Annotated in this window: 51 protein-coding genes (1 of these 51 cut by a window edge); 28 read left to right on the top strand and 23 right to left on the bottom strand. The window is 72.1% G+C overall.

Annotation, left to right across the window (positions count from 1 at the left end):
* Positions 1-366: 366 nt before the first annotated feature.
* Positions 367-1173: a hypothetical protein gene (locus AC07DU_RS25155; RefSeq protein ID WP_479113703.1), complete on the top strand. Its 807-nt coding sequence runs from the start codon at positions 367-369 to the stop codon at positions 1171-1173.
* Here AC07DU_RS25155 and AC07DU_RS25150 read toward each other — a convergent pair.
* Positions 1121-2620: an MFS transporter gene (locus tag AC07DU_RS25150; RefSeq protein WP_479113701.1), complete on the bottom strand. Its 1500-nt coding sequence runs from the start codon at positions 2618-2620 to the stop codon at positions 1121-1123. The two genes, AC07DU_RS25155 and AC07DU_RS25150, sit on opposite strands and share 53 nt — an antisense overlap.
* Before the next feature lie 79 nt (positions 2621-2699).
* Here AC07DU_RS25150 and AC07DU_RS25145 point away from each other — a divergent pair, with 79 nt between their 5' ends.
* Complete coding sequence (locus AC07DU_RS25145) at positions 2700-3305, top strand: helix-turn-helix domain-containing protein (RefSeq protein WP_479113699.1); 606 nt, start codon at positions 2700-2702, stop codon at positions 3303-3305.
* A gap of 24 nt (positions 3306-3329) precedes the next feature.
* Here AC07DU_RS25145 and AC07DU_RS25140 read toward each other — a convergent pair whose 3' ends face one another.
* Both AC07DU_RS25140 and AC07DU_RS25135 read right to left on the bottom strand, forming a co-directional pair.
* Positions 3330-3590 carry a DUF397 domain-containing protein gene (locus tag AC07DU_RS25140; RefSeq protein WP_479113697.1) on the bottom strand — a complete coding sequence of 87 codons (261 nt, stop codon included), beginning with the start codon at positions 3588-3590 and terminating at the stop codon, positions 3330-3332.
* Positions 3550-4398, bottom strand: a complete 849-nt coding sequence (locus tag AC07DU_RS25135) for a helix-turn-helix domain-containing protein (RefSeq protein ID WP_479113695.1) — start codon at positions 4396-4398, stop codon at positions 3550-3552. Before AC07DU_RS25135 ends, AC07DU_RS25140 begins: the two co-directional genes overlap by 41 nt.
* 169 nt (positions 4399-4567) lie before the next feature.
* On the opposite strand from AC07DU_RS25135, the gene AC07DU_RS25130 reads away from it, so the two are divergent.
* Complete coding sequence (locus AC07DU_RS25130) at positions 4568-4825, top strand: hypothetical protein (protein WP_479113693.1); 258 nt, start codon at positions 4568-4570, stop codon at positions 4823-4825.
* Positions 4826-4839: 14 nt separating this feature from the next.
* Here AC07DU_RS25130 and AC07DU_RS25125 read toward each other — a convergent pair whose 3' ends face one another.
* The gene (locus tag AC07DU_RS25125) at positions 4840-4998 is read right to left on the bottom strand and encodes a hypothetical protein (protein ID WP_479113691.1); all 159 of its coding nucleotides are present in this window, start codon (positions 4996-4998) and stop codon (positions 4840-4842) included.
* 191 nt (positions 4999-5189) lie between these two features.
* Here AC07DU_RS25125 and AC07DU_RS25120 point away from each other — a divergent pair, with 191 nt between their 5' ends.
* Positions 5190-5834 (top strand): class I SAM-dependent methyltransferase, encoded by a 645-nt coding sequence (locus tag AC07DU_RS25120; RefSeq protein WP_360897826.1) that lies wholly within the window; start codon positions 5190-5192, stop codon positions 5832-5834.
* 197 nt (positions 5835-6031) lie between these two features.
* Here AC07DU_RS25120 and AC07DU_RS25115 read toward each other — a convergent pair whose 3' ends face one another.
* Positions 6032-6613, bottom strand: a complete 582-nt coding sequence (locus AC07DU_RS25115; RefSeq protein ID WP_360897824.1) for an RICIN domain-containing protein — start codon at positions 6611-6613, stop codon at positions 6032-6034.
* 242 nt (positions 6614-6855) lie between these two features.
* Positions 6856-7857: an AraC family transcriptional regulator gene (locus AC07DU_RS25110; protein WP_479113689.1), complete on the bottom strand. Its 1002-nt coding sequence runs from the start codon at positions 7855-7857 to the stop codon at positions 6856-6858.
* Positions 7858-7997: 140 nt separating this feature from the next.
* Here AC07DU_RS25110 and AC07DU_RS25105 point away from each other — a divergent pair, with 140 nt between their 5' ends.
* From AC07DU_RS25105 to AC07DU_RS25085, 5 genes are all read left to right on the top strand, one after another.
* Positions 7998-8996: an N-acetylmuramoyl-L-alanine amidase gene (locus AC07DU_RS25105; protein WP_479113687.1), complete on the top strand. Its 999-nt coding sequence runs from the start codon at positions 7998-8000 to the stop codon at positions 8994-8996.
* Positions 8997-9147: 151 nt separating this feature from the next.
* A complete protein-coding gene (locus AC07DU_RS25100; protein ID WP_479034500.1) occupies positions 9148-9960 on the top strand; it encodes a hypothetical protein in 813 nt (270 codons plus the stop codon).
* A gap of 170 nt (positions 9961-10130) precedes the next feature.
* The gene (locus AC07DU_RS25095) at positions 10131-11141 is read left to right on the top strand and encodes an LLM class F420-dependent oxidoreductase (protein WP_479113685.1); all 1011 of its coding nucleotides are present in this window, start codon (positions 10131-10133) and stop codon (positions 11139-11141) included.
* 200 nt (positions 11142-11341) lie between these two features.
* Positions 11342-12937 carry a hypothetical protein gene (locus AC07DU_RS25090; RefSeq protein ID WP_479113683.1) on the top strand — a complete coding sequence of 532 codons (1596 nt, stop codon included), beginning with the start codon at positions 11342-11344 and terminating at the stop codon, positions 12935-12937.
* A gap of 10 nt (positions 12938-12947) precedes the next feature.
* Positions 12948-14249 (top strand): hypothetical protein, encoded by a 1302-nt coding sequence (locus AC07DU_RS25085; protein ID WP_479113681.1) that lies wholly within the window; start codon positions 12948-12950, stop codon positions 14247-14249.
* A 66-nt stretch (positions 14250-14315) separates the two neighbouring features.
* Here AC07DU_RS25085 and AC07DU_RS25080 read toward each other — a convergent pair whose 3' ends face one another.
* Together AC07DU_RS25080 and AC07DU_RS25075 are read right to left on the bottom strand one after the other, a co-directional pair.
* Entirely contained in the window at positions 14316-14747 is a 432-nt protein-coding gene (locus tag AC07DU_RS25080) for a hypothetical protein (RefSeq protein ID WP_479113679.1), read from the bottom strand.
* A gap of 47 nt (positions 14748-14794) precedes the next feature.
* Positions 14795-15298: a hypothetical protein gene (locus tag AC07DU_RS25075; RefSeq protein WP_479113713.1), complete on the bottom strand. Its 504-nt coding sequence runs from the start codon at positions 15296-15298 to the stop codon at positions 14795-14797.
* Positions 15299-15557: 259 nt separating this feature from the next.
* On the opposite strand from AC07DU_RS25075, the gene AC07DU_RS25070 reads away from it, so the two are divergent.
* Positions 15558-15860 carry a hypothetical protein gene (locus AC07DU_RS25070; protein WP_360897806.1) on the top strand — a complete coding sequence of 101 codons (303 nt, stop codon included), beginning with the start codon at positions 15558-15560 and terminating at the stop codon, positions 15858-15860.
* 57 nt (positions 15861-15917) lie between these two features.
* Here AC07DU_RS25070 and AC07DU_RS25065 read toward each other — a convergent pair whose 3' ends face one another.
* The 3 genes from AC07DU_RS25065 to AC07DU_RS25055 all read right to left on the bottom strand — a co-directional run bounded on the left by AC07DU_RS25065 (position 15918) and on the right by AC07DU_RS25055 (position 19151).
* A complete protein-coding gene (locus AC07DU_RS25065; protein ID WP_479113677.1) occupies positions 15918-17006 on the bottom strand; it encodes a prenyltransferase/squalene oxidase repeat-containing protein in 1089 nt (362 codons plus the stop codon).
* Positions 17003-17737 (bottom strand): class I SAM-dependent methyltransferase, encoded by a 735-nt coding sequence (locus tag AC07DU_RS25060; RefSeq protein ID WP_479113675.1) that lies wholly within the window; start codon positions 17735-17737, stop codon positions 17003-17005. The genes AC07DU_RS25065 and AC07DU_RS25060 overlap by 4 nt, the downstream gene beginning before the upstream one ends.
* Positions 17738-17834: 97 nt before the next feature.
* Positions 17835-19151 carry a glycosyltransferase family 4 protein gene (locus tag AC07DU_RS25055; protein ID WP_360897800.1) on the bottom strand — a complete coding sequence of 439 codons (1317 nt, stop codon included), beginning with the start codon at positions 19149-19151 and terminating at the stop codon, positions 17835-17837.
* 204 nt (positions 19152-19355) lie between these two features.
* Between AC07DU_RS25055 and AC07DU_RS25050 the strand changes: the two genes are divergently transcribed.
* The gene (locus AC07DU_RS25050; protein WP_360897798.1) at positions 19356-19979 is read left to right on the top strand and encodes a TetR family transcriptional regulator; all 624 of its coding nucleotides are present in this window, start codon (positions 19356-19358) and stop codon (positions 19977-19979) included.
* 83 nt (positions 19980-20062) lie between these two features.
* On the opposite strand, the gene AC07DU_RS25045 is transcribed toward AC07DU_RS25050, so the two are convergent.
* A complete protein-coding gene (locus AC07DU_RS25045; RefSeq protein ID WP_360897796.1) occupies positions 20063-20296 on the bottom strand; it encodes a ferredoxin in 234 nt (77 codons plus the stop codon).
* Positions 20297-20299: 3 nt separating this feature from the next.
* Complete coding sequence (locus tag AC07DU_RS25040; RefSeq protein WP_479113673.1) at positions 20300-21763, bottom strand: aldehyde dehydrogenase; 1464 nt, start codon at positions 21761-21763, stop codon at positions 20300-20302.
* 172 nt (positions 21764-21935) lie between these two features.
* Between AC07DU_RS25040 and AC07DU_RS25035 the strand changes: the two genes are divergently transcribed.
* The 7 genes from AC07DU_RS25035 (at position 21936) to AC07DU_RS25005 (ending at position 29933) form a co-directional block, all read left to right on the top strand.
* Positions 21936-22985, top strand: coding sequence for an MBL fold metallo-hydrolase (locus AC07DU_RS25035; protein WP_479113671.1), 1050 nt, complete (start codon positions 21936-21938; stop codon positions 22983-22985).
* Between the two features lie 295 nt (positions 22986-23280).
* Positions 23281-24546: a prenyltransferase/squalene oxidase repeat-containing protein gene (locus AC07DU_RS25030; RefSeq protein WP_479034523.1), complete on the top strand. Its 1266-nt coding sequence runs from the start codon at positions 23281-23283 to the stop codon at positions 24544-24546.
* On the top strand, positions 24546-25235 hold the full coding sequence (locus AC07DU_RS25025) for an SCO2322 family protein (protein WP_479113669.1): 690 nt from the start codon (positions 24546-24548) through the stop codon (positions 25233-25235). The genes AC07DU_RS25030 and AC07DU_RS25025 overlap by 1 nt, the downstream gene beginning before the upstream one ends.
* A complete protein-coding gene (locus AC07DU_RS25020; protein ID WP_479113667.1) occupies positions 25232-26521 on the top strand; it encodes an energy-coupling factor transporter transmembrane component T in 1290 nt (429 codons plus the stop codon). Before AC07DU_RS25025 ends, AC07DU_RS25020 begins: the two co-directional genes overlap by 4 nt.
* Positions 26518-28323: an ABC transporter ATP-binding protein gene (locus AC07DU_RS25015; RefSeq protein WP_479113665.1), complete on the top strand. Its 1806-nt coding sequence runs from the start codon at positions 26518-26520 to the stop codon at positions 28321-28323. Before AC07DU_RS25020 ends, AC07DU_RS25015 begins: the two co-directional genes overlap by 4 nt.
* The gene (locus tag AC07DU_RS25010; protein WP_479113663.1) at positions 28320-29213 is read left to right on the top strand and encodes an ECF transporter S component; all 894 of its coding nucleotides are present in this window, start codon (positions 28320-28322) and stop codon (positions 29211-29213) included. Before AC07DU_RS25015 ends, AC07DU_RS25010 begins: the two co-directional genes overlap by 4 nt.
* Positions 29214-29528: 315 nt before the next feature.
* The gene (locus AC07DU_RS25005; RefSeq protein WP_360903248.1) at positions 29529-29933 is read left to right on the top strand and encodes an aggregation-promoting factor C-terminal-like domain-containing protein; all 405 of its coding nucleotides are present in this window, start codon (positions 29529-29531) and stop codon (positions 29931-29933) included.
* A 125-nt stretch (positions 29934-30058) separates the two neighbouring features.
* On the opposite strand, the gene AC07DU_RS25000 is transcribed toward AC07DU_RS25005, so the two are convergent.
* Positions 30059-31228 (bottom strand): steroid 3-ketoacyl-CoA thiolase, encoded by a 1170-nt coding sequence (locus tag AC07DU_RS25000; RefSeq protein ID WP_366867648.1) that lies wholly within the window; start codon positions 31226-31228, stop codon positions 30059-30061.
* A gap of 241 nt (positions 31229-31469) precedes the next feature.
* Between AC07DU_RS25000 and AC07DU_RS24995 the strand changes: the two genes are divergently transcribed.
* Entirely contained in the window at positions 31470-32723 is a 1254-nt protein-coding gene (locus AC07DU_RS24995; RefSeq protein WP_453373205.1) for a cytochrome P450, read from the top strand.
* Positions 32724-32811: 88 nt separating this feature from the next.
* Here AC07DU_RS24995 and AC07DU_RS24990 read toward each other — a convergent pair whose 3' ends face one another.
* Together AC07DU_RS24990 and AC07DU_RS24985 are read right to left on the bottom strand one after the other, a co-directional pair.
* The gene (locus AC07DU_RS24990; RefSeq protein ID WP_479113661.1) at positions 32812-33519 is read right to left on the bottom strand and encodes a CAP domain-containing protein; all 708 of its coding nucleotides are present in this window, start codon (positions 33517-33519) and stop codon (positions 32812-32814) included.
* A 113-nt stretch (positions 33520-33632) separates the two neighbouring features.
* Complete coding sequence (locus AC07DU_RS24985) at positions 33633-35660, bottom strand: phosphatase PAP2 family protein (protein ID WP_479113659.1); 2028 nt, start codon at positions 35658-35660, stop codon at positions 33633-33635.
* 119 nt (positions 35661-35779) lie between these two features.
* On the opposite strand from AC07DU_RS24985, the gene AC07DU_RS24980 reads away from it, so the two are divergent.
* Positions 35780-36121, top strand: coding sequence for an antibiotic biosynthesis monooxygenase family protein (locus AC07DU_RS24980; RefSeq protein ID WP_479034545.1), 342 nt, complete (start codon positions 35780-35782; stop codon positions 36119-36121).
* 117 nt (positions 36122-36238) lie between these two features.
* Here the strand turns inward: AC07DU_RS24980 and AC07DU_RS24975 are convergent, their stop codons facing one another.
* On the bottom strand, positions 36239-36634 hold the full coding sequence (locus tag AC07DU_RS24975) for a nuclear transport factor 2 family protein (protein ID WP_453373209.1): 396 nt from the start codon (positions 36632-36634) through the stop codon (positions 36239-36241).
* Positions 36635-36740: 106 nt separating this feature from the next.
* Between AC07DU_RS24975 and AC07DU_RS24970 the strand changes: the two genes are divergently transcribed.
* Complete coding sequence (locus tag AC07DU_RS24970) at positions 36741-37250, top strand: GNAT family N-acetyltransferase (RefSeq protein ID WP_360903266.1); 510 nt, start codon at positions 36741-36743, stop codon at positions 37248-37250.
* 44 nt (positions 37251-37294) lie between these two features.
* Here AC07DU_RS24970 and AC07DU_RS24965 read toward each other — a convergent pair whose 3' ends face one another.
* A complete protein-coding gene (locus tag AC07DU_RS24965) occupies positions 37295-39364 on the bottom strand; it encodes an MDR family MFS transporter (protein WP_479113656.1) in 2070 nt (689 codons plus the stop codon).
* Between the two features lie 191 nt (positions 39365-39555).
* Here AC07DU_RS24965 and AC07DU_RS24960 point away from each other — a divergent pair, with 191 nt between their 5' ends.
* Both AC07DU_RS24960 and AC07DU_RS24955 read left to right on the top strand, forming a co-directional pair.
* Positions 39556-40542, top strand: a complete 987-nt coding sequence (locus AC07DU_RS24960; protein WP_479113654.1) for a peptidoglycan-binding domain-containing protein — start codon at positions 39556-39558, stop codon at positions 40540-40542.
* Between the two features lie 137 nt (positions 40543-40679).
* Positions 40680-41363, top strand: coding sequence for an HAD-IA family hydrolase (locus tag AC07DU_RS24955; protein WP_479113653.1), 684 nt, complete (start codon positions 40680-40682; stop codon positions 41361-41363).
* 1127 nt (positions 41364-42490) lie between these two features.
* On the opposite strand, the gene AC07DU_RS24950 is transcribed toward AC07DU_RS24955, so the two are convergent.
* Complete coding sequence (locus AC07DU_RS24950) at positions 42491-43012, bottom strand: DinB family protein (RefSeq protein ID WP_479113711.1); 522 nt, start codon at positions 43010-43012, stop codon at positions 42491-42493.
* 232 nt (positions 43013-43244) lie between these two features.
* Positions 43245-43829 (bottom strand): TMEM165/GDT1 family protein, encoded by a 585-nt coding sequence (locus AC07DU_RS24945; protein ID WP_479113651.1) that lies wholly within the window; start codon positions 43827-43829, stop codon positions 43245-43247.
* 570 nt (positions 43830-44399) lie between these two features.
* Here AC07DU_RS24945 and AC07DU_RS24940 point away from each other — a divergent pair.
* The 4 genes from AC07DU_RS24940 to AC07DU_RS24925 all read left to right on the top strand — a co-directional run bounded on the left by AC07DU_RS24940 (position 44400) and on the right by AC07DU_RS24925 (position 48401).
* Positions 44400-45053 (top strand): HNH endonuclease family protein, encoded by a 654-nt coding sequence (locus AC07DU_RS24940; protein WP_360899045.1) that lies wholly within the window; start codon positions 44400-44402, stop codon positions 45051-45053.
* Between the two features lie 94 nt (positions 45054-45147).
* Positions 45148-46851: an alkaline phosphatase D family protein gene (locus AC07DU_RS24935; RefSeq protein ID WP_479113649.1), complete on the top strand. Its 1704-nt coding sequence runs from the start codon at positions 45148-45150 to the stop codon at positions 46849-46851.
* Positions 46852-47080: 229 nt separating this feature from the next.
* Positions 47081-47710 (top strand): DedA family protein, encoded by a 630-nt coding sequence (locus AC07DU_RS24930; protein ID WP_360899051.1) that lies wholly within the window; start codon positions 47081-47083, stop codon positions 47708-47710.
* Between the two features lie 184 nt (positions 47711-47894).
* Positions 47895-48401 carry a hypothetical protein gene (locus tag AC07DU_RS24925; protein WP_479113647.1) on the top strand — a complete coding sequence of 169 codons (507 nt, stop codon included), beginning with the start codon at positions 47895-47897 and terminating at the stop codon, positions 48399-48401.
* An 11-nt stretch (positions 48402-48412) separates the two neighbouring features.
* Here AC07DU_RS24925 and AC07DU_RS24920 read toward each other — a convergent pair whose 3' ends face one another.
* On the bottom strand, positions 48413-48637 hold the full coding sequence (locus tag AC07DU_RS24920; RefSeq protein WP_360899057.1) for a DUF2277 domain-containing protein: 225 nt from the start codon (positions 48635-48637) through the stop codon (positions 48413-48415).
* A gap of 15 nt (positions 48638-48652) precedes the next feature.
* Positions 48653-49306, bottom strand: coding sequence for a TRADD-N-associated membrane domain-containing protein (locus AC07DU_RS24915; protein ID WP_479113645.1), 654 nt, complete (start codon positions 49304-49306; stop codon positions 48653-48655).
* Positions 49307-49431: 125 nt separating this feature from the next.
* On the opposite strand from AC07DU_RS24915, the gene AC07DU_RS24910 reads away from it, so the two are divergent.
* A complete protein-coding gene (locus tag AC07DU_RS24910) occupies positions 49432-49506 on the top strand; it encodes a 50S ribosomal protein bL37 (protein WP_100661309.1) in 75 nt (24 codons plus the stop codon).
* Positions 49507-49584: 78 nt separating this feature from the next.
* Here AC07DU_RS24910 and AC07DU_RS24905 read toward each other — a convergent pair whose 3' ends face one another.
* Positions 49585-49796: the end of a GTP pyrophosphokinase gene (locus AC07DU_RS24905; RefSeq protein WP_479113643.1), read on the bottom strand. 769 nt of this gene lie beyond the right edge of the window; only the last 212 of its 981 coding nucleotides appear in the window; its start codon lies beyond the right edge, outside the window — the gene reads right to left on this strand; its stop codon occupies positions 49585-49587.

The raw sequence follows: 49796 nt of genomic DNA, 5'->3' as shown, positions 1-49796 counted from the left end.
CCGGCCCACCCCGTACCACCCAAGCCACCCCCGAAACCGGACCACCCAACGGCACCCAAGCCACCAAAGCCGGCCCACCCCGTACCACCCAAGCCACCCCCGAAACCGGACCACCCAACGGCACCCAAGCCACCAAAGCCGGCCCACCCCGTACCACCCAAGCCCCCCCCGAAACCGGACCACCCAACGGCACCCAAGCCACCAAAGCCGGTCCAGCCAGTGGCACCCAAGCCACCCCCGAAGCCGGACCACCCAACGGCACCCAAGCCACCAAAGCCGGTCCAGCCAGTGGCACCCAAGCCACCCCCGCCGAAACCACCGCCCCCGCCGCCGGAACCCCCCGCGCGTCCGCAGTTGGATCAGCCGGTGCCGCCCGCACCGCCGGTGCGGCCCGGCATTCCGACTCTGCCCCCGACGATTCCAGATCAGCCGAGTAATCCAGCGCCGGACGTAACCGTCAAAAAGGTGGCGATGGTTTCGTCGGTCACCCCCGGCGAGCTCCAAGGTTTCATTATCGAGGTGGTCAATCACGGAAACAGCACAGCGACCAATGTGAAAGTCATCGACAATTTCGGGCCCGAGATGGGCCCAGTGCTCGATGCGGATTGGCTGGCAGCGGCAGGTGAACCCCAACCATGCGCCCCCATCCCCGCAGACCAGACCCGGCTCACGTGCGCCGTTTCGGATATCGCCCCTGGCGGGAGCGTCAGGATTGCCATCCGCATGGGCATCACCACCCGGCTGGGGGAGGGGCACAGCAACGATCTCTTCGGCAAGAAGACGAACACCGCCCACGCGGTCTTCGACCAGGGTGAAGCCAGTGGAAGCGCAGGGTTCACTGTCAACGAGGGGCCCAAGCTGTCCGACAGCGACCTCCAAGACGAGCTGAACGCGATCAACAAATGCGGCAGGAACCTGCAACCCTTTGGCATCACCGCAGGGGCATTGGGTACTTTCGCCGAGACGATGGACGATCAGCGTCAGCAGGGAGTTTCCACGAAAGACGCTGCGTTGATCGGCTACAGAGAAGCTCTCTTCAAAGTCGGGACCGAAGCGGCGACCTCTCTGGTGAAGATTCGCGCGAACGCCTCCGTGGCCGATGTGACGCGCGTCCTCTCCGTCACCGGGGATTGCAGCACCTTCGTGAAGGAGGCGCTGGGGATACGGCCGTGACAGGCAACTTCGTCGGCCGGGATCCCGCGAGGGCGAGGCCCAGCGCGAGGCCGATCAGCAGCGCCGCGACGGCGAAGGTGACCCGCGTGCCGGTGGCCACGGCCGGGGCGCCCGCCGTCGTGATGTCGCTCGTCCCCGACGCGAAGGCGAACACGGCGCCCATCACGGAAGCGCCGGTGATCAGCCCGAGGTTGCGAGAGAGGTTGAGCATCCCGGAGACCACCCCCCGCCGGTCCGGCCCGACGTCCGCCATGGCGGCGGTGGTGTTGGCCGTCTGGAACAGCGCGTAACCGGCGGTCACGACCACGAGGGGAGCCACGTACCCCAGGACGCCGAGACTCCTCGGCAGCGCGGCCAGGACGAGCGCGCCGACCACCATGGCCGCGAGCCCGGCGACGGTCATGCGGTGGGCACCGAAGCGATCCGCGATGCGGCCCGCCGGCACCCCGGCCAGCGCGGCGACCAGCGGACCGACCGACAGGACGAGGCCCACGGCGGCCGCCTGGAGGCCGAGGGCGCGCGAGAGGTGGAAGGGCCCGACCACCAGCGTCGCCATCATCACCGTGGAGACGAGCGCACTCGCGCCCAGACTCGCCCCCAGCCCCGGATCACGGAAGACGGCCGGCTGCACCAACGGCGACGCCGCCCGCCTCTCCACGCGCACGAAGAGACCGGCCCCGAGGACGGCGGCCACCACGAGAGCCGCGTTGACCGCACCGAAACCGCCGCGGCCCGTCGTCATCGCGAGGGCGTAGGCCCCGAGCGTCAGCGCGAGCAGCAGGGTGCCCAGGGGGTCGAAGCGGGGCCGCCGCCGCTCCGCGCCGGACTCGGGCCGCCCGGCGGGCAGGTGGCAGTGGGCGAGGAGGAGGGCCAGGATGCCGAGCGGCACGTTGACGAGGAAGACCGCCCGCCAGTCCAGTGCGGATATGAGCGCTCCGCCCAGCGACGGGCCGAGAGCGGTACCGGTCGCCGACATCGTCGCGAGCAGCCCCATGGCGCTGCCCGTCCGCTCCTTCGGGACGGTGTCACCGACGAACGCCATGGTCAGGGCCATCATCACGGCCGCCCCCAGGCCCTGCGCGGCGCGGGCCGCGATCAGCACCCCCAGCGAAGGCGCCAGGCCGCACACCACCGAGGCCGCGGAGAAGAGGAGGATTCCGGCCAGCAGCAGCCGGCGGCGGCCCATGAGGTCACCGAGCCGTCCGACGCTGACGATCAGGGTCGTGATGGCCAGGAGGTAGGCGAGGACGACCCACTGGACGCTCTGGAAGGAAGTGCTGAAGGCGTCGGCCAGGGTCGGCAGGGCGACGTTGGCGATGCTGGTGCCGAGCGAGGACAGCAGCACGGACAGCGACAGTCCGGCGAGCGCCCAGCGGGCCGAAGGCCTCCGCGTCCCTGCCTGTTTCTGCGTCTGCTCTGCGCCATCTGAGGTCAGGTCTGTGTTCATGGCGCGGAGCGTGCGCCCGCCGCGCGAAGAGCGGCAACTCCTGTTGCCGTTTCCGGGACAGCCGGATGGAATGACCCCCATGGCCAGCACCGACGCACCCGACACACCGGACGCGCCCTACCGCACCGTCCTCGACGAGGTCGCCCCCCGGCTCAGGCGGCTGCGCGCCCAGCGCGGCCTCACCCTGGCCGCACTGTCCGAGGCGACCGGCATCTCCAAGAGCACCCTGTCCCGACTGGAATCCGGCCAGCGCCGCCCCAGCCTGGAACTGCTGCTCCCGCTCGCGGGCGTCTACCAGGTACCCCTGGACGACCTCGTCGGCGCGCCCGAGGTGGGCGATCCCCGGGTCCGGGCGACCCCGGGCAAGCTGGCGAGCGGCGGTACGTACGTCCCGCTGTCGCGGACCCCGGGTCCCCTCCAGGCGTACAAAATGATCATCCCCGACCGGGGCACCGAGCCGGTCCTGCGCGCGCACGAGGGCTACGAGTGGCTGTACGTGCTCGACGGCCGGCTACGGCTCGTCCTCGGGGAGCACGACCTGATCCTCGGCGCGGGCGAGGTCGCCGAGTTCGACACGCACGTACCCCACTGGTTCAGCAGCGCGGACGGGCGCCCGGTCGAGGTCCTCAGCCTCTTCGGCAGGCAGGGCGAGCGCATGCACGTGCGCGCGAAGCCCCGCGCGTGAGGTGGCGCGGGGCGGGCTCCCCTCCTACAGGGCGCTGACGAACGCGGCGAACGCGGTGGGGCTGACGGTGAAGGCGGGCCCGTCGGGGTTCTTGGAATCCCGGACGGCGACCAGACAAGGCTGGGTGGCCACCTCGACGCACTGGCCGCCGGTGTCACCGCTGTACGAGGCCTTGCGCCAGGCGGCGGCGCCGAGCGGGGCGCACTCGACGCAGTCGCCACCGGTGTCCGAGCTGAACGAGGACTTACGCCACCGCGCGCCCGACAGGTCCTGGATGGTCTCCATAACGTTCCTCCAATACGCGGGCGATCAGCGCCGCCGATTTCTCCAGGGAGAGGGCGGCGGCCTGCAAATGATCGTATCGGAGCGAACCCTCCCTGAGGGCCTGGGGATTGGCCGTCATATACCCCTGGACGAAGTCCTCGGTATAGACGAGGTCCGGGTCGTCGTCGAACCGCAGGATGTTGAACGAGCCCGGGAGTCCGGCATGGGCACCCGCCTCGAAAGGCAGAATCTGCACCTGGACCCACTCCCGGCTCTGCTGGGCCAGCAAGTGGGCAAGCTGGTTCCGCATGACCTCCCGGCCGCCGATCTCCTGGTGCAGCACGGCCTCACTCAGCACCACCCACATCAATGGCGGGTTCTCGCGGTCCAGGATGCGCTGGCGCTCCATCCGGGCGGCCACCTTCGCATCCAGGTCTCCCTCACCCCGGACACCCAGTACCGCTCGCGCGTAGTCCTCGGTCTGCAACAGCCCGTAGACCAACTGGGCCTGGTACGTCGAGAGATACGCGGCCCGGGCCTCCATCTCCGCGTACGCCTGGAACCACGTCGGCAGCACGCTCCGCAGGACCAGCCCCACCAGCCGCGAAAAATGCCCGTCCGTGCCCAGCGCCGCGTCCACCCGCTCCGAGAAGTCCCGCGTTGGCACCCGTTTCGTGTTCTCGATCATGCCGACCAGGGAGCCGGTGCAGTAGATGATCTCGCCCAGTTGCGCCTGCTTCAGCCCGGCGGCCTCTCTCAGCCGGCGGAGTTCGTAGGCGTAGTAGTCCAGCGGCGATGCGCTGGGGTCGAGTACGCGGACGCCGACCATGGGCAGCCACCCCTCAAGCTCGTCTCGTTGGTCTCCGTAGCCGAGCGTAACCACGCGATCGCGTTCAGGTAACACAAATCGCGTAATCGGCGGCTCCAGTCGGGCGAAAGAACCGCCCCGCCCGTCCCAGGGCCCATCACCGGGTGGCTCCAAGGGCGTTGGGGCCGTCATGGCTCACCTCACTGTTTCCCGCATCGTGTCGGGGGCAGCCCTGGCACTCGCCGTCGGGCTCGCCTCCGCTCCCGCCGCCCAGGCCGCTCCCGCCCCCGGGCGCCCGAGCGCCAGTCCCCTCGGCCTGGACAACCTGCCGTCGCTGCGCTTCCTCACTCCGACGGTCCGGCACGCCAAGCGCCAGGTCGCCGGCCTCGTGTCCGGGCTGTCCCCGGCACCGGCCAACGCCCCCGGCCTCGGCAGCCTGCTGAAGTAGCCGACGAAAGGCTCTCAGCTCTCGCCCCTCGACGTGCCCTCGGTCACCGTCGCCTGCTTCCCGACCGGGCAGCCAGGGGCGAACAACACGTTCAACGGCACCCAGAACATCAACTGTTCCCAGAGCGCGCAGTCCACCTCCAGCGGTTCGGGCTCGGGTTCGGGCGGGTTCACCGGCTACGAGGTGGTGACGGACTCCGTGGAGTGCCCCGTCGACGCGACCTGCTCCATCACCGTCACCTGTCCACGACGGCGGCGGCGGACGGGGGCCGGGCGGGCCCGGGGCGGGCGGGCCCCGGCATGGTGCCCTACCGGGCGGTAGGGCACCATGGGCCGCCACGACACGCTGAACGCCGGAGGAACCCATGGCCGCCACCCCCAAGCCGGAGACCCTTGCCGCTTTCGAGGCCGCCAAGGGGTTCATGCCCGTGCGCGAGGGCCTCGCCCTGTACGGGGCGGCCGCCGAGGCCGCCGCGCTGGGCCTGCCGCTGCTGGAGGTCGGGACGTACTGCGGTCGCTCCACCATCCTGCTCGCCGACGCCGCCCGCGAGGCCGGGGTGGCCGCGATCACCGTCGACCACCACCGGGGCAGCGAGGAGCAGCAGCCGGGCTGGGAGTACCACGATCCCAGCGTCGTGGACCCGGAGATCGGCCTGATGGACACCCTGCCGACCTTCCGCCGCACCCTCCACCGCGCGGGTCTCGAAGACCACGTGATCGCGATCGTCGGCCGCTCCCCGCAGGTCGCCGCCGCCTGGGGCGGCAAGCTCGGCTTCGTCTTCATCGACGGCGGCCACACCGACGAGCACGCCACCGGCGACTACGAGGGCTGGGCCCCGCACGTCGCGCTGGGCGGCACGCTCGTCATCCACGACGTGTTCCCGGATCCGGCCGACGGCGGCCAGGCCCCGTACCGGATCTACCTGCGCGCCCTGGCCTCCGGCGCCTTCGAGGAGATCTCCGTCACCGACTCCCTGCGCGTCCTGCGCCGGACCGGCTCCGCCGTCTAGATGTACGGGTCCAGGGTCGGACGCAGGCGGTGCGCTACGACTCTCTACGGCCTGGCCCCCGTGCACTCCTGGCTCATCCAGGCCCTACGGCGGGACCGCGACGCGTAGTCGCAGAGTCAGGGTGTGAAAGGACCTCCGTGCGGTCCGGAGCCGCACGGAGGTCATGGTTCTCGGCCTTCTCGGCCGGGCGTGGCGCCCTAGTGCCAGTACGCCCCGGGCTGGCCGTTGCAGTCCCACTGCTGCGCCCGCGCACCGTTGGACTTGGAGGAGTTCTCGATCTCCAGGCACTTTCCGCTCTTGGCGTTGACGACCCGTGCGGCGGTGCCCCCGACCACGTAGAACTTCCACTTCGAGCCGGCCTGGCCCTTGCAGTCCCACTGCTGGGCCCGCGCGCCGTTGGCCGTACTGGAGTTCTCGATCTCCAGGCACTTTCCGCTGTGGGCGTTGACGAGGTAGTAGGTGCCGCCGCCCGCGTCAGCCATGCTCCAGTTCGAGCCGGCCTGCCCGTTGCAGTCCCACTGCTGGGCCCGCGCGCCATTGGCGGTGGAGGAGTTCGAAATCTCCAGGCACTTGCCGCTCTGGTTGTAGATGTATCCGACGGCGGGCTCGGCTTGGAGAGCGAAATCCGTCGCCCCGCCGCCCTCTATGAACCGTGCCAGGAGCGGCGCCGGGGCGTTACCACCCGTGTCCGCCTCCAGCGCCGTCGCCGACGCCGGTGCGAGGGCCATGGACAGGACGAAGGCGCAGGCGCCGACAGCGAGAGTTCGCTTGAGCTGCATGATGAGTTCTCCCCGTTTGCTTTGTGCATTACGGTCTGGAAACGAGCTGCTCTGAGCGGCCGTGAGGGCATCCCGCCGAGCCACGTTGGATGGGGGCCGTACGAAGATGCGTCGCGTGCGGGCCTCGGGGGTGACCCGGGCCGGCAGGACCACAGCATGACCCTGGCGCGAGTCGTGCAGCTATCCGCTTTCGGCGGGGCGCGGACACGTTTCCGGATAGCGCAGCGCCCGGCCCCTCGGTTTCACCGGACGCAACGGGCGCTGCGCACCGTCTGCGAAGGGGTCTCCCCGTACGCTTTGCGATAGTGGCCGGCGAATCGGCCCAGGTGGGTGAACCCCCAGCGCAGGGCCACATCGGTGACCGTCTTCGACGCGTGGCCTTCGCCAACGGCCAGGAGATCGCGCCGCGCGAGGTCCAGCCTCACACTGCGCAGATACGCCAGCGGGGTGGTGGCCATGTGCGTCCGGAAGCCCTCTCGCAGACTCCGCACGCCGACCCGGGCGGCCTGAGCCATATCGGCCACCGAGATGGGTTCGCCGGCGTGTTCGGCGCAGAAGTTCGCGGCGCGGCGTACGGCGCTGGGCAGGGCTGCGCAGCCGCGGCCGGACACTGCTTCACTGAGCACGTGAGGCTGTGCATCCAGCAAACCGTCCACGAGGAGTCGCTCGAATTGCTGTACCGACATGGGCGAACGGGCGGCGAGGGAGGAGTCGGCGAACTCGGCGAAGTGCTTCACCACGCTCAGCCACGCCCTCACCGGGCCGGCCCGGTCATCGAGGACCGGAACGAAGCCAACGGGCCTCTGGGGCATGTCGCCGAGCCGGACGGCAAGGGCCTGATCGATGATCTGGCGCGGGATGATCAAAGCCCGGTTCACGCTGTCGTGGCTCCAGCGCATCGACAGCTTCTGCTCCGGTCCCGCGATGCTGAGCGGGGAGGAGAGCGTCTTTCCGTTCATGGTCACGGTGCCGTCGCCGGCGAGTGGGACGTGGATGTTGTAGAAGTCCAGCGGCACTCCGGGCGTGACATCGACCTCTGCGCCATACCCCAGCTCGTACACCGCGAGCGCCCCTTCATGGACGGACCGGAAACGGCCGTCGAGGGGATGATCGGCCAGAACCGATAATCGATGGGGCGCGAACCGCACGCTTATCAGGTCACTGAGTTCCTTGACGTCGCTCCCCCGGAAGAGAAGGCCCCGGGCGGTCTCGGTCCCTGAACCGACTGCGCTGGTCTCAGACATGTACGGATCCCTCCGGTAGCTCGCGGCGAATGCTGGAATCTACCGACGGGTGGGACGACGCTCCCCTCATATAAGCGCACCGCGCCCTCGGATGGCCCAGGATCCGGCCGCGCAACCGCGCAGCGGTCTAGCATCGCGGCGTGCGCAACGACGACACTCCCCCGCCCCCCGAGTCCGCCGCGTCGGTCAGTCCGGACCGGCCGTGGTTCGTGCGTCGCTCCACCCTGGTCGTCGCGGCCGCCGCGATCGCCCCGGCCTGCCTGGCGGGCTGGGTGGTGACCCAGGTGCTCGCCGGGGCCGGGCCGGACGGGCAGCAGCCCCGGCTGCTCCCGCTGCCCGCGTCGCACTCGGCCCTGTCATCGGGCCAGCGGGACGCGAAGCCGGGGGCCACGGCCACGCCGAGCGCGGACCCCGGTACGAGCCCCGGCACGAGCGCGAGCACCACGGCTGCCGCGCCCGCCAAGGGTCCGCTCGCCGGCAAGACGGTGGTCATCGACCCCGGCCACAACACCGGCAACTTCCAGCACACCGCTGAGATCGACCAGCAGGTGGACATCGGTACGGGCCGCAAGGAGTGCGACACCACCGGCACCACCACCAACTCCGGTTACATGGAAGCCGAGTTCACCCTCGACGTCTCCCAGCGCCTGCGGGCCATCCTGGAGGCCCAGGGCGTCAAGGTCGCCCTCACCCACCAGGCCGACCGCCCCTGGGGGCCCTGCATCACCGAACGCGCCCGCATCGGCAACGAGGCGAAGGCCGACGCCGTGGTGTCCGTCCACGCCGACGGCGTCTCCGCGGGCAACCGCGGCTTCCACGTGATCCTCCCGGCCAAGGTCAAGGGCGGCGGCGCCGACACCGCGCCGATCGTCGGGCCCTCCCGCGAGCTCGGCGAGCGCATCGCCGGGAACTTCGCCCGCACCACCGGCTCGGCGCCCGCCAACTACCTCGGCGCCGGTACCGGTCTGGTCGTCCGCGACGACCTCGGCGGACTGAACCTGTCGACCCAGCCCAAGGTGTTCATCGAATGCGGCAACATGCGTGATGCCAAGGACGCGGCGCAGCTGACGAGTCCGCAGTGGCGCCAACAGGCGGCCCAGGGCATCGCGGACGGCATCGTCGGCTTCCTGGGCGGGTAGTCCCCTCGGGAGTCCCGCCGGGACTTGGTCACCGCCCCGATCCTCTCGGCTGCGCGGAACCTCCGTACCATGGTGCCCGCCCGCCCGCTCCGGGCATGGTCTGCGCATGCGGCACCACGAGACGACCGAGACCGAGAAGGACACCTAAGACGTGAACATCCGCTCCCTCACTCGAGGCGACGGCGTGGTGATCGGAGCAGCGGTGCTGCTGTTCATCGCCTCGTTCCTTGATTTCTACTCCATGACCGGCGCCGACCTGCCGAACGCGTGGGACACCGACTCCTACGCCCTGGTGCTCCCCACGGTCTTCCTCATCGGCTTCATCGCGGTCGGGCTGCTCATCGCCGGCCGTTTCCAGCCGGAGACCCGCAAGGTGCTGGGCCTGCCGCTGTCGGCGTGGGGCAGCGCACTCGCGGTCTCGGCGGCCTGGTCCGCGCTGTGGGCCCTGATCACCTGCCCGTCCCGGCTCGACCTGGGCGCGGGCGCGATCATCGCCTTCCTCGCCACCCTGGCCCTGGCCGGTGTCGCCCTCTTCGGCGCCAAGGTGCCGGCGCTCGCGGGCCAGCTCGTGCCGGAGCCGAAGCCGGCCGCGGTCCCGCCGTACGGGGGACAGCCGCAGCCGGGTGCCGGGTACGGCTACCCGGGCGGCCAGCCGCAGCCGTACGGCTCTACCCCGCAGCCGGCCCCTCCGTACGGCGGCACCCCGCAGGACGCCCAGCAGGGTCCGGCGCCGACCCCGACCCCGGCGCCCGCCCCGGCGGCGGACTTCTCGCCGTTCTGGTTCGCCGTTCCGGTGGCCCGCCCCCTCTTCGCCGAGGACGGCTCCCCCACCCCGATCGCCGAGCTCGCCCCGGGCACCTGGTACCTGGCCGTGGAGCAGCGCGGCCCGGCCACCCTGATCGCTCAGACCCAGGACGGCCGCCGCGGCATCCTGAACGACACCTCGGGCATCCAGCGCGGCTGAACATCAGCCCCGCCGGCGTTTGAGGCGCGGGGGCCCGGGGGCATCGCCCCCGGCAACGGCGCCGCACACGGGACCCACGGCAAAGGCCCCCCACCCTTCCGGGCGGGGGGCCTTTGCCCTACAGTCACCTGACGCTTCGTCAGCAGACGGCTCGCCGGAGGGGACCGTACATGCGCCTAGGACTCGCACTCGGCTACTGGGGCCGCGGCCCCCACCCCGCCCACCTCGACCTCGCCACCCTGGCCGAGAGCCTCGGCTACGACTCGGTGTGGACCGCGGAGGCCTGGGGCTCGGACGCCTTCACCCCGCTGACCTGGATCGCCGCGCACACCTCCCGCATCCGCCTCGGCACGGCGATCGCGCAGATGGCCGCCCGCACCCCCACCGCCACCGCCATGCACGCCCTGACCCTGGACCACCTCTCCGGCGGCCGGATGATGCTCGGCCTGGGGCTGTCCGGGCCGCAGGTGGTCGAGGGCTGGTACGGGCGGCCCTTCCCCGCGAGCCCGCTCACCGCGACGCGCGAGTACGTCGACGTCATCCGCCAAGTGCTGCGCCGCGAGGGCCCCGTCGCACTGGACGGCCGCTTCCACAGCCACCCGTACCGCGGCCCGGACGGCACCGGCATCGGCAAACCCCTCAAGCCGATCACCCACCCGCTGCGGGCCGACCTGCCGGTCCTGCTCGGCGCGGAGGGCCCGAAGAACATCGCCCAGACCACCCGCATCGCGGACGGCTGGCTCCCCCTGTACTGGTCACCGACCCGCACGGACGTCTACCGGGCCGCGCTCACCGACCTTCCCGACGGCTTCATGATCGCCCCGATGGCCCGGGCCAAGGTCTGCGACGACGTCGCGGAGGGCCTCCTGCCGGTCAAGGCGATGCTCGGCTTCTACATCGGCGGCATGGGCCACGCGGCCCGCAACTTCCACGCCGACCTGATGGCCCGGATGGGCTACGAGGAGGAGGCCCGCCGCATCCAGGAGCTGTTCCTCGCCGGTCGCAAGGAGGAGGCCGTCCTGGCCGTCCCGGACGCGTTCGCCGACGAGATCTCGCTGATCGGCCCCCGCGAGCGCATCGCCGAACGCCTGGAGCTGTGGCGCAAGGGCCCGGTCACCGACCTGCTCCTCACGGCCCCGGACCCCCACACCCTGCGCGTCCTGGCGGAACTCAACACTTGAGTCGCGGACGGCCCTGCGTATTGCTCCATTATCGGGTGATCCCTCTTATCGCCCTCAAGCTGCCTTGCGGGCGCGGCAGTCGAACGACGCGCCGACCGTGTGGTTACGCTCCGTTTTCCCCGGATATGGTCGACCAGAGGGGCATACGGGTGGGACATACGGTTGGCGGCCTTGAGGGGCCGCCCCACGGAAGGAAGACGGTGCGGCAGCACTGTCTGAGCCTGATCCTGGTTCTCGCCGTCTGCACAGGGCTCCTCGCCGTGCTGACGCCGACCGCCAACGCCGCGCCCAACGTGAAGGTGACGGTCACGCTCGACCGCATCAGGGCGCTCCACAGCTCGGAGGAAGGGGCGTGCGGGTCGGTCGACTGGTACGCGAAGGTCTTCATCAACGGCGTGGCCTTCAACAACGAGGACACCGAGGAGCAGGACGACCTGGAGGGCCAGACCGACATCAGCCCCGGCTGGGAGTTCTCCACCGAGGTCGACGTCGCCACCCTCGATCAGAGCAGCGGCGTCGCGAAACTCCCCGTCACCATCGAGGTGTGGGACGAGGACGGCGGCTTCTGCGCCGGCGACGACCAGTACGACGCGTCCCCCGTGGTGGGACGGGGCATCAACTTCCAGATGGGCGTCTCCCCGTGCCGGGTGTTCTTCGGCCCGGGCGACGGAGAGGGCTGCGCGGGGAGCCGCGTCTCCTCCGGCACCGCGGAGGACCGGGCCGAGGTGACGTACAGGGTGGAGGCCGACGACCCGCCCAGCGCCCCGGGCCTGCGCATCAGGTGCACCTCCAGCACCATCAGGCCTACGGTGGGCAACCCCGTGACGATCACGGCCACCGCGCTCGACGGTGCGCTGATGCCCACCGTGATCGCCGATGAGCTGCAGATCACGGCCGTACGGAACGTCTCGGGCACCGCCGAACGCGTGCCGGTGGCCGACCGGAGGGTGTCCGGCGCGAACAGTACGTCGCTCACCTTCACTCCCGCCGAGGGCGGAGACCTCGTCTACGGCTGCCGCCTGCGCGAGGGCGCCACGGGGCTCTTCACCGGCTGGCGCCGTGTGGACGTCAACCCGGGCAACTCGGCCGAGCCGCTGCCGATCTCCTACAGCGGCCCCCGCTCCAGCCGGCTCGACATCGTCTTCGTCGCGGACCGGGACAGCTACACGGGTTTCGACGACCCGCAGTTCCTGATCGACGTCCGCAGCGTCATCGACACCTCCTACTACGGCTTCGACAACTTCCTCGCCAACCAGGACAAGTTCAACTTCTGGATCGCGCGTGCGCAGGCACGGGCCGACGACTTCACCGACGGAGACTGCGACCACGACCTGCCCGCCGGCTGGGACGAGGGCTTCGCCTTCGCGGACGCCGGCGCCATCCTGCACCGCAAGAACCAGCGCGACTGCGCCCTGCGCGGCGACCGCATCTTCTCCGGAGTGGTCGACACCAGCGTGCGCGGCGACGCCCTCCAGGTGGTCACCCACGAGACCGGGCACCAGCCCTTCGGGCTCGCCGACGAGTACCCCCTGATCGGTGGCTACTGGCAGCAGGAGGTCGCGCCCAACGTCTACGAGGACATGGCCGCCTGCATCGTCGACGCGCCCGCCCTGAACCGTGAGGCGACCGCCTGCCACCAGTGGGAGCGGACGACCGACTGGTGGCCCGACCCGGACTGGTTCAGCTCCGAACCCACCCCCGAAGACGTGATGTTCAACAACACCGGTCCGGCGAACGCCGCCGACCTCCGCAGATACAAGCTGATCTTCGACGACTGCTCGTCGGCGAAATGCTGAGGGGGCCACGATGAACCGTCACCGTTCACTGTTCGCGGTGCTCGTCATGGTGGTGCTCACCCTGGTGATCGCCCCGTTGCGCGGCTCCGCCGACTCCTCCCGGTTCGACGACCCAGATCCGGCCACCATCCCGCTTCCCGTCCTCGACTACGACGACCCAGCGAAAGCGGTCGTCGCCCGGGTCACCTTCGCCAGCCGTACCCAGGCCACCGTCGACCGTACGTCGGTCAGCCTTCAGCGGGCCCACACGCACATCGGCGACCCGCCGATCCTGAAGCTCAACCTCACGGACGTGGACGGCACCGTGACCGACCGCCTGAACGCCTGGAGCCCGCTGTGGGTCTTCTCGCACGGCGACACGGAGCGCATGGACGTCAGGCAGAGCGGATCGGGCAGCTTCATCGTGCCGTTCTCGCCGGAGCTCTCCACCATGACCATCACCGACGTGGCCTTGAACCGGGACGTCGTCACGGTAGACGTCAAGCCGGCCATCCGTGACTTCTGCGTGGCCCACCCCGCCGATCCCGACTGCCTGGAGAGCGACCTGTCGGTCGACGCCGTGGAGCCGACCGCGCCGCTCTTCGCGGTGCTGGGCAAGCCCGTCGCCGTGAGCGTCACCAGCACCGTCTCCAACGCCGGCCCGGACGGTCCGGCCGACGCGCGCGTGGAGCGCACGGTGGTCGCCGGTCCGGGGGTCACCATCACCCCCGCCGCGGGGGAGACGACGGACGTCTCGCTGGCCGTGGGGACACCCCAGCGGCTGGTGAAGACCTACTCCGTCACCTGCACCGCGCCCGGCGCGCACACGCTGGACTTCACCACGTCCGTGACGCCCAAGCGTGCCTCCGTGATCGATCTCGACCCCACCGACAACCGGCGCACCGAGCGGCTGACGGTCGACTGCGCCGTCCCGGTGACCATCAACATCCAGCCGGGCTCCGCCAGGAACCCGGTCAACCTGGGCGGCAGCACCCTGCCGGTGGCGGTGCTGACCACCACGGCGGGCGAGTACGGGAACCCGCTCGCCTTCGACGCGACCCGGATCGACGCGCCCTCGCTGCGCTTCGGATCCCCGAGCCTGCTGCTGCTCGGCAGGGGGGTGCCCGAGCTCCACAACAGGATCCATCCCGAGGACAGCCTGGAGCGGGACGAGGTCCGACGTGACGGCGACCTGGACGCGCTCACGCACTACCGGCCCCGCGACCTCGCTCTGACCACGGCCGACACCAGCGGCTGCGTCTTCGGGCGCTTCCTCGGCCCGAACGGACCGCTCAGCTTCTACGGCTGCGACAGCATCACGGTCGTCGGCTAGGAGCGACACCGGGCGGGGAACGGCGTGTTCGGCCGTTCCCCGCCCGGTGCTCTGCCTCCAGGGGCCTCAGCCCGCATCCGCACCCGTATCCGTATCCGTATCGGTGGCGCTGGCGCTGGCGGCCTGCGGTACGGCCTCCAGCAGTTCGCGCACGTCCAGTGGCATGACGGCGATCTCGATGCTCCCGCCGCCCTCGTAGGTGCAGGTGACGATCCGCGAGCCGGGGTTGATGGAGATGCCCTCCTTCACGGACGGCACCCGCAGGCCGGTGGCCCGGGCGCCCGGCAGTGGCAGGGGCTCGCCGCGCTGCGGGACCCAGCGGGCCGCGCCCCCGTCGGCGTACAGCCGGCCCGGCCGCCAGCGGCCCTGTCCGGCCGGCTGCCGCGCCATGCCGGGGATACCCGCCACGGGCCCGGCGGCCACCCGCGCGCGGTGCTTGCGCCGCAGCAGCCACCCGGCCCCGGCCGCCCCGAGGACGACCACCACGATCTCGATCACGGGCCCATTGAAGCAGGCCCGGCCCCGCCGGCCCGCGCTCGCCCGCGCTAGCGCGCGAGCTCCGAAGCGCTCGGGACCTTGTCGACGACCTCGGCGCCCGAGTTCCTGCCCGCCTCCTTGACGCCCTTGATCACGTTGTCGAAGTTGCTGATGTCGGCGTCGCCCGCCTCGCCCTTGCGCAGCTTGCTGCCGAGGCCCTTGAGGGAGTCGATGCCCGCCGTCAGCGGACCCATCGCCTTCGACAGCAGCGGGTCGCCCTTGGCGTTGTTGGCGGCGGCCTTCAGCCGGTTGTACGCGAACGCGCCCGCGAGGCCCGCCTTGATGAGGGCGAAGGTGCGCCCCTTGGCGCCCTTCTTGAACTTGCCCTCACGGTACGGCTTGACGATCCACTGGTAGGTGGCTCCGGCCGCGAGCCCCGCGTTGGCGACGAAGCGCGTCTTGGCGAACTTCTGCCGCTCGGCGGAGGTGCTGGGCGAGGGCGTCACCGCGGCGAGTTCGTCGGCTTCGGCGGCGGCCGGCTCCGCGGCGGCGAGGGCGGCCAGCTCCCCCATCGAGGCGGCGGAGAGCTCCTCCCGCGAGCTCCCGCCGCTGCTGCCGCCGCTGCCGCAGGCGGTGGCACCGGCCAGCAGCGCGGTGGAGAGCACCACCGCCGTGAGGGCGCGACGGAATCGAACGGTCGTGGACGTGGCTACGGACACGGTTTCCTCCGGGGACTTTGGTGTCCCCCGCAGCCTCGCCCGGGCCCCGGGAGCCCGCGACTTGAGGGACCCGTTCGGGTTTGCCGCGGGCCGGGGCGGCAAGACGCGGGACATGCGCACACACACCCGAGTACACGCCCGAGGTAGCAATCAGGCAGGCCGGGCCGTCGCACTGGTGGCGGACGTGCTCGCCTTCGTGATCGTCCTGTGGATCCTGCTCTACCTGCTGGACGCCAACCGCGGCAACGAGCTCGTGGAGTTCTTCCACGACACCGCCTCATGGCTGGCCGGCTGGTCCTACGACCTGTTCACCTTCAGCCGCGAATGGGTCCAAGTCGTCTTCGGCTACGGCGTGGCCGCGGTGGTCTACGTCTTGATCGGACACGCGGTCGCCGGCTGGCTGTACCGCCGCTGACCCACGGCGAAGGGCCTTCCCCCACGGCAGGGTGGGGGAAGGCCCTTCGCATGGAACTCAACCGCAGCAGTGCGGCTCCAGCCCGGACGGGAGCGCGGTCCCGCCGAACACCGCGGTGGTGGCCTCGTCCCCGCCCAGCGCCGCGACTGCGAGCAGCAGGGACCCGGCGGTCCAGGTGGTCTGCTCCACGGGCCAGACGGCCTTGTCCCGGAACACGTACCCCGTCCAGTACATGCCGTTGTCCGCACGCAGGTGGGTGATGGAGCGCAGGATCTCCAGCGCCCGGTCGGACTCCCCCGTCGCCCACAGCGCGAGCGCCAGCTCGCAGGACTCGCCGCCCGTGACCCACGGGTTCGGCAGGACGCAGCGCACGCCCAGGTCCGGGACCACGAACTCGTCCCAGCGGTCCTTCAGGCGCGCGGCGGCCTCGGCGCCGGTCAGGGCCCCGCCGAGGACCGGGTAGTACCAGTCCATCGAGTAGTGGTTCTTGTCGAGGAACCGCTCCGGGTGACGGCGGATGGCGTGCCGCAGCGCCCCCGCGGCGAGCTCCCAGTCCGGCTGCGGCTCCTCGCGGTGCTCGGCGATGGCCAGCGCGCAGCGCAGCGCCTGGTGGATGGAGGAGGAACCGGTGAGCAGGGCGTCGGTGACGGCCGCGCCGTCCGGCTCCCGCTTCCAGCCGATCTCGCCGCCCGGCTGCTGGAGCGTCAGGACCCACTCGACCGCCGCGTAGACGGCGGGCCACATCCGGTCCAGGAAGGTGTCGTCGCCGGTGGAGAGGTAGTGGTGCCACACGCCGACGGCTATGTACGCGGTGAAGTTGGACTCCCGGCTCGCGTCCTGCGGCTCGGCGGTGTCCACCCCCTGCGGCCGGTCGGCGTAGGCCGCGTACCAGGATCCGTCCTGGTTCTGGTGGCGCGCCAGCCACGCGTACGCGCGCTCGGCGGCCTCGTGCTCACCGGCGGCGTCGAGCGCCATCGCGGCCTCGGTGTGGTCCCACGGGTCCAGGTGGTGCCCGCGGAACCACGGTATGGCCCCGTCCTCCCGCTGCGCGGCGAGGATGCCCGCCACCGTCTCGGCGGCCTGCTCCGCGGTCAGTACGCCGTCCAGGACGAGGTGTTCGGGTGCGGTGCGCCCCGGCGAGGTCACAGGGCGGCGCCGACGGGGAGGTGGGGCTTGGTCGCGTACGCCACGAAGCTCTTGCCGATGACCGGGTTCAGGGCCTGCTCGGCGAGCCGCGTGGCCAGCGGCTTCTTCATGATGTCCCAGACCAGGAGCTTGTGGTACGCCTTGACGGGCAGCGCCTGGTCGTTGTCGACGCCGAAGGCGCACTTGAGCCACCAGTACGGGGAGTGCAGCCCGTGCGCGTGGTGCGTGCCGTACGGCTTGAGGCCCGCGGCCTTCATCTTGCCGAGCAGCTCGTCCGCCTTGTAGATGCGGATGTGGCCGCCCTCGACCTCGTGGTAGGCGTCGGAGAGCGCCCAGCAGATCTTCTCGGGGCCGTAGCGGGGCACGGTGATGGCGATGCGGCCGCCGGGCTTCAGCACGCGCACCATCTCGGCGAGCACGCCCTTGTCGTCGGGGATGTGCTCCATCACCTCGGAGATGATGACGACGTCGAAGGACTCGTCGGGGAAGGGCAGGGCCAGCGCGTCGCCCTCCATGGCGGTGGCGGTGGCCCCGACGGGGGCCTCACCGGCCTCCTTCATGGCGGCGAACCACTTGGCGACCTCGCGGATCTCCTCGCCGTTGCGGTCGACGGCGACGACCTGGGCGCCTCTCCGGTAGCACTCGAAGGCGTGCCGGCCTGCGCCGCAGCCCAGATCGAGCACGCGGTCGCCTGCGGCGAGCGGGAACCGGGAGAAATCGACGGTCAGCACGGGGTCCTGCCTTCGCGGTCGCGGGGGTGTACGAGGAGAGTGGTGCGGAGGAAGAGGGTGGTGCGCGGGGAGCGCAAGGGGCACGAGCGGCGGAGGCTCACTTCGCGCGGCGGGTCCGGGCGGCGGCCTGCTCGATGGCGGCACGGTAGTGCGCGGCGGTGCCCTCGGCGGCCCGGGCCCAGGTGAAGCGGGCCAGGACCCGCTCGCGCCCGGCCTCGCCGAGGCGGGCCCGCAGCTCGGGATCGCCCAGCATCCGGCCGAGCGCGCCGGCCAGGGCCCCCGCGTCGCCCGGGGGCACCGCGAGGCAGGTCTCGCCGTCGGGGCCGGCGACCTCGGGGATCGCACCGCCGGTGGTGGCGACGAGCGGGGTGCCGGTGGCCATGGCCTCGGCCGCCGGGAGCGAGAAGCCCTCGTAGAGCGAGGGCACGCAGGCCACCTGGGCGCTGCGCACCAGGTCGACGAGCTCGGCGTCGGTGATGCCCTTGACGAAGCGGACGGCGTCCTGGAGCCCGAAGCTCTCGATGGCGCGGGCGACCGGCCCGCGCTCGGCGCGCTTGCCGACGACCACGAGGTGGGCGTCGGGCTGCTCGGTGCGCAGCTTGGCGAGCGCCTCGACGAGGTGGACGAGCCCCTTGAGCGGCACGTCGGCGCTGGAGGTGGTGACGATCCGCCCCGGCACCTCTGCGACGGAGGGGTCCGGCGACCACAGGTCCGTGTCGGCGCCGATGTGCACGACGTGGATGCGCTCGTCGCGGACGCCCAGGTGCTCGGCGATCTCCTGCTTGGAGGATCCGGAGACGGTGAGCACGGACGGCAGCCGGCGGGCCACGCGGCCCTGCATGCGGGTGAAGCCGTACCAGCGGCGCACGGAGAGCCGCTTCTTGCGGTCCTTCGCGGCGTCGAGGTCCAGCTGCCGGTCGACGGTGATGGGGTGGTGAATGGTCGTCACCAGCGGCGCGCCGAGGTCACCGAGCAGGCCGTACCCCAGGGTCTGGTTGTCGTGGACGACGTCGAACTCACCGGCGCGGGCGGCGAGATGGCGCCGGGCCCGCAGCGAGAAGGTCAGGGGTTCGGGGAAACCGCCCGTCCACATGGTGGCGACTTCAAGGGCGTCGATCCAGTCCCGGTACTCGTCGCGCTTGGGCGTACGGAAGGGGTCGGGACTGCGGTACAGGTCCAGGCTCGGGAGTTCGGTGAGCGTGGCGCCGGTGTCGAGCACGGGGTAGGGCTGCGCGCCGATGACCTCGACCGAGTGGCCCAGGCGGACGAGCTCACGCGAGAGGTGGCGGACGTAGACGCCCTGGCCGCCGCAGAACGGGTTCCCCTTGTACGTGAGGAGCGCGATGCGGAGCGGGCGGTCGCCGTCGGTGGCGGCACCCGCGAAAGGGCTCGTCACCATGGCCTCAGCGGTCACTCTCGCGCCCCCTTTTCGCTGCACTTTCGCCGGAGCGTAACCGCTCGCATAATGTAGAACAAGTTTCAGACTTGATCCGTCGAAGACCATTGAATCTACCGGCCGGAAACCACACCGTAAGAGGTGGAGCAGGTGATTCGCGCCACGGATGCGACGCCTGCCATGCTGGCCCCGGATCAGCCCGCAACGACACGGACGGGACACATGACAGCGGAAGTGAAGGCCGTCACCACACCGGCGTCGCCTCCCCTGACGGAGCGCCAGGAAGCACGCCGGCGCCGGATCCTGCACGCCAGCGCGCAGCTGGCCAGCCGGGGCGGTTTCGACGCCGTCCAGATGCGCGAGGTCGCGGAGTCCTCCAGCGTCGCGCTGGGCACGCTCTACCGCTACTTCCCGTCCAAGGTGCACCTGCTGGTGGCCACCATGCAGGACCAGCTCCAGCACATGCACACCACGCTGCGCAAGCGCCCGCCGGCCGGGGACGACCCGGCGGCCCGGGTCGCGGAGACGCTCATGAGGGCCTTCCGCGCCCTCCAGCGGGAACCGCAGCTGGCCGACGCGATGGTGCGGGCGCTGACCTTCGCGGACCGCAGCGTGAGCCCCGAGGTCGACACGGTGTCCCGGCTGACCACGGCGATCATCCTCGACGCGATGGGCCTGGAAGCCCCGCCGACGGCCCAGCAGCTCTCGGCGGTCCGCGTCATCGAACACACCTGGCACTCGGCACTCATCACCTGGCTCTCGGGGCGCGCCTCGATCGCCCAGGTCAAGATCGACATCGAGACGGTCTGCCGCCTGATCGACCTGACGTCGCCAGAAAAGTCCTGAACCAGCCGGTCACCTGCGACGCCGCCCGACGGGTCGGGGGCCTGCGTCCCTGCGGCGCCGCACCCCCGGCCCGACGGCCTCAGCTACTCCTCCGGCGGGAACACCGCCTCCCCGGTCCCGGCCAAGGTGATCAGGATGGCCTCGACCGGGCATCCCTCCGCCGCCGCCAGGACCGGCTCGCTCGCGTCCGACTGCGGGGCGCGGGGGTGGGACTGGCGCGCCGAGTCCAGGACGAAGCCGTCCGGCGCGTGGTTGACGCACATGCCCGAGCCGATGCAGACGCCCCGGTCCACCTCGACCTGCCAGCGGTCACCCATCACTCACTCACCCGCCGTGTACCCGGCCGGCAGGTGGATCATCTTGTGCTCCAGGTACTCGCTCAGGCCCTCCGGGCCGAACTCGCGCCCCACGCCACTGTTCTTGTAGCCGCCGAACGGCCCCAGCATGTCCAGGCTGAAGGTGTTCACGTTGAAGGTGCCGGTGCGGATCCGCCGGCCGAAGTCGATGCCGTGCTCCACGTCGCCGGTCCAGACGCTGCCGCTGAGGCCGAACTCCGAGTCGTTGGCCACCCGTACCGCCTCCGCCTCGTCCCCGTACGGGATCAGGCAGACGACCGGGCCGAAGATCTCCTCGCGGGCGATCCGCATGGAGTTGTCGACGTCTCCGAAGAGGGTGGGCTCCACGTACCAGCCCCGGTCCAGGCCCGCCGGGCGCCCGCCGCCCGACAGGATCTTGGCGCCCTCCTCCTGGCCGATGCGGATGTAGTCCAGGGAGCGCTGGCGCTGGCGCTCGGCCACCAGCGGCCCGAGCTGCGTCGCGGGATCCAGCGGGTCGCCCACCACCAGCGCCCCGGCCGCGGCGGCGAGTGCCTCGGCGACCTCCTCGTAGCGGCTGCGCGGGGCGAGGACGCGGGTCTGGGCCACGCACGCCTGGCCGTTGTTCATCCAGGCGGCCGGAACGATTCCGGCGACGGCCGCGTCGAGGTCCGCGTCGGGCAGGATCACGGCGGCGGACTTGCCGCCGAGTTCCAGGGTGACGCGGGTGAGGTTGCGCGCGGCCACCTCCATCACGCGCCGGCCGGCGGCGACCGAGCCGGTGAAGGCGACCTTGTCGACGCCGGGGTGGCCGACCAGGTACTCGCTGACCTCGCGGTCGGCGGGCAGGATCGACAGCACGCCCTCGGGCAGGCCGGCCTCGCGGGCGATGTCGGCGAGGATGTAGGAGTCGAGCGGGGCTTCCGGGGAGGGCTTGAGGATCACCGTGGACCCGGTGAGCAGGGCGGGCGCCAGTTTGGCCGCGGCCACGAACTGCGGGACGTTCCACGGGATGACGGCCGCGACGACGCCGACGGGCTCGCGGCGTACGAGGATCGGGCCGAGGGCGCCCGCGCGGTGCTCCTCGTACGGGTAGGCGCGCGCCACGGTGATCGCGGCGTCGTAGACCATCATCGGACCCAGCGCCTGGGCCAGGACGCTCCAGGAGTACGGGGATCCGTTCTGGGAGCTGATCGAGCGGGCGATCTCCTCGTGCCGGACGGCGATGGCGTCCTTGATGCGGGTGACGACGGCGATCCGCTCGTCCAGCGTCATCCGCGGCCAGGGGCCCTCGTCGAACGCCTTGCGCGCGACGGCGACGGCGCGGTCGACGTCCGCCTGGGAGGCGTGCGGGACGGAGCCGATGACCTGCTCGGTGTGGGGGGAGACGATCCGGATCGTGTCGGTGCCCAGCGGATCCGTCCACTCCCCGCCGATGAACAGTTGTCCGTGTTCCACGAGCTCGGTCATGGCTGAGGCCTCCTGCGGCTTGGCGTTCCAGAACTGATACCAGTTCTAGTTCCAGGAGTCCACGACGAGGACGCAAGAGCGCGGAAGATCCAACGACTAGTCAGAAAGCCTCTGAGGTGGTCGACTTGGGCTACTACTGCAACATGTTCTTGTAGAGGCAGGGGGACGGCGCATGCCACAGGACACGGCACAGGTCACCGATCACGGCGGAGGGGTCTGGGGGATCAAGGTGCCGATCCCCGACAACCCGCTCGGGCACACCCTCGTCCACGTCCTCGACACCGACCGCGGCCCGGTCCTCGTCGACACCGGCTGGGACGACCCCGCGTCCTGGGACGCCCTGGTCTCCGGCCTCGCCGCGCTCGGCACCGCCGTCGCCGACGTCCACGGCGTGGTCATCACCCACCACCACCCCGACCACCACGGCCTGTCCGGCCAGGTCCGCGAGGCCTCCGGCGCCTGGATCGCCATGCACGCCGCCGACACCGAGGTGGTCGTACGCACCCGCTCCTCGGAGCCCGGCGTCTGGTTCGACTACATGAACGCGAAGCTCGCCGCGGCCGGAGCCCCCGAGGAACACATCGCGCCGATGCGCGCAGCCCGCGCGAGCGGCCGCATGCGGACCCTGCCCGGGCTGCGCGCGGCCGTCCCCGACCGGGAGATCGTCCCGGCCGAGCTGCTGCCCCTCGCCGGGCGCCGGCTGCGCGCGATCTGGACCCCGGGCCACACCCCGGGCCACGTCTGCCTGCACCTGGAGGAGCAGCATCCGGCGCACCTGCCGGGCAACGGCCGCCTCTTCTCCGGGGACCACCTGCTGCCGGGGATCTCCCCCCACATCGGCCTGTACGAGGCCCCGGAGGACGCCCACGTCACCGACCCCCTGGGCGACTACCTCGACTCCCTCGAACGCATCGGCCGGCTGGCGCCCGCCGAGGTGCTCCCGGCCCACCAGCACGCCTTCACCGACGCGCCGGGCCGCGTACGGGAGCTCCTGGACCACCACGAGGAGCGCCTGACCGGGCTGTGGAGACTGCTGGCCCGGCCGCTGACGCCGTGGGCGCTGGCGGAGCGGATGGAGTGGAACCGCCCCTGGGAGCAGATCCCCTACGGCTCCCGGAACATCGCCGTCTCCGAAGCGGAAGCCCACCTGCGCCGCCTCGTGAAGCAGGGCCGCGCGGAGGCGGTCCCCGGCACCGACCCGGTCACCTACCGGGCGCTGTGAGGGACCGGGTAAGGGGCGCAGCCCCCCGGCGCCACGGGGCACGCCGGCTACGGGCCGGTACAGTGAGGCCGTCGTCCACACTCCCGTACGGGGGGAAGCCGGTGCGATTCCGGCGCTGACCCGCAACCGTGACCCACCCGGCACCCCGGGCTGGAAGCCGGAATGCCCCGTACCGAAGTGCGCGGCTCGTGCCGCCGGGTCCCCGGCGGCCGGCACCGTCGAGGTAAACGGAGCCGGAGCCCGGTGCCTGTGCGTGCCTGCCTCCGGTTCCCCAGCAGGAGAGGCACCCGCCCCCATGAACGTCCGTCGCAGCGCCGCCGCGCTCGCCGCCTCCGCCGTGCTCTGCGTGGGCGTCGCCCCCGCAGCCCTCGCCGACACCGCGCCGCCCTCCCCCTCCGCGCCGCCGGTCATCCCGTCCGGGCTCTACGGCAAGAACGACCCCACCTACGACGGCGTGTGGCGGCAGTCCTTCGCGCTGCTCGCCCAGCACACCGTCGGCGTCAAGCCCGCCGCGCCGGCCGTGGACTGGCTGACCGGCCAGCAGTGCGCGAACGGCTCCTTCCCCTCCTTCCGCGCGGACACCGCCAAGGAGTGCGACGCCTCGACGTACATCGACTCCAACGCCACCGCGGCGGCCGTGCAGGCCCTGGCCTCGCTCGGCGGCCACGACGAGACGGTGAAGAAGGCGGTGGGCTGGCTGAAGTCCGTGCAGAACCCGGACGGCGGCTGGAGCAGCAACCCCGGCGGCGCCATGGACACCGGTTCGGACGCCAACTCGACCGGCATCGTCATCAGCGCCCTCGCGGCGGCCGGCGAGAAGCCGGCCGAGGTCACGTCGAAGGCCGGCAAGTCGGCGTACGCGGGCCTGCTCTCCTTCCAGCTGGGCTGCGCCGCCGAGCCGGCCGCCGACCGGGGCGCCTTCGCGTACCAGCCCGTCGACGGCAAGCTCCTCGCCAACGCCGACGCGACGGCCGCGGCGGCGCTGGCCGGCCTCGGCAAGGGCGCGGCGGTCGTCCCGTCCGGTACGGACACCCCCGCGGCAGCGCTGACCTGCCCGGCGGCGGACCCGGCCGACCCGGTGGCCGCCGCCCGGGGCGCTGCCGGTTACCTGGCCCAGGCACTGAAGAAGGACGGCCACCTCACGGCCGTCACCCCGGGCGCGGACCAGCCCACCCCGGACACCGGCAACACCGCCGACGCGGTGATCGCGCTGGCCGCGGCCGGGCACAAGCAGTCGGCGGCGGGCGCGCTGGAGTGGCTCAAGGGGAACTCGGCCGCGTGGGCGAAGGACAGCCCGGCGGCCCTGGGCACCCTGATCCTGACCGCGCACGCCACCGGCACCGACCCGAAGTCCTTCGGCGGCACCGACCTGGTCGCGGCGCTGAACGCGACCGGCCCGGCCCCGCAGGGCGCGGACACCGACGCGGCCACCGTGGAGAACAAGAAGGACGACAAGCCCTCCGGCGGCCAGAACATCTGGTGGATCATCGGCGCGGGCGCCGCGGCCGGCATGGGCATCGGCATCCTGCTGAGCGGCCGCCGGAAGAAGAACCAGCTCTGATGGGCCGCCGCCGTCTGTCCGCCGCGGCCCTGGCCTTGGCCCTCGGCATGGCCTTGGCCGTCCTGGCCGCCGGTCCGGCCCTGGCGTCGAGCTACCGCTACTGGTCGTTCTGGGACGGCGGCTCCGGCGGCGGGAGCTGGTCGTACGCCACCACGGGCCCCTCGCTGGCCCGCCCCGCCGACGGCTCCGTGCAGGGCTTCCGCTTCGCGGTGAGCCGGGACGCCGGGGCCGAGGCGGCCCGGCCGCGGGCGGCGGCGGACTTCGCGGCGGTCTGCGGGGCGACCCCTGCGGCCGAGGGCAGCAAGCGGGTGGCGCTGGTCATCGACTTCGGCGTGCCCGCGGACGCCCCCGCGGGCGAGGGCCCGCCGCAGGAGGGCCCCCGCACGGCCTGCGCCCAGGTCGCCCCGCAGGCCACGGCGGCGGAGGCGCTGGCGTCGGTGGCGAAGCCGCTGCGCTACAACGGGGCGGCGCTGCTGTGCGCGATCGCGGGCTATCCGCAGCAGGGCTGCGGCGAGCCGATCTCCTCGCCGCAGGACACCGCCCAGACGCAGGCCCCGGACCCGGGCGCGGCCCCGGTCCCGGCCCCGGACTCCGGCAACGGCCCGTCGGTGGGCCTGCTGGCGGGCATCGCGGCGGTGGCCGCCCTGGCCGCGGCCGGCGTCTGGCAGTCCCGCCGCCGCACACGATGACGGACCCGGCGCCCTCCCGCGGCTCCGCCCCGGCCCCCGCTCGCCCTTCAGCCCCGCCGGCGTTTGAGGCGCGGGGGTCCGGGGGCGGCGCCCCCGGCCACGGCCCCGCACCCGCGAACACACCACCGGCCCGCCGGAGCCCGCCCGCGGCGCCGGACTCCCCGCACCGGTCGACGTACGAGAACAGCAGGTGGAGGCCCCCGCACGCCGTCCGTGCCACGGCCCTGCACGCCGGTGCCTGGTGGCTCTGGGCCCTCGAGCTCGCCACCGCCGCGTCCCGGACCACCAACCCCCTCCTGCTCGGGCTGGTCGTCGGCGTCGCCGGGTACGTGGTCGCGGCCCGCCGCACCAGCGCCCCCTGGGCCCGTTCCTACGGGGCGTTCCTCAAGCTCGGCCTCTTCGTCATCGGCCTGCGCCTGCTCTTCTCCATGCTCCTCGGCTCCCCCATCCCCGGCTCGCACGTCCTGTTCACCCTCCCGGAGGTCCCGCTGCCCGCCTGGGCGCAGGGCATCCGCTTCGGCGGCAGGGTCACCGCGGAGCAGCTGGTCTTCGCCTTCTACGACGGCGCGAAGCTGGCCACCCTCCTGGTCTGCGTCGGCGCCGCGAACGCCCTCGCCAATCCGGCCCGGCTGCTGAAGTCCCTGCCGGCCGCCCTGTACGAGGCGGGCGTCGCCGTGGTCGTCGCCATGACCTTCGCGCCGAACATGGTCGCCGACGTCGTGCGCCTGCGCACCGCCCGCCGGCTGCGCGGCCGCCCCACCGGCGGGGTGAAGGCGGTCCTCCAGATCGGCCTGCCCGTGCTGGAGGGCGCCCTGGAGCGCTCCGTCGCGATCGCCGCGTCCATGGACGCCCGCGGGTACGGGCGCACGGCCCATGTCCCGCCCGCCGTCCGGCACACCACCAACGCACTCACCCTCGGAGGTCTGCTCGGCATGTGCGCGGGCACGTACGGGCTGCTCGCCGCGCAGGGCGCCGCGTACGGGCTGCCCGTGCTCGGCATCGGCGCGACGCTGGCCCTCGCGGGCCTGCGCCTGGGCGGACGCCGCTCGGTGCGCACCCGCTACCGGCCCGACCGGTGGGGGCCGCGCGCCTGGCTGGTCGCCGCTTCGGGCGCGGCCGTCGCCGCCGTCCTCATCCACGCGGGGATGCGTGACCCGGCGGCCCTGCACCCAGGTGTGGTCCCGCTGGTGGCGCCCTCGCTGCCGCTGTGGCCGGCCGCCGCGGTCCTGATCGGCCTGCTGCCCGCCTTCGTGGCACCCGTACCGCCCAAGGAGGCATCGCAGTGATCCGCTTCGAGCAAGTGTCGGTCACCTACGAGGGCGCGTCCGCCGCCTCCCTCCAGGGCGTCGACCTGGAGATCCCCGAAGGGGAGCTGACCCTCCTCGTCGGCCCGTCCGGCGTCGGCAAGTCGACCCTGCTGGGCGCCGTCTGCGGACTGGTCCCGCACTTCACGGGAGGCACCCTGCGCGGCCGGGTCACGGTCGCGGGCCGGGACACGCGCACGCACAAGCCGCGCGAGCTCGCGGACGTGGTGGGCACGGTCGGCCAGGATCCGCTCGCGCACTTCGTGACGGACGTGGTGGAGGACGAGCTCGCGTACGGCATGGAGTCCCTCGGCCTGGCCCCGGCCGTGATGCGCCGCCGCGTGGAGGAGACCCTCGACCTGCTCGGCCTGAACGAACTGCGCGACCGCCCCATCGCCACCCTGTCCGGCGGTCAGCAGCAGCGGGTCGCGATCGGCTCGGTGCTGACCCCGCACCCCAGGGTCCTGGTGCTCGACGAACCGACCTCGGCCCTCGACCCGGCGGCGGCTGAGGAGGTCCTGGCGGTGCTCCAGCGCCTGGTCCACGACCTCGGCACCACGGTCCTGATGGCGGAGCACCGGCTGGAGCGGGTGGTGCAGTACGCGGACCGGGTCCTGCTCCTGCCGTCCCCGGGCGCGGCCCCCGTCCTCGGCACCCCGTCCGACATCATGGCGATCTCCCCCGTCCACCCCCCGGTGGTCTCCCTGGGCCGCCTCGCAGGCTGGACCCCCCTCCCGTTGTCAGTCCGCGACGCCCGCCGCCTGTCCCCACCGCTGCGCGGCCGCCTCGCGCCCGCCGCGGCCCCGCTCGCGGCGCATCCCGCGCCGGAGTACGGGCGCCCGCTGTCCGAGCCCGCCCGCGGCGCCGTCTCCCAGGGCTCCGCCCCGGACCCCGCTCGCCCTTCAGCCCCGCCGGCGTTTGAGGCGCGGGGGCCCGGGGGCGGCGCCCCCGGCAGCGGCGCCGCGCCCGGCCTGCTCGCCCGCCTGCTCCGCCGGAGCAAGCCGAGCCCCGCCACCACCACCCAGGGCCCGGTCCACGCGCGCAACCTCGGCGTGCGCCGCGGCCACGCCCAGATCCTGCACGGCATCCACCTGACCGTCGCGCCGGGCGAGATCGTCGCCCTCATGGGCCGCAACGGCGCCGGCAAGTCCACCCTCCTCGCCACCCTCGTCGGCACGCTCGCCCCCACCACCGGCCAGGTGAGCGTCGGCGGCCGCACCCCCCACCGCACGGCCCCGGCCGAGATGGTGCGCCGCGTCGGCCTCGTTCCTCAGGAGCCCCGCGACCTCCTCTACGCCGACACCGTCGCCGCCGAGTGCGCCGCCGCCGACTCCGACGCCGGCGCGGCCCCCGGCACCTGCCGGGACCTGGTCCGCGCCCTGCTTCCGGACGTCCCCGACGACATCCACCCCCGCGACCTTTCCGAGGGCCAGCGCCTGGCCCTGGCCCTGGCCCTGGTCCTGACCGGCCGCCCCGCCCTGCTCCTGCTCGACGAACCCACCCGCGGCCTGGACTACGCCGCCAAGGTCCGCCTCATCGAGATCCTCCGCGCCCTCGCGGCCCAGGGCCACGCCATCGTCCTGGCCACCCATGACGTGGAGCTCGCCGCCGAGCTGGCCCACCGCGTGGTGATCCTGGCCGGCGGGGAGATCGTCGCGGACGGCCCGACCGCCGAGGTCGTCGTCTCCTCCCCCGCCTACGCACCGCAGGTGGCGAAGATCCTCGCGCCGGGCCACTGGCTCACCGTGAGCCAGGTCGCCGAAGCCCTGGCAGGCACCCGGTGACCCGCCCCACTAGCCCCACTCGCCCCGTACGGATCGGCCCCCGCGCCGCCGCCGCCCTCGCCCTCGTCACCCTCATCGGCATCGCGGCCTTCGGCTGGCCGCTGCTCGCCGACCGGCAGTCGGGGCTCGCCCACTCCCAGGACGCCCCCTGGCTCTTCGCCGCGCTCCTGCCCCTCCTCGTCGCCGTGGTCGTCGCGACCATCGCGGACAACGGCATGGACGCCAAGGCCGTGGCGATGCTCGGCGTGCTCGCCGCCGTCGGGGCGGCGCTTCGGCCGCTGGGCGCGGGCACGGCCGGGCTGGAGCCGATGTTCTTCCTGATGGTGCTCAGCGGCCGCGTCCTGGGCCCCGGCTTCGGTTTCGTCCTCGGCTCGGTCACGATGTTCGCCTCCGCCCTGCTCACGGGTGGGGTCGGGCCGTGGATGCCGTTCCAGATGCTGGCCATGGGCTGGTTTTCGCTGGGCGCCGGCCTGTTGCCCGGTCCGGAGAGGATCCGGGGCCGTGCGGAGCTGCTGATGCTGGCCGCGTACGGCTTCGCGGGGTCGTTCGCGTACGGCACCGTCATGAACCTGCAGGGCTGGGTGATCCTGCAGGGCATGGGCCAGGGCGTCTCCTTCCACCCGGGGGATCCCGTCGCGGCGAACCTGGCGCGGTTCGTCGCGTACTGCCTGGCGACCTCGGTGGGCTGGGACCTGGGCCGGGCGGCGCTGACCGTCGTCCTGACGCTCACGCTCGGGGCCACGCTCCTCAAGGCGCTGCGGCGGGCGACGAGGAAAGCAGCCTTCGACCCGGCCGTGGCCTTCGATTCGGGGGTGGACAGTGGGCCCGACCACACCCAAAAAAGGGACAACACGGACACCGAGCGTGAGATTCAGACCCCTCCGCGGTGACCCGCCCCATAGGACCCAGGTCACATACGAAGGCGGTTAGTGGTCCCCCAAACCCCACTTTAGCCCCCTATATCCCCCCTCCCACCAGCGCGGATGCCGCCCACCCCCCTGGAGGCTCGCCAGGCCCCGGCTGCGATGGGCCCTAGTAAGCGGGGTCTTTGCCAGGGCGCCCGGGGATCTGTAGAACTGGATGAGTCGCAAGGCGGCAGGGGTACTTCACCCGCCGCCGACGAACCCCTCTCCTCCGCGTGAGTGGCTCACGCATGTCCTCGGCATGCCTGCGACCGCCCTTATCCCCTTCGGAAGGTTTCATCCGTGTCCAACGTCGTCATCCGCCGCATCGCCGCTTCCAAGAAGACCCTCGCGGGTACCGCCCTCGCCCTGGGCGTCGCCGGTTCCATGCTGGCCGCGGTTCCCGCGCAGGCCGCCCCGATGAGCGCCAAGGCGATCGCCCAGCAGATGATCAAGGACCCGGCCCAGTTCGCTGCGTTCGACAAGATCATTTCGCACGAGAGCGGCTGGGACCACACCGCGACGAACCCCTCCTCCGGCGCGTACGGCCTGGCCCAGGCCCTGCCGGCGTCGAAGATGGCCTCCGCGGGCGCGGACTGGAAGACCAACCCGGCCACGCAGATCAAGTGGGGCCTGGAGTACATGAACGAGCGCTACGGCAGCCCCGTCGGCGCCTGGAACTTCTGGTCCGCCAACCACTGGTACTAAGCCACCGGCGGGCAGCGACAGCCGACCCGGCAGTCAGTCATACGAAGGCCCCGGTGGGCCGGCCTCCCCAGGTCCGGCCCACCGGGGCCTTCTGCATCCCATCCCAGGGGGCCTGCGTGCAGCGCCTACAGGCGCTGGATGATCGTGCCGGTCGCCAGCGCGCCGCCCGCACACATGGTGATCAGCGCGAACTCCTTGTCCCGGCGCTCCAGCTCGTGGAGCGCGGTGGTGATCAGCCGCGCGCCGGTGGCTCCGACGGGGTGACCGAGGGCGATGCCGCCGCCGTTGACGTTGACCTTCTCCAGGTCCTGGTCGAAGACCTGGGCCCAGCTGAGGACGACGGAGGCGAAGGCCTCGTTGATCTCGACGAGGTCGATGTCCTTCAGCGACATCCCGGCCTTGCCGAGCACGGCCCGGGTCGCGTCGATCGGCCCGTCCAGGTGGTAGTGGGGGTCGGCGCCGACGAGGGTCTGGGCGACGATCCGGGCGCGCGGCCGCAGCTTGAGGGCGCGGGCCATCTTGCGCGAGGCCCACATCACGGCGGCGGCTCCGTCGGATATCTGCGAGGAGTTCCCGGCGGTGTGCACGGCGGTCGGCATGACCGGCTTGAGCCGGGCCAGGGCCTCCATGCTCGTGTCCCGCAGGCCCTCGTCCCGGTCGACCAGGCGCCACATGCCCTGCCCGGCGGCCTGCTCCTCCTCCGTGGTCGGCACCTGGACGGCGAAGGTCTCGCGCTTGAACCGCTCCTCGGCCCACGCGGCGCGGGCCCGCTCCTGCGAGAGCACGCCCAGCCGGTCGACGTCCTCGCGGGTGAGGCCCCGGTTGCGGGCGATCCGTTCGGCGGCCTCGAACTGGTTGGGCAGGTCGACGTTCCACTCGTCCGGGAACGGCTTGCCCGGGCCGTGCTTGGATCCCGAGCCCAGCGGCACGCGGCTCATGGCCTCGACCCCGCAGGCGATGCCGATGTCCATGACGCCGCCGGAGATCATGTTGGCGACCATGTGGTTGGCCTGCTGGGAGCTGCCGCACTGGCAGTCCACCGTCGTCGCGGCGGTCTCGTAGGGGAGGCCCATGGCGAGCCAGGCGTTGCGGGCGGGGTTCATGGACTGCTCGCCGGCGTGGGTGACGGTGCCGCCGACGATCTGCTCGACGCAGTCGGGCTGGATCGCGGTACGGGCCAGCAGTTCGCGGTAGGTCTCACCGAGCAGGTAGGCGGGATGGAGGTTGGCGAGCGCGCCCCCGCGCTTGCCGATCGGAGTGCGTACGGCTTCGACGATGACGGGTTCCGCGGCCATGAGCTCGTCCTCTCCTGCACTGTGCCGGCGCGGCGGGCCGTCCCGGCGCCCCGCCCGAACTAGTACGCGTTCTAGTTCTGCCCGCAGTCTTATGACCTCACGCCCCGCCACGCAAGGGTCTTGCACGCGCCCTGCACGGTTTCCCCACGCAACGGTTGACGCCCCGGCCCTTGTCACTTCTAGAACTCGTTACTACCTTCGAGCCACCATCTGATGGGCCGTCAGACCTTGGAGTCGCCCGATGTCCTGCCCCGCGCTGCCCGAAGGCTTCGACGCCACCGACCCCGACCTCCTCCAAAGCCGGGTCCCGCTGCCGGAGTTCGCGCAGCTGCGGCAGACGGCGCCCGTGTGGTGGTGCCCGCAGCGGCGCGGTGTCACCGGCTTCGACGACGAGGGCTACTGGGCCGTGACCCGGCACGCGGACGTCAAGTACGTCTCCACGCACCCCGAGCTCTTCTCCTCCACCGTCAACACGGCGATCATCCGCTTCAACGAGCACATCCCGCGTGATGCGATTGATGCCCAGCGTCTGATCATGCTGAACATGGATCCGCCGGAACACACGCGCGTACGCCAGATCGTGCAGCGCGGCTTCACCCCGCGGGCCATCCGCGGCCTGGAGACGGCGTTGCGGGACCGGGCCAGGAAGATCGCCGAGGAGGCCTCGGCGGCGGCCGCCGACGGCAGCTTCGACTTCGTGACGCAGGTGGCGTGCGAGCTCCCGCTCCAGGCCATCGCCGAGCTGATCGGCGTGCCGCAGAAGGACCGCGCCAAGATCTTCGACTGGTCGAACAAGATGATCGCCTACGACGACCCGGAGTACGCGATCACCGAGGAGGTCGGCTCGAACGCGGCGATGGAGCTCATCGGATACGCGATGAACCTGTCGGCGCAGCGCAAGGAGTGCCCGGCCCAGGACATCGTCACGCAGCTGGTGGCGGCCGAGGGCGAGGGCAACCTGGGCTCCGACGAGTTCGGCTTCTTCGTGCTGCTCCTGGCGGTCGCCGGCAACGAGACCACGCGCAACGCCATCAGCCACGGCATGCACGCCTTCCTGACCCACCCGGAGCAGTGGGAGCTGTACAAGCGCAGCCGGCCCTCCACCGCCGCGGAGGAGATCGTGCGCTGGGCGACCCCGGTGGTGTCCTTCCAGCGCACCGCCACCCAGGACACCGAACTGGGCGGCCGGAAGATCAAGGCGGGCGACCGGGTGGGGATGTTCTACTCCTCCGCCAACCACGACCCCGAGGTCTTCGAGAACCCGGACGTCTTCGACATCACCCGCGACCCGAACCCCCACCTGGGCTTCGGCGGCGGCGGCCCGCACTTCTGCCTCGGCAAGTCCCTGGCCGTCATGGAGATCGACCTGATCTTCAACGCGCTGGCCGACGCCCTGCCCGACCTGCGCCTGTCCGGGGAGCCCCCGCGCCGCCTGCGCGCGGCCTGGCTCAACGGCATCAAGGAACTGCGGGTCACCAGCCCGGGCAAGGGCTGAACCGGGGCGGGGGTTCAGGGCGGAGGTTCGGGGCGGAGGTTCGGGGCGGAGGTTCGGGGCGGAGGAGGCTTCCGGCCGCCCGCGCGCGCTACTTCTCGCACCTCCCGAGCGTGACCACGTACGTGCCCGCGGCGACGGCTCCCGCTCCGGCGGGATCGGCCGCGCCGCCCCTCGGCGCGATGCCGAACTCGGTCAGGGCGGGGTTGCGGATGATCTCGGCGTGGGTCGGGCTCTGCAGCCACCAGGTGACGGCCGCGCGCGGAGTACCGTTGCCGCCCCACCCGTTGTAGGCGATCTCGTAGCCCTCCCACGACGTGCCGTTCGCGCAGTACCCGGCGTTCTTGATGCGGGCCGCGATCTGCTCCTGGCCCGTACCGGGCACCTGCGGGTTCTGGTGCGGGTCCTTGCCCTTGCCCCACCACTTCAGGGCCAGCGCGGCCGTCACGTGCTTGTTCGCCGCCTCCCTCAGCTCGGGGGAGTCCGACAGCGGCCGCAGGCCCAGCCGTTGGCGCTCCTGGTTGATGAGGCAGGTCACGCCCTCGGTGGCGGGCAGCACCCCGTACCCGTAGCGGCCCGGGTCGGCGGGAGGCGGTTTGTCGTACGAGTCGGCGCCCGCCTCCTGACAGTGCGGCCACGGCTGGGCGGCGGCACCGGCGGCGGCGGTGGCCGCCGGGACGAGGCAGACGGTAAGAGCACCCGCCGCGGCGAGCGCCACCGCGGCGCGGGCGTGCGGCGTGCGCGTGCCGGCGCGGGTGTCCCTACGCGTGCCAGTACGGGTGTGCGTGCGCTTCCTCATGGAGACGTCCCTCTCTCCCCGAGGCCAGGTCCTCACGCTCCCCGAAGGGGGGAACGGCCTTGGCGCGCCCCTCCCATGATGCCCGCGACGGGTACACCGCGCCATTGCGGGACCTACGAACGCACGCGCGCGGCCGCATCCCGTACGGCCGGCTCCTCCTGCGCACCCGCGGCGGCCCGCTGCACCGGCAGCTTCACCTGCAGCCCCCGCGGCCCGGACAACGCGTACACGAGCCCGAAGCCGGCGGCCACGACGACCGCACCGCCCACCGCGTCCAGTACCCAGTGGTTGGCGGTGGCGACGATCGCGCACACCGTGATCAGCGGGTGCAGCGCCCCGAGCAGCTTCTGCCAGCCCTTCGGCGCCAGCACGACGATCACGATGCCGCACCACAGCGACCAGCCGAAGTGCAGCGAGGGCATCGCCGCGTACTGGTTGGAGATCGCGGTCATCGCCCCGTACGAGGGGTTGGCCAGGTCCTGCGGTCCGTGCACGGTGTCGATGAAGCCGAGTCCGGGCATCAGGCGCGGCGGGGCCAGCGGGTAGAGCCAGAAGCCGGCGAGGGCCAGGACGGTGGCCAGACCGAGCGAGGCGCGGGCCCAGCGGTAGTCGCCGGGGCGCCGCCAGTACAGGACCGCGAGGATCGTCAGCGGGACCACGAAGTGGAAGGAGGTGTAGTAGAAGTTGAAGAACGCCTCCACCCATGGCGTGTTCACGACGGCGTGGTTCACGGCGTGCTCGATGTCCAGGCCCAGGGCCCGCTCGATGCCGTGGATCTGGCTGCCGTTGCCCTCGGCGACCGAGCGGCTGGTGGGGGCCGCCGCGCGGATGTGTGAGTAGAGCGAGTACCCGACCCGTATCAGCAGCAGTTCCAGCAGCAGGTTGGGCCGGGACAGCACGCGCCGCCAGAACGGCAGCAGCGGCACCCGCGCCCAGCGGGCCGCCGCCGGGCGCCCGTAGTCGGTGGGGACGGGGTCGCGCCAGTACGGCGAGGAGCGCGGCTGGAACGGTACGGCGCAGGCCGCGGCCAGCGCGGTGAGCAGCAGCACGTTGTCGCGTACGGGGGCCAGCGCGGCCAGGTTCGGCAGCAGCACCGCACTCGGCAGGGTCATGGCGAGGACCACGGCCACCGGCCACACGGGCCGGTCGGCGGCGCGCCGGCCGACCTTCCCGGCGACGGCGAGCAGGACCCACAGCAGCTGGTAGCGCCAGCCGGTCGGGGACACGGCGACGGCCGTGCAGCCGGTGATGGCGACGGCGAGCAGCAGCTGGCCGTCGCGGGCGTAGCGGACGGCGCGGCGCAGGCCGACCCAGACGACGGCGCTCGCGAGGGCGGCGTAGAGGAGGATCTCGGCGGGCCCGGTCAGGCCGAGGCGCAGCAGCGCGCCGTGGAGGGACTGGTTGGCGAGGCTGTCGGGGGCGCCGCCGAGGCCGGTACCGGCCAGGCGTTCGACCCAGTACGTCCAGGAGTCGCGCGGCATGGCCGCCCAGGACAGTGCGGTGGCCGCGGCGAAGGTCACGGCGGCGGTCCGCGCGGCGGGGCGGCGCCCGGTCAGCCACAGCAGCGGGGCGAAGAGCAGCAGCCCCGGCTGGAGCGCGGCGGCGAGACCGGCGAGGAGACCGGCGGGCCGGTCACCGGGGACGCGGAAGACGGCCAGCAGCACCAGCAGCACGGGCAGCACGGCGGTCTGGCCCGGCGAGGCGGCCTCGCGGACGGGCAGCGAGACCATCATCAGGGCGGTGAGCACGGGCGCGGCCAGCAGCGCGGTGCGCCGGGGCACGGGGTCGGCCAGGGCGCGTGCGGCGAGGAGCCCGATCGCGGCGACGAACAGCAGCGTCACGCAGGTCCAGGCGACCTCCAGCGACGGGGCGGCGAAACCGACGAGCGGCTTGAGCACCAGTCCGGCGAAGGGGGTCCCGGCGAACTGGCCGGTGTCGTAGAGCGAGCCGGGCAGGCTGCCGGGCAGGTGGAGGCCGCTCAGCCATTCGCCGGGTGGCACCCGCAGCACGACGGCCGCCTGTCTGACGGCGAGGGCACCCGCCAGCGCCCACAGGAGGAGGCGTGCCGCCCCGAGCCTGTTGTCATCGCCTATGACTCCGGCATGTCCGTTCGCACCGCTGTGCTCTGCCGCGTTAGCCACGCCCCGCCGGCCTCCCGCCCTGTTGACCGCAACCCTGACTTTGCCTGGCTGCCGCGCTTCATACCGCGTTTCATTACCTGGACGACGATATCCCGCGCCGGATACCTAGGATGGCCCGCATGAGCATCGTGAAGATCAACGCGCTGACCGTACCCGCCGAGCAGCGGGAGGTGCTGGAGCAGCGCTTCGCCTCGCGGGCGGGGGCCGTGGAGTCCTCGGACGGCTTCGAATGGTTCGAGCTGCTGCGCCCGGTGGAGGGCACCGACCAGTACCTCGTCTACACGCGGTGGCGTTCGGAGGAGGACTTCCAGGCCTGGATGGAGGGGCCCATGAAGGCCGCGCACCAGGGCGGGGCGCAGGGCGGCGGGGCGGGCGGCGGCGAGCGCCCGAAGCCGGCGGCGTCGGGGTCGACGGTGTGGTCGTTCGAGGTCGTGCAGCAGGCGGCGCCGAAGAAGGCCTAGCGGCGGGGGCCGCACGGCACGGCGTCGCGGTGGTCCGGGGGCGCAGGCCCCGGACCGCGACTTCTACTCGGCTCGGCTCGGGTCGGCTCGGCTCGCGTCGGCTCGGGTCGGCTCGGCTCAGCTCCAGAAGGTGTCTTCCTCGTCGATGTCCTGGGTGCACGCGTCGATGTCGGTGATCTTGCCGCCGACGATCGTGAAGAAGAGGCCTTGCTGGACCTCGATCCCCCGGTCGCCGCGGTCGCCGCGGGCCGTGTGGAACGCCATGACGTGGCCCCGGCCGTCCGCCAGCACCGCGTGCAGCTCGGTCTGGAAGGTGCCGTTCGTCTCCTCCGCCAGCCTGCGGTAGAGGTCGAGGACGGCCTCCCGCCCCTTGTGGTGTCCGGACAGCGGGTTGTTGCCGGGGACGTGGTGGATGACGTCGGCCGTAAAGAGCGTGCTCAGCGTCTCCAGGTCACCCTTGGCGAAGGCTTCGTAACCACGGCGGACCAGGACGGCGTCAGGATGCTGGGACATGGCGCTCACACCCTCTATTTGTGCTATTTACCCTTTTCCTCATCATCGGCCCGTGCCTGTGGATATTCCAACGCACGCCCTCCGTCCCGGACTCCACAATGACGCCATGGACACTCAACTCCCCCTTATCGAGGCCGGCACCTGGACCGTGACCCCCGAGCCCTACGACACCCCGGACGCCACGCTCCTGCGCCGCGCCTACTACGCCGAGGTCGCAGGCCGGTACTGGAAACGGCAGGTCACCGAAGCCGAGATCGACCAAGGACTGCTCGACTTCCCGGACGAGGGGCTCACCCCACCGACGGGCCGGTTCGTCGTCGGCCGACTGGACGGCGAGCCCCTCGCCTGCGGCGGCATACGGCTCCTCGACCCCGCCACCGCCGAGCTCACCCGCGTCTACGTCGACCGGCGCGCCCGCGGCACCGGCGGCGGGGCCGCGCTGCTCACGGTCCTGGAGGCCGAGGGCCGCGCGCTGGGCGCGGAACGCGTCCGCCTGGACACCCGGTCGGACCTCGTGGAGGCCCGCGCGTTGTACGCGCGGCACGGGTATGCGGAAATACCCGCCTACAACTCCGGCCCGTATGCCGAGCACTGGTTCGAAAAACACCTCGCCTGACTCTTCGGGCCAGTCGGGCACCTCGGGCCGTGCACCCTTCCCTCCTAGCGCAGGGCGTGATCGCGCCGCGGGGCGGCGTCGTAGGGCTCCTCGGTGTCGGATCCGCACAGCTCGCTGTTGAGCTCCTGGACCAGCTTGACCAGGTCGGTCGGCCGGTCCGGGCCCCACCAGTCACCGAGCAGTTCGGCGAGGGACTCCTGGCGGGCCTCGGCCAGCTTCGCGGCGGCCGCGCGCCCCTTGTCGGTCATCACCAGCGGCAGCCCGTCCCGGACGGCGAACCCACGCTCCTCGATCTGGCGCGCGGCCTCGGTGATGGCCCTCAGCGGCACGTTGGTGCGCTCGGCAAGGATCGCGGGCTCCGCGGACCCGTACTTGTTGATCCGCAGCAGGAGCCAGCTCGCGGCGGGCAGCAGGTCGAAGCCGGCCTTCTCGGTGATCCTCTCGTAGACGTGGCGGCGCCCCTCGCGGGTGCCGAGGGCCGACAGCGCGCGGGCCACCTCGTCGTGCGAGGAGCGCTCGACGGGGTTGGAGGCCAGGGTCTCGGTCACATCGGGTGCGGTGACCGAGCCGCGGAGCTTGTCCTCCTTCAGGAACCAGGCGACGAGGAAAGCGACGAGCACGACCGGCACGGCGTAGAGGAAGACGTCGGTGATGGAGGTGGCGTAGGCGTCGAGCACGCGGGGGCGCAGCTCGGCGGGGAGCGCGCCGATGGCCCGCGGGTCGGCCTCCAGCTGCGCGGCGCCCGCGCCGGGCGGCAGCCGGACGCCCGCGAGGGCGGTGGCCAGCTTGTCGTCGAGCCGGTTGGTGAAGATCGTGCCGAAGATCGCCACGCCGAAGGAGGCACCGATCGAGCGGAAGAAGGTGGCGCCTGACGTGGCGACGCCCAGGTCGGCGTAGCTGACCGCGTTCTGCACGACCAGGACGAGTACCTGCATGACCAGTCCGAGGCCCGCGCCGAAGACGAAGAAGTAGGCGCTCATCTCCCAGGTCGAGCTGGTGCGGTGCAGCTGGTGCAGGAGGAGCAGGCCGACGGCGGTGACGGCGGTACCGGCGAGCGGGAAGACCTTCCAGCGGCCGGTGCGGCTGACGATCTGGCCGGAGGCGGTAGAGGAGATCAGCATGCCGAGCACCATCGGCAGCATGTGGACGCCCGACATGGTGGGCGAGACGCCCTGGACGACCTGGAGGAAGGTCGGCAGGTAGACCATCGCGCCGAACATCGCGAAGCCGACGACGAAGCTGATCGCCGAGCAGAGCGTGAAGGTGCGGACGCGGAACAGCCGCAGCGGCAGGACCGGTTCGGCGGCCCGCCGCTCCACGAAGAGGAAGACGACGAGCAGCACGGCGCCAAGGACGGCGAGCCCGATGATCCGGGCCGAGCCCCAGCCCCAGGTGCCGCCGAGGGAGGCGACGAGCACGAGGCAGGTGGCGACGGAGGCGATGAGGAGGGTGCCGAGGTAGTCGATGGTGTGCTTCGAGGGGCGCGCCGGGATGTGCAGGGCGGTCGCGATGACGACCAGCGCGGCGAGACCGATGGGGAGGTTGATGTAGAAGACCCAGCGCCAGGACAGATGGTCCACGAACAGGCCGCCCAGCAGCGGACCCAGCACGCTGGTCGCACCGAAGACGCCACCGAAGAGGCCCTGGTACTTGCCGCGCTCGCGGGGCGGGACGATGTCGCCGACGATCGCCATCGACAGCACGATCAGTCCGCCGCCTCCCAGGCCCTGCAAGGCCCGGAAGCCGATGAGCTGGGGCATGTTCTGGGCGAGCCCGCACAGGGCCGACCCGATGAGGAAGAGGACGATGGCGTACTGGAACAGCTTCTTGCGCCCGTACTGGTCGCCGAGCTTGCCCCACAGCGGAGTCGCCGCGGTGGAGGCCAGCATGTAGGCGGTGACGACCCAGGACAGGTGCGCCATGCCTCCGAGGTCACTGACGATCGTCGGCAGGGCGGTGGAGACGATGGTCTGGTCGAGTGCGGCGATCAGCAGGCCCAGCAGCAGGGCACCGATGGAGACGAGCACCTCGCGGGGGGTGTGCTCGGTGGCGGGGCCGGACTTGCGCGGGCCGGGACCGGGGTCCACGGCCTCCGTGGTCACATCCTGAGCCATCGACTCCTCCTCAGGCCGGATCAACATCTCCATCCTGAGCGGTGTGTCCGGTTATGGCCTCTCGGGCGGGTTGGGAGGGCCCCGGCGGGTCTGCATAATCGCAGGCAAACGGCCAGGGAGGGATTCCAGTGAACGGTGAGCACTGTCCACATTGCGGCGCCGTCGGTGCCGGCTGCGGGTGCGCGCCGGGTGTGGGTTTCAACCCCCTGCGCATCCGCCCGTACGTGACGCTGCCCGACCCGGGCGAACCGGACGAGCCGGCGCCCCCGCCGTCGATATCAGGCGTGGTAACCCCAGCCGCGCACCCGGCGGCGGCGGCAGAGAACGACACCCCGCCGTACGGAACACCCCTGCCGCCGCCCGGCCCGTGGCAGGACGGGCCGTGGCAGACGGGCCCGTGGCAGGACGCGCCGGAGCACCCGTCGAGCCCGCCCGGCTCGACGACCGAGACGACCGAGCTCCGTTCGATCCCGCACGCCGCCCACCCGTACGGCGGCGACACGGAGGGCAGTGTCGTCGGTGACGCCGCAGGCATCACCGACGACAGCGGGAACGGGAGCGGCACGGGGAACGGGAGCTGGGGCGGGGGCGGGGGCGGGGGCCCGGAGAAGCGGACCGGCGGCAGCCCGGCCTCCCGACGCCCGCTGGCCCTGCTGATCGCCGCTGCAGCGGTGGTCGCCCTCAGCGGGACGGCCGTGGCAGTGTGGGTGCTGCCGGGTTCGGCGGGGAGCGATTCCGCCCTGCTGGACGCGAAGGCGTCGGCGCCCGCGGTGAGCGCCACCCCGACCGCACCGACCGCGTCCCCGACCCCGGGCAGCGCGTCCCCGTCGGCGTCCCCGTCGCCCAGCCCCTCGAAGTCGGCGTCGCCTTCCCCGTCGCCGAGCCCGTCCCGGTCGTCGGCGCCGCCCTCCCCGAGCCCGTCGCCGACGGCGAGCCGCTCCGCCAGCCCTTCGGCCCCACCGGCCGCGGCCGGCCCGACCCTGCGGTACGGGGATTCGGGTCCGGAGGTGCAGAAGCTGCAGCAGTTGCTGACGGCTCGGGGTCTCTACGACGGCAAGCTCAACGGAAAGTACGACTGGCGGGTGGAGGACGCCGTGTCGACCTTCCAGTACAACAACGACATCGATGAGGAATGGGGCGTCTACGGCCCGATCACCCGCCGGGCGCTGGAGGGGTAGCGGGGCGGACTTTCCACCGATTGGCGCGGACCCCCCTTTGTTTTGTATCGTGCAGGAACAAAGTGGTTCCGTCCTCTCTCCCTGACCGGTGGACGGAACCACTTGTTCTCTTTCCCGCCCCGTCTGGAGCCCCGCCGATGCCGGCCAGCACCACCACCGCACCCGTCGTCCTCACCGCCAAGGCCCTGCTCCTGGACATGGACGGCACCCTCGTCAATTCCGACGCGGTGGTCGAACGCTGCTGGAGCGAGTGGGCGGTGTCGCACGGACTGGACCCGCAGGAGGCCCTGAAGGTGGTCCACGGCCGCCAGGGCTACGCCACCATGGCCGTGCTCCTGCCGGAGCGCCCGATGGAGGTCAACCACGCGGAGAACGCGGTGATGCTGGCCCGCGAGACGGCTGACACCGACGGCGTGGTCCCGGTCGCGGGCGCCCCGGCGTTCATGGCGGCGATCGCCGGCCTGCCGCACGCCCTGGTCACCTCCGCCGACGCCGCCCTGGCCACGGCCCGGATGACGGCCGCCGCCCTGCCGATGCCCGAGGTACGGGTCACGGCCGAATCCGTCCAGGCGAGCAAGCCGCACCCCGAGGGCTTCCTCAAGGGCGCAGCCGCGCTCGGCGTGACCCCGGCCGACTGCATCGTCTTCGAAGACTCGGCCGCAGGCATCGCCGCCGGCCGGGCCGCGGGCATGCGCGTGATCGGCGTGGGCCCCCGCGCGGCAGCCCACACCCCCACGGCCCACATCCCGGACCTGACGCACCTCACCGTGACGACGACCCCCGACGGCTCGATCCGGGTAACGGTGCGCACGGGGAACTGAGCCGGGCGGGCTTCGGGGGGCGGGAGCCCCGCGGGGCGGCATCAGAGACGCGTATGGGGGTTTCCCGTCAGTCTCATCGTCTCTCCGTGTCGGGCCGGTCCCTCAAGGGCGCTCCCTTCGGTCGCGTCGCTACGCGATGGCCTTCGGCCACCCTTGACCGACCGTCCCGCCCCGGACATACGAAGACTGCCGGGAAACCCCCAAAGGAACGGGCCGGGGGTTCCGGTGTAGGGACGGGGAGCGTGAGACCACCGACCTGGGCCCCGGCCGGCCGGTCCGAGAGGCGGGCCGATCCGGGCAGGGGATCCCGGGTCGGGGGCGGGGGCGGACGCGTCAGATCGCTACGCGCTTCGCATCTCTCAGCGTCCGGCGGCCGTCTGGGGCTGGACATAGGCCGCCCACACGTCTCAGACGTCCTCGAAGGCAGCGTCTGACGGTCGCCTGGGGAAGTTCATGCGCCGGAGCGTGGCTATTCCGAGCTGTATCCGGGTCTGCGTGGGTGGGCGACCAGAAAGCCCTTCGGTTTGCCCCAATTGGGGCGGTCTGTCCACTGGTTTGCGGGAGTGGGGTCGCTCTGATGGGAGTACAGCTCGGCTGAGACGAGGAATCACCGCCCAAGGCCCACAAGCGACCGGCAGTCGCCGTCGACGGGGAGCGCGTAGCGATCCGTGGCGGCCTATTCCCAGCCCCAGACGGCCGCCGGACGCTGAGGGATGAGAAGCGCGTAGCGATCTGACGCGTCACCCCCGACCCGGCGTCCGATGCCGACCGGCCCGCCTCTCGGACCTTGCCGCCAGCGCCAGGCCGCGCATCCCGACCCTCCCCGTCCCTGAAACAGAACGCCCGGCCCGTTCCTTTGGGGGTTTCTCGGCAGTCTTCGTATGTCCGGGGCGGGACGGTCGGTCAAGGGTGGCCGAAGGCCATCGCGCAGCGACGCGACGACGAAGGAGGAGCGCCCTTGAGGGACCGGCCCGACACGGAGAGACGATGAGACTGACGGGAAACCCCCATACGCATCCCTGATCCCGCCCGCGTGGCTCCCGCCCCCAACCCGAAGCCACCCCCAGCCTTCCTGATCCCGCCCGCCGGATCCCGGCCCCCGCCCCCGCCCCCTCGAAGCCCCGCCCCTACTGCCCCAGACGCCCGTCGATCCGTTCCCGTAGGAAGTCCGCGTGGCCGTTGTGGCGGGCGTACTCCTCGATCATGTGGACCAGGACCTCGCGGAGTTCGATCGGCTCGCCGTCGCTGTCACCTGTGACGTCGAGGCCGGGGGCCTGCGCGACGAGCTGTTCGGCGAAGGCGACTTCGGCTCGCCAGGTGGTCCAGGCGTCCGCGACCACCGCCGGGTCGGCCACCGCGCCGGTGAAATCCGCCGTGGGGTCTTCCTCCGAGCGGTAGTGCCGGCGTACGTCCTGGCCCGCCATGACCTGCCTGAACCAGTACTGCTCCACGCCCGCGAGGTGGCGTACGAGACCCAGGAGGGACAGATTGGACGGTTCCACCGAGCGCCGCGCGAGGGCCTTCGCGTCGAGTCCCGCGCACTTGAGCTCCAGCGTCAGCCGCTGGTCGCGCAGGTAGCCGACGAGTACGGCGCGCTCCCCCTGGAACCCCCCGTCGGTACGGGGGTCCTCGTCGGGGTGCACGAACATGTTGGACCAGCCGAACTGCGGATCCGCATCAGACGAAGCCGAAGGCGAGGACGAAGCCGAAGACGAGGGCAAAGGCGAGGGCGCGGGCTCGCCCGAGGCGCTGGTGGGGGCGGTGGTGTCAGTCACCGCACGAGGGTGCCCCGTGCGCGTTCCCGCCGCAACGACATATCCGCCCCGCCGCCTACCCCTACCCCTGCCCCGCCCCCGCTCCGCCCCCGCTCCGCCCCGGCCCCTACCCCCCGATCGCCTCGTACAGCGAGAACACGCCCAGCGCCGCCATCACGGCGGCCGCGATCTTGATCACCAATCGCAGCGGCACGTATTTCAGCAGCGTCCGTCCACCCAGGATGCCGATGCCGGCGACCGCCCACAGGGCCAGCACGGCGCCGATGCCGACGGAGACGGGGTCCTCGTACCGCGCGGCGAGGTTGGCAGTCATGATCTGGGTCAGGTCGCCGAACTCCGCCACCAGGATGAGCATGAAGCCCGCCCCTGAGACCTTCCAGAAGGACTGGTCGGAGGGTGCCTTGACCTTCTCCCCCTCCCCGTCGTCCTTCTTCAGGAGCAGCATGAGCGCCCCCGCGAAGAAGAGGACGCCGACGATTCCCTGGACGAGCCGGTGCGGGAGCAGGGTGAGGACGCTGCCCGCGGCGATGGCGAGGGCCACGTGGAGGGCGAAGGCGGCGGCGATGCCGGCGAAGACGTACGAGGCGCGGTAGCGGGTGCCGAGCAGCAGGCTGGCGAGGGCCGTTTTGTCGGGGAGTTCGGCAAGGAAGACGACTCCGAAGGCGATCGCCATGATGCTGAAGCTGAACACGGGACGGGAACCTCAATCGGTCGGGCAGGACGCCATCGGTACCGAGAGACCTGTTGAACGCGTTCCGGGGTCGCTTCGGCTCGGCGGCGCCCTGGGGTGCGTGTGCGCGTACGGAAACGCGCCTACGCCGGAACAGGACACTGCGGCCGAAGGTCTCGCTGGCCGACCGCTGTCCGCGGCCTGCCTCCGGGCGCCGGCTGGTGTGACCCAGCAGTATGTCGACGGTCCGGCGAAGAGCTACTCCCCTTCTGCTCCGTACACGGTACGCGAGGTCGGCGGGCGACCGGAAGAGGACTTTGGTCCCGTCTGGCCTCCCGGCCCTGATCTCCTGACCCGGCCGGTCCGCTGACGGACGGCCGCCCAGCTGCCTCCCTCGCCCCTTTCACCCCCCTCCCCCCACGGCCGGAATCGCAACTTCCGCTTAAATCCGGCCCGTTGTGGTCTTGATGTGACGTGCTCATGTCGCCAGGCTGTCATCTGGCGCCCATCCCCTCGAAACCCGGCGCCGCCATCCTGGCCACGCCCCGCCGGGGCCGCACGGCCGATCCCCCCGCATCCAGGGAGCCCCTCATGGCACTCATACCCAGCATCTACGCGCGTCGACTTGGCGTGCTCGCGTCAGCGGCTGCCCTCGCCGCGCTCACCACCCTCGTCAACGCCCCCGCCGCCCAGGCCGCCCCGCCCACCCCCATCAGCGCCTCGGCCGCCCGCACGTACCTGGCGACGGTCACGCCGAAGGCGGAGGGTTCCAGCACCGGCTACAGCCGTGACCTCTTCCCGCACTGGAGCACCGTCTCCGGTACCTGCAACACCCGCGAGACCGTCCTCAAGCGGGACGGCGTGAACGTCGTCCAGGACTCCTCCTGCGCCGCGGTCAGCGGGAGCTGGTACTCCGAGTACGACGGCGCCACCTGGACCGCCGCCGCCGACCTCGACATCGACCACGTCGTCGCGCTCTCCGAGGCGTGGCGTTCCGGCGCCAGTTCCTGGACCACCAGCAAGCGCCAGCAGTTCGCCAACGACCTCACCCGCCCGCAGCTGATCGCGGTCACCGACAACGTCAACCAGGCCAAGGGCGACCTCGACCCCGCCGAATGGATGCCGTCGCGGACCGCGTACCGCTGTACGTACGCGCGGATGTGGGTCCACGTGAAGCAGTACTGGGGCCTGAGCATGGACTCCGCCGAGAAGACGGCCCTGGTGAACGTCCTGAACGGCTGCTGATCCGGCCGGTCGATCTTTCCCCCGTCAGGGGGAGGCGTGGCTCCCCCTCTCCGTCGTACCGTGATCGAAGGGGATACGGAGGAGGGGGAGTTGCATGGCCGGATTGCGTCTGGGGCCACTGCTGCGCTACGTCGACTGGGATACGGGCGGTTCGGCGACCATATGGGTCGAGGCGGACCGGCCGTGCACGGCCGAGGTGCGGTGCGTCGGCGGGGCGGGTGGGAGTGTTCGCACCTTCCAGATAGCCGGGCACCACTACGCCTTGGTGCCGGTGACCGGTCTGACCCCCGGCGCGACGACGGCGTATGAGGTGCTGCTCGACGGCCGCCAGGTGTGGCCGCTGCCCGGCAGTGGCTTCCCGCCGAGCACGATCAGTACGCCGGCGGTGGCAGGCCCCGGCCGGCTCGCTGCCGGCCGGTCCGCTCCCGGCCGGTCCGCTGCCGGCCGGCAGGCTCCCGGGCTGCGCGTCACCTTCGGATCCTGTCGTCAGGCCGCGCCGCCCGCCGGCCGGCGCGGGCCGCACGGCGCGGACGCGCTCGACACGCTCGCGTCGCGGCTGGCCGCCGACCCGGAGGCGGTGCGTCCGGACGTCCTGCTGCTCCTGGGCGATCAGGTGTATGCCGATGCGCTGTCCCGGGAGACCAAGGAGTGGCTCTCGGCTCGGCGGGACCTGCGGGATGCGCCCGGAGCGCAGGTCGCGGACTACGAGGAGTACACCCGGCTGTACTACGAGTCCTGGCTCGACCCCGAGATCCGCTGGCTGCTGTCGACCGTGCCCAGCCTGCACATATTCGACGACCACGATGTCATCGACGACTGGAACACGAGCGCGGCGTGGCTGGAGGAGATGCGGGCGACGCCGTGGTGGCGGGAGCGGGTGCTCTCCGGCCTGATGTCGTACTGGGTGTACCAGCACCTGGGCAATCTCTCGCCCGCCGAGCTGGCGGAGGACGGGCTGTACGGGGCGGTGAGCCGGACCCCGGACGGTACGGATGAGCTTCGGGCCTTCGCGTCCGCGGCGGACGCCGATCCTGCCTCGGTGCGCTGGAGTTATCGGCGCGACTTCGGCCGGACCCGGCTGCTGATGGTGGACACGCGGGCGGCGCGGGTGCTGGCCGAGGACGGGCGGGCGATGCTCGATCCGACGGAGCAGGAGTGGCTCCGGGAGAACGCCTTGGCCGGGCACGGCGGTTATGACCATTTGCTGATCGGCTCCTCGCTGCCGTGGCTGATGCCGCCGCTGATCCATGATGCCGAGACGTGGAATGCCGCCTTGTGCCGTGGGGAGCGCGGGCCGCGGTGGGCGCGGATCGGTGAGAATCTTCGCCGGCGCAGCGATCTGGAGCACTGGGCGGCTTTTCCTGCCTCGTTCGCGGCGCTGACGGATCTGATCGAGGAGGTGGGGACGGGTCCGCGGGCGCCGGCGACGGTGTGCGTGCTGTCGGGGGACGTGCACCATGCCTATGTGGCCGAGCCTCGAATACCGAGTACGGCGCGGGTGTTCCAGCTGACGTGCTCGCCGGTTCACAATTCCATTCATACCGTGGTGAAGTGGGGTTTTCGGCTGGGCTGGTCGCGGACGGGCCGGTGGCTGGGGCGCGGTTTCTCCTTGCACGGGCGGACGGGGCGGCCGCCGTTGAACTGGCGGCGTACGGGCGGGCCGTGGTTCGGGAATCAGCTGATGACGCTGGCGTTGTCGGGGCGCGGCGCGCGGCTGCGGCTGGAGCAGGCGCGCAAGGAGCGGGCAGGGGCACGGCTGGTGACGGTGCTGGACCGGGAGCTCGCCGGCGCGGAGTAGCGGCGTGCGCCGTGCCCCGAGGTGGGGCCGGGACGGTGCGGGGCAGCGGGGGGCGCTGCGGGGCCGTGGGGCTGCGGAGTTGACGTGGCGGTGGCTCGGGAGTCGCCCCGGGCGTCCGGGGTGGCGCCGTCGGGCGTACGCTGTATGGCTGTCAGCCGCTCCTGCCGCTCCCCCGCGACGTCGCGGCGCTTCATGCCGCAGCACGTCAACCGGACTGGGGAGTCCCGCTTTGTTTGAGACTTTGGGGTCGCTGACCGCGAGCCCATGGATCTACGCCCTGGTGGCAGTGTCCGTCGTGCTCGATGTCTTCCTTCCGGTGCTGCCAAGCGGGGTTCTGGTGATCACCGCTGCGGCGGCTGCGGCAGCCGCCGGGGCGGCGGGACCCGTGCCGGTGCCGGTGCCCGCTCAGGTGCCGGACATCCTGCTGCTGCTCGTGATCGCCACGACGGCGTCGGTGCTCGGTGACATGGCCGCGTTTCGGCTGGCGCGACGCGGCGGGGCGCGGCTCGACCGGGCCATCGCCCGTTCCCGCCGGCTGACCCGGGCCCACGAGCGCCTCGGTACGGCTCTGGCGCGCGGCGGCGGCGCCCTGGTGGTGATCGCCCGTTTCGCCCCGGCCGGGCGTTCGGTGGTGTCCCTGGGTGCGGGCAAGACGCAGCGCAGGGTGGCGGAGTTCTTGCCCTGGTCGGTGCTGGCGGGCATGGCGTGGGCCGGCTACAGCGTGGCCCTGGGCTACTTCGGCACGCAGTGGCTGGGCACCCAGTGGCTCGGCACCGCGCTCTCGGTCGTCGCCCTCTTCGCCGCGGGCGCCCTGGCGGCCTTCCTCGTGCGCCGCCCCCTCCCGGCGGCGGCAGCCTGAATCCCGGGCGCCTGCTCCCCCTGCCCCTCAGGTCCCCCGGTCGGAGCAGTGGCTCACCCGTTCACCCGGCCCCGATCGCCGCCGCGGGCCTGGGCTCCTAGCGTCAACTGCACGGTGCGCAACCGAATCCGCGTCACATCCGTGCCATGGCCGCGCCGTTTCGAGGAGCCGAGGAGTTCTCTCCATGCCCGTCAAACCGCTCGCGAAGCCGCACGCCGCACCGCGCCGCCTGATGACCGTCGCAGCCGCGACCCTCGTCCTGGCCGCCGCCGCTCCCGCCACGCTCGCCTACGCCTTCCCCTCCGCCACCGTCTCCCCCACGAGCGTCGCCCCGGGCGGCCGGGTCGCCCTGAGCGTCGACGGCTGCGGCACCCGGACCGCCAGGGCCACGTCGACCGCCTTCGGCGAGGTTCGGCTGAACCCCGGCAACGCGGACTCCAGCACCCTCTTCGGCAGCGCCACCGTCTCGCGCAACGCCACCACGGGCACGCACCGCGTCACCTTCGAGTGCGGCGGCCCGGGCGGTGAGCGCGTCACCGCCTCCCTGTACGTCACCCCGGGCGCCGCGCGTGGCGGGACGGGCGGCAGCGTGGGCTCGATGAGCACGGGCCAGATCGCGGTGGGCGGCGCCCTCGCCGCGAGCGCGCTCGGCGCCGGCGTGTGGGTGCTGCTGCGCCGCCGAACGACGTAGCCCCGTACGGCTCACGCCGGGGCGGCCTGCCCGCGTACGTGCACTCCGTCGAGCAGGTCCCGGGTGGCCTCGGCGACGGCGTCCACGGCCGCCTCGAACACCTCGCGGTTGTGTGCGGCGGGCGCCCGGAACCCGGACACCTTCCGTACGTACTGCAGGGCGGCGGCCCGGATCTCCTCCTCGGTCGCCTTCTCGGGGATCGCGGGCGGACGCAGGGTCTTAATGGAGCGGCACATACTCCTACTATCCCGCTACCGGGGCAGCTCGGCGCCCGACAACTTCATGATCAGTCCGGCTTGGAGGCGGGCCCTCAGCCCGGCGTCCTCCACCGTGTCCAGCAGCTCGATGGCCTGCTGGGTCGTCTCGGCGGCCCGCCGGTCGTCGCGCAGCGCGGCGGTCTGGTCGGCCATGTGCTTGAGGGCGAGGTCGGCCCGCCGGTGGAACAGCTGCCCGATCAGGGTCGTGACCAGCCCGAACGAGCCCGTCACGATCCCGAGGTACAGCTCCCCGCCGGCCTCGGCCTTCCACACGGCCAGCGCCACCCCGCAGAGCAGGATCGCCGCCCCGATCCCGGCGAACCGCTGGCTGGTCGCGAAGCTGCTGCGCGCCTGGGTCAGCCCGTAGGCGTAGTACTCGACGAGGAGCGGCGTGAAGTCGTCCCGCCGGTCGGCGAGTCGCGCGGCGGCATGCCGGATGCCGCCGACGTCGTCGAACGTGGAAGCGCCGGGCAGCGCGGACGGCCCGGCCGGCTCGCCCCGTTCACCGAGGCGCTCCCATATCCGCGCCCGCTCCTCGCCCCGCCTGCGCTCGAAGCCGGCCCCCAGGGCCCGCTCGGTCACCACCAGCACCCCGGCGGCCGCGACCACGGCCGCGCCCACCCCGCCCCACGCGAGCCAGTCGCCCATCCTCCGACGATCCCACGCCCCAACGCCGCGGCCAAGCCCCTATGGCCTCACCGCACATGCGGACAAACCAGCCCGAACCTAGACTGACGAAGGCATGAACACCACCGACGAGGGAGCCCTCCACCATGGCCAAGCGAGGCAACAAGCGGCGCGCACGCAAGAAGAAGAAGGCCAACCACGGCAAGCGCCCCAACGCCTGACCCAAAAGACCCCCGACCTTGACCGGCCGGGGGTCTTTTCCACCATTCCGGCGGAGGGTCCAGAAAATCCCCGCCCCCTCACTCGGCTCGGAACTTGGAGTACCGCCTCATTTCCATGTAGCCGTATTTGCGTTTGGCATAGGCGGGACTGTGGATGGCCAGAGCAGCTCGGGCCAGGCCGACGTCCGCGAACGAGCGGCTCTTCACACCGGGCGGATACTGCTTCTCGTAGGCGAGTGCGTCGTCATGACGGTCGCGCAGGATCTTCGCAAGTTCCCGAAGGTCACCCA

The sequence above is a fragment of the Streptomyces sp. NPDC045695 genome (genome assembly GCF_056432025.1).
The sequence above is the reverse complement of the archived record's forward strand: the minus strand, read 5'-3'. Positions and strand labels throughout refer to the sequence as shown.

Excerpts from the sequence above, each read along its gene's own strand:
- AC07DU_RS25150 (WP_479113701.1), bottom strand. The coding sequence starts at position 2,620 with ATGAACACAGACCTGACCTCAGATGGCGCAGAGCAGACGCAGAAACAG.
- AC07DU_RS25145 (WP_479113699.1), top strand. The coding sequence starts at position 2,700 with ATGGCCAGCACCGACGCACCCGACACACCGGACGCGCCCTACCGCACC.
- AC07DU_RS25140 (WP_479113697.1), bottom strand. The coding sequence starts at position 3,590 with ATGGAGACCATCCAGGACCTGTCGGGCGCGCGGTGGCGTAAGTCCTCG.
- AC07DU_RS25135 (WP_479113695.1), bottom strand. The coding sequence starts at position 4,398 with ATGGTCGGCGTCCGCGTACTCGACCCCAGCGCATCGCCGCTGGACTAC.
- AC07DU_RS25130 (WP_479113693.1), top strand. The coding sequence starts at position 4,568 with ATGGCTCACCTCACTGTTTCCCGCATCGTGTCGGGGGCAGCCCTGGCA.
- AC07DU_RS25120 (WP_360897826.1), top strand. The coding sequence starts at position 5,190 with ATGGCCGCCACCCCCAAGCCGGAGACCCTTGCCGCTTTCGAGGCCGCC.
- AC07DU_RS25115 (WP_360897824.1), bottom strand. The coding sequence starts at position 6,613 with ATGCAGCTCAAGCGAACTCTCGCTGTCGGCGCCTGCGCCTTCGTCCTG.
- AC07DU_RS25110 (WP_479113689.1), bottom strand. The coding sequence starts at position 7,857 with ATGTCTGAGACCAGCGCAGTCGGTTCAGGGACCGAGACCGCCCGGGGC.
- AC07DU_RS25095 (WP_479113685.1), top strand. The coding sequence starts at position 10,131 with ATGCGCCTAGGACTCGCACTCGGCTACTGGGGCCGCGGCCCCCACCCC.
- AC07DU_RS25085 (WP_479113681.1), top strand. The coding sequence starts at position 12,948 with ATGAACCGTCACCGTTCACTGTTCGCGGTGCTCGTCATGGTGGTGCTC.
- AC07DU_RS25075 (WP_479113713.1), bottom strand. The coding sequence starts at position 15,298 with ATGGGGGAGCTGGCCGCCCTCGCCGCCGCGGAGCCGGCCGCCGCCGAA.
- AC07DU_RS25070 (WP_360897806.1), top strand. The coding sequence starts at position 15,558 with ATGCGCACACACACCCGAGTACACGCCCGAGGTAGCAATCAGGCAGGC.
- AC07DU_RS25050 (WP_360897798.1), top strand. The coding sequence starts at position 19,356 with ATGACAGCGGAAGTGAAGGCCGTCACCACACCGGCGTCGCCTCCCCTG.
- AC07DU_RS25045 (WP_360897796.1), bottom strand. The coding sequence starts at position 20,296 with ATGGGTGACCGCTGGCAGGTCGAGGTGGACCGGGGCGTCTGCATCGGC.
- AC07DU_RS25040 (WP_479113673.1), bottom strand. The coding sequence starts at position 21,763 with ATGACCGAGCTCGTGGAACACGGACAACTGTTCATCGGCGGGGAGTGG.
- AC07DU_RS25035 (WP_479113671.1), top strand. The coding sequence starts at position 21,936 with ATGCCACAGGACACGGCACAGGTCACCGATCACGGCGGAGGGGTCTGG.
- AC07DU_RS25030 (WP_479034523.1), top strand. The coding sequence starts at position 23,281 with ATGAACGTCCGTCGCAGCGCCGCCGCGCTCGCCGCCTCCGCCGTGCTC.
- AC07DU_RS25025 (WP_479113669.1), top strand. The coding sequence starts at position 24,546 with ATGGGCCGCCGCCGTCTGTCCGCCGCGGCCCTGGCCTTGGCCCTCGGC.
- AC07DU_RS25020 (WP_479113667.1), top strand. The coding sequence starts at position 25,232 with ATGACGGACCCGGCGCCCTCCCGCGGCTCCGCCCCGGCCCCCGCTCGC.
- AC07DU_RS25000 (WP_366867648.1), bottom strand. The coding sequence starts at position 31,228 with ATGGCCGCGGAACCCGTCATCGTCGAAGCCGTACGCACTCCGATCGGC.
- AC07DU_RS24995 (WP_453373205.1), top strand. The coding sequence starts at position 31,470 with ATGTCCTGCCCCGCGCTGCCCGAAGGCTTCGACGCCACCGACCCCGAC.
- AC07DU_RS24990 (WP_479113661.1), bottom strand. The coding sequence starts at position 33,519 with ATGAGGAAGCGCACGCACACCCGTACTGGCACGCGTAGGGACACCCGC.
- AC07DU_RS24980 (WP_479034545.1), top strand. The coding sequence starts at position 35,780 with ATGAGCATCGTGAAGATCAACGCGCTGACCGTACCCGCCGAGCAGCGG.
- AC07DU_RS24975 (WP_453373209.1), bottom strand. The coding sequence starts at position 36,634 with ATGTCCCAGCATCCTGACGCCGTCCTGGTCCGCCGTGGTTACGAAGCC.
- AC07DU_RS24970 (WP_360903266.1), top strand. The coding sequence starts at position 36,741 with ATGGACACTCAACTCCCCCTTATCGAGGCCGGCACCTGGACCGTGACC.
- AC07DU_RS24965 (WP_479113656.1), bottom strand. The coding sequence starts at position 39,364 with ATGGCTCAGGATGTGACCACGGAGGCCGTGGACCCCGGTCCCGGCCCG.
- AC07DU_RS24955 (WP_479113653.1), top strand. The coding sequence starts at position 40,680 with ATGCCGGCCAGCACCACCACCGCACCCGTCGTCCTCACCGCCAAGGCC.
- AC07DU_RS24950 (WP_479113711.1), bottom strand. The coding sequence starts at position 43,012 with ATGTTCGTGCACCCCGACGAGGACCCCCGTACCGACGGGGGGTTCCAG.
- AC07DU_RS24940 (WP_360899045.1), top strand. The coding sequence starts at position 44,400 with ATGGCACTCATACCCAGCATCTACGCGCGTCGACTTGGCGTGCTCGCG.
- AC07DU_RS24935 (WP_479113649.1), top strand. The coding sequence starts at position 45,148 with ATGGCCGGATTGCGTCTGGGGCCACTGCTGCGCTACGTCGACTGGGAT.
- AC07DU_RS24925 (WP_479113647.1), top strand. The coding sequence starts at position 47,895 with ATGCCCGTCAAACCGCTCGCGAAGCCGCACGCCGCACCGCGCCGCCTG.
- AC07DU_RS24920 (WP_360899057.1), bottom strand. The coding sequence starts at position 48,637 with ATGTGCCGCTCCATTAAGACCCTGCGTCCGCCCGCGATCCCCGAGAAG.
- AC07DU_RS24915 (WP_479113645.1), bottom strand. The coding sequence starts at position 49,306 with ATGGGCGACTGGCTCGCGTGGGGCGGGGTGGGCGCGGCCGTGGTCGCG.